The organism is Gemmiger formicilis (assembly GCF_016901605.1).
Classification (GTDB): domain Bacteria; phylum Bacillota; class Clostridia; order Oscillospirales; family Ruminococcaceae; genus Gemmiger; species Gemmiger formicilis_B.
Genome location: NZ_JACJKP010000002.1, coordinates 1 through 44,044, shown reverse-complemented (window position 1 = coordinate 44,044; position 44,044 = coordinate 1). Strand labels below are relative to the sequence as shown.

General features: G+C 50.9%; 42 protein-coding genes and 1 tRNA gene. 2 read left to right on the top strand and 41 right to left on the bottom strand.

The features are described 5' to 3' along the window. The 37 genes from H6B10_RS00460 to H6B10_RS00280 form a co-directional block, all read right to left on the bottom strand. On the bottom strand, positions 1-911 hold a 911-nt coding region (locus H6B10_RS00460; protein WP_204648947.1), incomplete at its 3' end, for a PHP domain-containing protein. Next, on the bottom strand, positions 904-1,839 hold the full coding sequence (gene whiA, locus H6B10_RS00455; RefSeq protein ID WP_204648946.1) for a DNA-binding protein WhiA: 936 nt from the start codon (positions 1,837-1,839) through the stop codon (positions 904-906). The genes whiA and H6B10_RS00460, both read right to left, overlap by 8 nt. A gap of 33 nt (positions 1,840-1,872) precedes the next feature. Then, positions 1,873-2,736 carry an RNase adapter RapZ gene (gene rapZ / locus H6B10_RS00450; RefSeq protein ID WP_204648945.1) on the bottom strand — a complete coding sequence of 288 codons (864 nt, stop codon included), beginning with the start codon at positions 2,734-2,736 and terminating at the stop codon, positions 1,873-1,875. A gap of 15 nt (positions 2,737-2,751) precedes the next feature. Further along, positions 2,752-3,678: a UDP-N-acetylmuramate dehydrogenase gene (gene murB / locus H6B10_RS00445; protein WP_204648944.1), complete on the bottom strand. Its 927-nt coding sequence runs from the start codon at positions 3,676-3,678 to the stop codon at positions 2,752-2,754. Positions 3,679-3,718: 40 nt separating this feature from the next. Further along, a complete protein-coding gene (locus H6B10_RS00440; protein ID WP_204648943.1) occupies positions 3,719-4,675 on the bottom strand; it encodes an ROK family protein in 957 nt (318 codons plus the stop codon). Further along, entirely contained in the window at positions 4,672-5,421 is a 750-nt protein-coding gene (locus H6B10_RS00435) for a phosphatase (protein WP_204648942.1), read from the bottom strand. Before H6B10_RS00435 ends, H6B10_RS00440 begins: the two co-directional genes overlap by 4 nt. Before the next feature lie 32 nt (positions 5,422-5,453). Beyond that, positions 5,454-6,386 (bottom strand): HPr(Ser) kinase/phosphatase, encoded by a 933-nt coding sequence (hprK, locus tag H6B10_RS00430; RefSeq protein ID WP_204648941.1) that lies wholly within the window; start codon positions 6,384-6,386, stop codon positions 5,454-5,456. A gap of 127 nt (positions 6,387-6,513) precedes the next feature. After that, positions 6,514-7,506 (bottom strand): acyltransferase family protein, encoded by a 993-nt coding sequence (locus tag H6B10_RS00425; RefSeq protein ID WP_275951040.1) that lies wholly within the window; start codon positions 7,504-7,506, stop codon positions 6,514-6,516. Between the two features lie 38 nt (positions 7,507-7,544). Continuing rightward, positions 7,545-8,954, bottom strand: coding sequence for a rhamnan synthesis F family protein (locus H6B10_RS00420; RefSeq protein WP_204648939.1), 1,410 nt, complete (start codon positions 8,952-8,954; stop codon positions 7,545-7,547). Positions 8,955-8,958: 4 nt separating this feature from the next. Further along, complete coding sequence (locus H6B10_RS00415; RefSeq protein WP_204648938.1) at positions 8,959-10,899, bottom strand: rhamnan synthesis F family protein; 1,941 nt, start codon at positions 10,897-10,899, stop codon at positions 8,959-8,961. After that, positions 10,896-11,735: an NAD-dependent epimerase/dehydratase family protein gene (locus tag H6B10_RS00410; RefSeq protein WP_204648937.1), complete on the bottom strand. Its 840-nt coding sequence runs from the start codon at positions 11,733-11,735 to the stop codon at positions 10,896-10,898. Before H6B10_RS00410 ends, H6B10_RS00415 begins: the two co-directional genes overlap by 4 nt. 13 nt (positions 11,736-11,748) lie before the next feature. Beyond that, the gene (locus H6B10_RS00405; RefSeq protein WP_204648936.1) at positions 11,749-12,762 is read right to left on the bottom strand and encodes a glycosyltransferase; all 1,014 of its coding nucleotides are present in this window, start codon (positions 12,760-12,762) and stop codon (positions 11,749-11,751) included. A gap of 21 nt (positions 12,763-12,783) precedes the next feature. Next, positions 12,784-14,517 (bottom strand): HAD family hydrolase, encoded by a 1,734-nt coding sequence (locus H6B10_RS00400; RefSeq protein ID WP_204648935.1) that lies wholly within the window; start codon positions 14,515-14,517, stop codon positions 12,784-12,786. Next, on the bottom strand, positions 14,514-15,410 hold the full coding sequence (locus tag H6B10_RS00395; protein WP_204648934.1) for a glycosyltransferase: 897 nt from the start codon (positions 15,408-15,410) through the stop codon (positions 14,514-14,516). Before H6B10_RS00395 ends, H6B10_RS00400 begins: the two co-directional genes overlap by 4 nt. Beyond that, positions 15,400-16,206: a DUF4422 domain-containing protein gene (locus H6B10_RS00390; protein WP_275951039.1), complete on the bottom strand. Its 807-nt coding sequence runs from the start codon at positions 16,204-16,206 to the stop codon at positions 15,400-15,402. The genes H6B10_RS00395 and H6B10_RS00390 overlap by 11 nt, the downstream gene beginning before the upstream one ends. A gap of 89 nt (positions 16,207-16,295) precedes the next feature. After that, entirely contained in the window at positions 16,296-18,185 is a 1,890-nt protein-coding gene (locus H6B10_RS00385) for an ABC-F family ATP-binding cassette domain-containing protein (protein ID WP_204648933.1), read from the bottom strand. A gap of 86 nt (positions 18,186-18,271) precedes the next feature. Further along, positions 18,272-19,021 carry a YjjG family noncanonical pyrimidine nucleotidase gene (locus H6B10_RS00380; protein ID WP_204648932.1) on the bottom strand — a complete coding sequence of 250 codons (750 nt, stop codon included), beginning with the start codon at positions 19,019-19,021 and terminating at the stop codon, positions 18,272-18,274. Positions 19,022-19,085: 64 nt separating this feature from the next. After that, on the bottom strand, positions 19,086-20,723 hold the full coding sequence (locus tag H6B10_RS00375) for a GDSL-type esterase/lipase family protein (RefSeq protein WP_204648931.1): 1,638 nt from the start codon (positions 20,721-20,723) through the stop codon (positions 19,086-19,088). Between the two features lie 488 nt (positions 20,724-21,211). Then, a tRNA-Pro gene (locus H6B10_RS00370) sits at positions 21,212-21,288 on the bottom strand. A 103-nt stretch (positions 21,289-21,391) separates the two neighbouring features. Beyond that, entirely contained in the window at positions 21,392-21,805 is a 414-nt protein-coding gene (gene atpC, locus H6B10_RS00365; protein ID WP_204648930.1) for an ATP synthase F1 subunit epsilon, read from the bottom strand. 12 nt (positions 21,806-21,817) lie between these two features. Beyond that, a complete protein-coding gene (gene atpD / locus H6B10_RS00360; protein WP_204648929.1) occupies positions 21,818-23,212 on the bottom strand; it encodes a F0F1 ATP synthase subunit beta in 1,395 nt (464 codons plus the stop codon). Positions 23,213-23,236: 24 nt separating this feature from the next. Then, a complete protein-coding gene (atpG, locus tag H6B10_RS00355) occupies positions 23,237-24,073 on the bottom strand; it encodes an ATP synthase F1 subunit gamma (RefSeq protein ID WP_207751551.1) in 837 nt (278 codons plus the stop codon). A gap of 33 nt (positions 24,074-24,106) precedes the next feature. Beyond that, positions 24,107-25,627, bottom strand: coding sequence for a F0F1 ATP synthase subunit alpha (gene atpA, locus H6B10_RS00350; protein WP_204648927.1), 1,521 nt, complete (start codon positions 25,625-25,627; stop codon positions 24,107-24,109). 42 nt (positions 25,628-25,669) lie between these two features. After that, complete coding sequence (gene atpH / locus H6B10_RS00345) at positions 25,670-26,206, bottom strand: ATP synthase F1 subunit delta (RefSeq protein WP_204648926.1); 537 nt, start codon at positions 26,204-26,206, stop codon at positions 25,670-25,672. After that, the gene (atpF, locus tag H6B10_RS00340; protein ID WP_204648925.1) at positions 26,203-26,709 is read right to left on the bottom strand and encodes a F0F1 ATP synthase subunit B; all 507 of its coding nucleotides are present in this window, start codon (positions 26,707-26,709) and stop codon (positions 26,203-26,205) included. The genes atpH and atpF overlap by 4 nt, the downstream gene beginning before the upstream one ends. 35 nt (positions 26,710-26,744) lie before the next feature. Then, positions 26,745-26,984, bottom strand: coding sequence for an ATP synthase F0 subunit C (atpE, locus tag H6B10_RS00335; RefSeq protein WP_040917654.1), 240 nt, complete (start codon positions 26,982-26,984; stop codon positions 26,745-26,747). A gap of 29 nt (positions 26,985-27,013) precedes the next feature. Next, positions 27,014-27,877, bottom strand: coding sequence for a FoF1 ATP synthase subunit A (locus tag H6B10_RS00330; protein WP_204648924.1), 864 nt, complete (start codon positions 27,875-27,877; stop codon positions 27,014-27,016). Beyond that, positions 27,874-28,290 (bottom strand): ATP synthase subunit I, encoded by a 417-nt coding sequence (locus H6B10_RS00325; RefSeq protein WP_204648923.1) that lies wholly within the window; start codon positions 28,288-28,290, stop codon positions 27,874-27,876. Before H6B10_RS00325 ends, H6B10_RS00330 begins: the two co-directional genes overlap by 4 nt. A 19-nt stretch (positions 28,291-28,309) precedes the next feature. Next, positions 28,310-28,579: an AtpZ/AtpI family protein gene (locus tag H6B10_RS00320; protein ID WP_204648922.1), complete on the bottom strand. Its 270-nt coding sequence runs from the start codon at positions 28,577-28,579 to the stop codon at positions 28,310-28,312. A 354-nt stretch (positions 28,580-28,933) separates the two neighbouring features. Next, on the bottom strand, positions 28,934-29,602 hold the full coding sequence (plsY, locus tag H6B10_RS00315) for a glycerol-3-phosphate 1-O-acyltransferase PlsY (protein WP_204648921.1): 669 nt from the start codon (positions 29,600-29,602) through the stop codon (positions 28,934-28,936). A 6-nt stretch (positions 29,603-29,608) separates the two neighbouring features. Further along, entirely contained in the window at positions 29,609-30,952 is a 1,344-nt protein-coding gene (der, locus tag H6B10_RS00310; protein ID WP_204648920.1) for a ribosome biogenesis GTPase Der, read from the bottom strand. Between the two features lie 12 nt (positions 30,953-30,964). Continuing rightward, entirely contained in the window at positions 30,965-32,302 is a 1,338-nt protein-coding gene (locus H6B10_RS00305; protein WP_204648919.1) for a DUF512 domain-containing protein, read from the bottom strand. A 73-nt stretch (positions 32,303-32,375) separates the two neighbouring features. After that, complete coding sequence (gene rpmF, locus H6B10_RS00300; protein WP_007046791.1) at positions 32,376-32,561, bottom strand: 50S ribosomal protein L32; 186 nt, start codon at positions 32,559-32,561, stop codon at positions 32,376-32,378. A gap of 24 nt (positions 32,562-32,585) precedes the next feature. After that, on the bottom strand, positions 32,586-33,086 hold the full coding sequence (locus tag H6B10_RS00295) for a YceD family protein (protein ID WP_204648918.1): 501 nt from the start codon (positions 33,084-33,086) through the stop codon (positions 32,586-32,588). 159 nt (positions 33,087-33,245) lie between these two features. Continuing rightward, complete coding sequence (locus tag H6B10_RS00290; RefSeq protein WP_204648917.1) at positions 33,246-33,650, bottom strand: hypothetical protein; 405 nt, start codon at positions 33,648-33,650, stop codon at positions 33,246-33,248. Between the two features lie 48 nt (positions 33,651-33,698). Further along, complete coding sequence (locus H6B10_RS00285; RefSeq protein ID WP_204648916.1) at positions 33,699-35,033, bottom strand: glucose-6-phosphate isomerase; 1,335 nt, start codon at positions 35,031-35,033, stop codon at positions 33,699-33,701. Positions 35,034-35,143: 110 nt separating this feature from the next. Next, on the bottom strand, positions 35,144-36,358 hold the full coding sequence (locus H6B10_RS00280; RefSeq protein ID WP_204648915.1) for a D-alanyl-D-alanine carboxypeptidase family protein: 1,215 nt from the start codon (positions 36,356-36,358) through the stop codon (positions 35,144-35,146). 146 nt (positions 36,359-36,504) lie between these two features. Between H6B10_RS00280 and mtaB the strand changes: the two genes are divergently transcribed. Together mtaB and H6B10_RS00270 are read left to right on the top strand one after the other, a co-directional pair. Further along, the gene (gene mtaB / locus H6B10_RS00275; RefSeq protein WP_204648914.1) at positions 36,505-37,806 is read left to right on the top strand and encodes a tRNA (N(6)-L-threonylcarbamoyladenosine(37)-C(2))-methylthiotransferase MtaB; all 1,302 of its coding nucleotides are present in this window, start codon (positions 36,505-36,507) and stop codon (positions 37,804-37,806) included. 193 nt (positions 37,807-37,999) lie between these two features. After that, positions 38,000-39,523, top strand: a complete 1,524-nt coding sequence (locus H6B10_RS00270) for a 4Fe-4S dicluster domain-containing protein (RefSeq protein ID WP_204648913.1) — start codon at positions 38,000-38,002, stop codon at positions 39,521-39,523. Between the two features lie 46 nt (positions 39,524-39,569). Here the strand turns inward: H6B10_RS00270 and rlmH are convergent, their stop codons facing one another. The 4 genes from rlmH to H6B10_RS00250 all read right to left on the bottom strand — a co-directional run. Then, positions 39,570-40,055, bottom strand: a complete 486-nt coding sequence (rlmH, locus tag H6B10_RS00265; protein WP_204648912.1) for a 23S rRNA (pseudouridine(1915)-N(3))-methyltransferase RlmH — start codon at positions 40,053-40,055, stop codon at positions 39,570-39,572. A 12-nt stretch (positions 40,056-40,067) separates the two neighbouring features. Beyond that, positions 40,068-40,859 (bottom strand): MBL fold metallo-hydrolase, encoded by a 792-nt coding sequence (locus H6B10_RS00260; RefSeq protein WP_204648911.1) that lies wholly within the window; start codon positions 40,857-40,859, stop codon positions 40,068-40,070. 72 nt (positions 40,860-40,931) lie between these two features. Next, the gene (locus H6B10_RS00255; RefSeq protein ID WP_204648910.1) at positions 40,932-42,215 is read right to left on the bottom strand and encodes a UDP-N-acetylglucosamine 1-carboxyvinyltransferase; all 1,284 of its coding nucleotides are present in this window, start codon (positions 42,213-42,215) and stop codon (positions 40,932-40,934) included. A 183-nt stretch (positions 42,216-42,398) separates the two neighbouring features. Continuing rightward, the coding region (locus tag H6B10_RS00250; RefSeq protein ID WP_204648909.1) for a peptidoglycan DD-metalloendopeptidase family protein at positions 42,399-44,044 on the bottom strand (1,646 nt) is incomplete at its 5' end.

The following is a 44,044-nucleotide window of genomic DNA, read 5'->3' as shown; positions in this document are numbered from 1 at the left end:
TTTTCAAAGTACTCCTGATTTTCCATGCCATCCGGTGCACGGAAGTACGGCAATTTTGTATCGCCAAACGTAAATTCAAAGTTGCATTTTTCTGCAATCTTATTAGTGTTTTCGCAGGCTTCCGGCACCATGGAGAACAGATCATACATTTCGTCCGCACTTTTCAGATAGAATTCATCTGTCTGAAACTCCATGCGGTCCGCATCTGCAATAGTCTTTCCCGTCTGGATGCAAAGCAGAATACTCTGCATTTTTGCATCCTCTTTGGTAATATAGTGCGCATCGTTGGTTGCCACCATCGGGATGCCCGTTTCCCGGGAAAGGCGCATCAGCTGAGGCAGAACTACCTGGTCTTCTTCCAGGCCATGATCCTGCAGCTCAATATAATAATTTCCCTCACCAAACAGGTCCTGGTAATACAGCGCTGTGCGTTTGGCTCGTTCGTAATCCCCCGCCAAAATCGCCTTGGGCACTTCTCCCGCCAGACAGGCCGAAAGACAAATCAAGCCTTCATGGTGCTGCTCCAACAGTTCTTTATCAATGCGGGGCTTTGAGTAAAAGCCGTCGATAAATCCAGCCGACACCAGCTTGATCAGGTTTTTATATCCTGTTTCGTCTTTGCACAACAAAATCAAATGGCTGTTACCATCAATCCGGTTTACCTTATCAAACCGGGTACGTGTTGCGACATATACTTCACAGCCAATGATGGGCTTGATCCCCGCCGCTTTTGCTGCATCAAAAAACGCGACGCTTCCATACATGACACCATGGTCCGTAATGGCACAGGCAGTCTGCCCCATCGATTTCAGATGTTCAAACATCCGATCAATGCGGCAGGCTCCATCCAACAGGCTGTACTCTGTATGCACATGCAGATGGGTGAATTGTCTTGTTGTAACGTCAGGCATGGTTGGTTTCCTTTTCCGTTTGGGATGGCTCCGACAGACGCTTTGCCGCCTCCTGGATTCGTTTGAATCGATGGGACAGACCTGCTTTGCTCACCGGCGGGTCCATCTTCTGGGCCAGTTTGGCCAGCGGAAGATCCGGATACTGCATACGCAGTTCTGCGGTCTGGCGCAGAGCTTCCGGCAGTGTTGCCAGCGCATCGGCTTCTTTCAGACGTTCGATCGCCATTTGTACCTGTACGGCTGCCTGTACACTTTTTCCCAGGTTGGCCGTCTCGCAGTTGGAAAGACGATTCGTCTTATTTCGCATTTCATTATAAAGGCGCTGGTCCATTATGCGCATGGCAGCGCCTCCTGCCCCCATAAAAGTCAGCAGATCTTCGATATGGTCCGCTGCTTTAATATAAACCGTATTGGCACCTTTTCGCAACGCACGGTGGGGGTGAAAATCATGTTCCGCCAGCATGGCTTCCAGCTGTTGGGACAGGTAGTGGCGCGTGGACAGGAACTCCAGATTATAACTTTTTTCCGGGTCTGTCATTGTACCGCAGCACAAAAAAGCGGTTGCAATAAAAGTCTGCATACACTTTTGACATTTAAAGTGTTCCGGCCGAATGCGCAGTGTGGGTTCTTTTCCGGTGTGTCCAAACAGATCCAGCATTTTGGGAATCTGATCTTCCGCTTTTACGCTGAACTCAAAAACCGGTCCGGTGGGACGTTCTTTTCTGAGAACCTCTCCTTCAATTCCACAGCGGCGATAAGATTTTTGGGCAAAAATCGCCACGCCTTCATTTTCGGTCTGCAAAACAACACCGCGGTCATCAAAATACTTACCAAAACAGGCCACCGCATAAGCGGCGGCCACATTGCAACAAGGTTTTGTGATTTTGTGACGCAATATCTCGTTCTTTACTTCTTGTGAAAAACTCAAACGATGATCCTCCTTAGGATTGCGTCAAAAAGATTACAGTGTTCTTTTTGCATCACGATGCTGAACACTGGGGGCATACCCCAGCTTTTGACAAAATTCGCCAATCTTGCGTGCGAATGTAATAGAGCGATGTTTACCACCCGTACAACCCACCGCAATCATCAACTGGCTTTTGCCCTCCTTAACATACAGGGGCAGCGCATATTCCAGCATGTTTTCATACCGGTTCAGCAGTTCTTGTGATTCCGGCGCCGCCATAACATAGTCCACAACCGCCTGATCCATTCCCGTGAGGTTCTTCAATTCCGGTACATAGAACGGATTGGGCAAGCAGCGAACGTCCAAAACCAGATCCGCTTCCTGCGGAAGTCCGTACTTAAAACCGAACGAAACCACCGTCAGGGCCATCGGACATTTACCCTTATCCAAAAACAGGCTGCATACCCGTTCTTTATTCTGGGCGGCGCTCAACAGCGAAGTGTCAATCACATATTTGGCACGGCTGCGCAAAGGCTGCAGCAGCCGCCGCTCCCGTTCGATGGCTTCCTCGACAGAAACATGATCGGTTATCGTAATGGGATGCTGACGGCGCGTTTCTTTATAACGCCGCTGGATGGTGTTGCTATTGGCATCCAAAAACAGAATTTCGTATTCAATTTTTTTGGCGTCAAGATCTGCCAGCGCCTGCTCCAGCTGATCGCTGTTGCGCACACCACGTACATCCATGACGACCGCTACACGGCTGAGCTGGTTTTCGCCCTGCAAGGCAAAGTCCACGATACGCGGAAGCAATGCCACAGGAATGTTATCAATGCAAAAGAAGCCAATATCCTCCAAAGCATTGACCGCCATCGATTTGCCTGCCCCCGAAAGGCCCGTAACGATCAAAAAGTTCATTTTGCACTTCGCCCCTTATTTTACCACTCGAATTTCACGTTCCAGCACATAGCCAGTCTTTTCCCGGACAATACGCTTGACTTCTTCTGTCAGTGCAACCACGTCCGCACAGGTTGCACCGCCTTTGTTGATGACAAACCCACAGTGTTTTTCGCTGATTTGTGCGCCACCCACAGTAAAACCACGCAAGCCGCACTCCTCAATGAGTCGTCCCGCAAAAGCGCCCTGAGGACGCTTGAATGTGCTGCCGGCACTGGGCCATTCCAGCGGTTGCTTTTCTCTGCGTCGCTCCAGATACTCCTGCATCTGTGCCAGAATTTGGGCAGCGTCACCCTTTTTCAACCGCACCGTTGCGCTTAAAACACACCAGGATGGATTTTTTTCAAAGATACTGGTTCGATATCCCATATTCAGTTCCGAAACAGGCAAGGTATGCAGCTGCAATTCCTCATCCAGATAGGAAACCGATTCCAGAACATCCTTTAACTCGCCGCCGTAAGCCCCGGCATTCATATACACGGCGCCACCGACAGTTCCAGGAATGCCACAGGCAAATTCCAAGCCTGTCAATGCCCGCTGCTGCGCCTCTGCGCAGAGACGTCCGAGCGTCATTCCGGCTCCTACCGTAAGCAGAACTTCTTGCTGCAGTTCCTGCGCGGCAATTGAAGGCGTGAGACCGCGCAAATCAATCACTGCACCATCGAACCCTTCGTCTGAAAACAGCGTATTGGAACCGTTTCCTAGCAGGTAAAACCGTGCGCCGACCTTTTTGCAGCATTCCAAAGTTGTGCGCAGTTCTTCCGCATCGTGAGGGGTACACCAAAATTCAGCCGGGCCGCCAATTCGGAACGTCGTATGTGCCGCCAGCGGCTCCTGCTCTGCAAACGGAAGTCCTGCCGCCTGCAGTCCGGCTCTCAGTTCTGCCTTTAATTGCTCGTGCATGTCTTCTCCCCTTGCCGGTTTTTTCTCGGCAATTTTTCAATCAAATCGAGCTCTCCAGTGCAGCCGCACCAATCACGCCAGCATCGTTACGGAGCTCGCAGGCGCGGATTTCGGGTACACGGCCACTGGTAATATCATGGGTCTCCTTTTCCACATAAGCACGCACGGGTCCCAACAGCGTTTCGCCCTGGTTGGATACGCCACCGCCCACACAGATGACTTCCGGTTCAAAGGTATTCACCACGTTGGCAAGGCCGCAAGCAACATATTCCATCCAGTTGTTCACGACCTGTTTGGCCAATGCATCACCCTTAGCCATGGCGTCAAACGAAGTCTTGGCATTCACATGGTCAATATCGGGCACCAGCTTCCACATAAGGGTATCGCTGTGTTCTTTCATAGCCGCTTTGGTATCTTCCGTCAAAGCACGTGCGGAGGCATAACGTTCCCAGCATCCACTGCGGCCGCAGTTGCATTTACGTCCGCCCTTGACGATTACCGTGTGTCCCATCTCGCCGGCCGCAAAGTTAAAGCCGCGGATAATCTTGCCACCCAGAATGATGCCGCTGCCGATACCGGTTCCCAAGGTGATTACGACGGCGTCCTTGTAGCCTTTTGCACCGCCTGCAATGTACTCACCAAAGGCAGCTGCATTGGCGTCGTTTTCTACATACACCTTGCAGCCCAGCAGTTTTTCCATATCAGGGCCCAGGTTCCAGTCATAATAACCGAAGTTGGTGTTGTAGCCCACAAAGCCAGTGGTAAAATTCACACTGCCGGGCGTTCCGATTCCCACATATTTTACGTCAGAGAAAGCAACGTTATTCTCTTTTGCAACTGCACGGCAAAGGTCGGCCAGCGCATGTTCCAAATCTGCTGCGGGACGGGGCAGCCGTGTAGCCCAAGTGATTTTGCCTACGATCTCATAGTTTTCGTTTACCAGGCCAGCGGTCATGGTGGTGCCGCCCAAATCAATTCCAATAGTATATTGACTCATAATAAAATGCCTCCAATTTCTTCCGCACAGCGTCGGCCATGCAGTTTTAATTCTTGTACCAGGTTTTCACGGGTTGCATTGACGATCAGTTCTTCCGGGAAGTTCATCTCTTCCAACATGGCATACAGCGGCGGCAATGCGTTCAACAACCGCCAGGCACTGTGTGCGTCGCTGTCCACGGCAATATGGCAACCATTCTTCAAACAGGCCGCCAACAATGCCCGCATATTGGGAATGCCATCTTTTCTCACCGAAAAAGAACCTGCGTTCAGTTCCACTACTTTGTGGTTTTTAGCAAACGCTTTGGTCACCAGATCATAATCGTACCGATAGTTTCCCTGTTCGGAATGTCCAATGCAGTCTACATAAGGGTTTTCCGCCACATTCAACCAAATCCGATTTGCCTCTTTGCGTGTCAGAAGTCCCGGCATACACGGGCTATGGATGGACACTACCACCCAATCCTGTACCGCCAGCTGATTTTGCGATAAATCCAAACCGCCTTTGGTATCCATTACATTGGCTTCGGCGCCATAAAGCATAGCCACACCGTTAATTTTTCTTGGCAGCGCATTTCCGTTAGAAAAGTGCCAGATGTGCGGCGAGTCCGGCATGGCCGGAGCATGGTCCGTAATGGCCAGGGCACAGTATCCCGCTTCTTTGGCAGCTACCGCCATTTCGTTGACGGTCTGGTAAGCATGTGTGGCACACAGCGTATGTGTGTGCAGATCTGCAATCATCTGCATGTACTCAATATCTCTCTTTTCCCTAATATACTTTACAGCGAAATATCATCCTGCAATCCCAGCTGGGCCAGCAGCTCCTTCGCTGCGTTGTAGCCCATTTCCTTGGTGCGGTTGTTGATTGCTGCTGTTTCCAGAATGACGGCAAGATTTCTTCCCGGCATAACCGGAATCAACATGCTGGGAACCTTGACGCCCAGAATATCGTAATATTCCGTGTCCAGTCCCGTACGATCATAATTTTTGGTACGGTCCCACGGTTCAAGCTGAACCACCATCTCAACTTCCACACTGCTGCGTACAGAGCCAATGCCAAACACGTGCGCAACGTTGATAATGCCAATACCGCGCAGTTCGATAAAGTGACGGATATTGGCGGGAGCTGTTCCCAAAATGCTGCGATAAGAAACACGCCGGAGCTCCACAGCATCATCCGCAATCAGCCGATGGCCACGTTTGACCAGTTCGATGGCTGTTTCGCTTTTACCTACACCGGAATCGCCCAAAATCAAGATTCCTTCGCCGTAGACCTCCACCAACACACCGTGCCGTGTGATTCGAGGCGCCAGTTCGGTGTTCAGTGTAGTAATCAGTACACCCATCAAAGCGGATGTCATTTCGGTAGACATCAGCAAGGGGACCGAGTACTGTTTCGCATATTGCATCATCTCAGAAAGAGGCTGCATATTGCGGGTCAAAATCACTGCGGGAGGTTGGAAAGAAAAAAGTTTTTCCAACCGCATATTCCGCAGAGAGGTAGAAAGTTCCTCCAGGTAAGACATTTCTGTCAAACCGATGATTTGCACACGGGTATTATCGAAGTTCTCATAATAACCGGCCAGTAGAATACCGGGACGATACACCTCAGTCGCGGTCACTTTGACCTTGTCCAACTCACAAGGAGTATATGCCACCGTCAGATTGGCTTCCTGCGCCAATTTTGCAAGGGATACAGAAAATTCAGACACAACCAAACGCCCCTTTCATGAGGTATTCAATATTAGTCTTATTATACCGTACCCACTGTTTTTTGTACAGGGGTGACAATGCGGCCGCAACAAAAAAATCCCTGCCACACTCCGGCAGGGATTCTTCTTATTCTTTAGCGGGACGCAGCGCTGCAAATTCTTTCTGCACAAAGCGCTGCAACCACAGCAAAGTTTCTGCTGCCGCCCAAACTGCGACCAGATAGACCAAAAACAGGAATGCTGTATCCCGGCGTGACAACGCCGCCAAATCAAAATGTTCCGCCATGCTCTGAATCAGCACGTGGTGAACCAAAAATACCGCATAGGAGAGCTTGGCAGCCTTACCGCAGATGGCTCTGGGCCACGGATAATCCAGAAAGGAAGATACACCTTCCAGCAAAATAAAAATCATCATGCTGAAAAGAGCACAGGTAACTTTGCTGTCATATCCGGAGAGTGCTACCGTTCCAACTGCCAGAAAAGGCACCAGAACTGCCTTCACTTTTTTGTTCCACCGCAAATATTGCATTCCGAACAAAAACTCGATCACATGGATTGCCACCAGATGGGCATCCACCCCGGAAAGATGAATGGGCAGGCAAACAGCCAGTGTACAGATCCAAGTGATCCAGGGATTACGTTTCAGGCCACGCTGCAGCAGCGGAAAAAGAAGGTAGAGAAAAAGAATACTTCCCAAGAACCACTCGCCCACACAAGCGAAGTCTGTACCAACCCATCCGGCCGCTACCGCAAAATTATCCAAGCCCAATACCGTCAGCAGCAAGGTCGGGGTTTTGGCTGCCGCATAATAGCCGGGTTTTGTGACAAAACGAATGGAAAAGCATACAATCCAAGCAAGCCAAAACAGCGGATAAATCGCCTTTGCACGCTTTTTATAGAATGTCAGCCATCCCTGCTTTTCCGAAACAGTCAGTGCAAGCGCCGCCCCCGAAACAATGAAAAATAGAGAAGAGCCAAAATCTCCCAAATAAATCCCAAAGGGCAAAACACTTGCAAACAGTTTGTGCGGCAATGTGAAGTAACCCGTAACCGTAGCATTAAAGTGAATGATAAGAATCGCCACCAAAGCCACAGCCCGGATAAAATCCAGATAAAACAACCGTTGTTTTTTGATGTTCCTTCTCCCCTTTTATCTTGTCAACGCAGAATCTTATGCTTGATTAGGCGTCCCAGCTGCTTTGCTACCGAACCAATTTCGCCCGACTTCAACACACCGGCAGTGTATGGTTCGGCTCGTGCCGCTGCCTGCGCGCAGGATTCAAATGTTGCACTGTAATAACCATTCTGTTGGGCCTGCAACGGCAAAAGCCACGCATCCCGTATATTGGATACTGCCGGGATACCTTCCGGGAATGCAGCTTTACGAACCAGTACCCATCCTGCAAGCAACGGAAGCGGCGGCTCATTGTCCAACGGGACCGTTACCTGGTGTTTCAGCCAGGTGTAATCTTTTTCCCATTGCGTATAATTGGCCCGAATGGCCTGTGGCCACAGCGGAAGTTCCGGTGCCGCGACCCCCAGCATCGGAAAACGCCGGAAAAGATCCTTGATCTGCAGCAGCTGTTTTTCTGCCTGTTCTGCGCTCTGCTGCAGATACCATTGGGAAACGGTATCGCACACGGGGCTTTCGAAACGAATCAGACACAAATCAGATTCTTCCCAAGGCTCCGGCGCAGTTTTCCCCGCACAGGGCAAAAGATAATGCCAGTGCATGTTTTTTCCCATTGCCGAAAGCGTATGGTCTTTCAGCAACGCTTGTATCAGATCATCTACCGGGTAATCCGTTTCTCTGCTCAGATATTTGTACAGGTCTTTTGCTGCGTTTCCATCAGTACGCCGAAGCTCATCCTCATAGGGCGTAAAAAAGCTGCGGCGCTTGAAAAACGGGCACGCACGGTGTTCTACAAGTTCGCGCGGGCATGCCATAATGGGATTCACAAAGATTGCTTTCAGATCCTCTGTCTGCACATAGCTGTCCCAGACAAAACCTTGCTTTTCAAAATAATCTGTGAATCTTGTTTCATGGCAAATGATAGACTCTTCATAGCTTTGGGGCAATTTCATCTGCTCCCAATACTCCCAAAAAGCGTCCTGCCGCATCATAGGCTGGCGAACAGCCAAAAAATGAGACTGCAGATGCTCCGGTACAGAACCGCCGAACCGACGGCTTTGCATAGCATAATGGCGCGTGAGCCCCCAGAAATCCAACGTGTTGCGCTGTTCCATTTCCCGGAACATATTTTCCAGCGGACAAACAGGCCCCGCGAGGGTATAATTCATCAGTACAAGTTCATCATAGGATGCGACTTGTTCTCTTCCAAGCGTTAGCAGCGCCTGGCGATAAGCTCCCACATCGAGGCCCACGTTGTCCCGTTCCAGAACCTGCACATTATGTTCTGCAGCCCATACATGATCGTCCTGGCGCAGGGTTCCGTTGGTTACCAGAAACACTTCCGCCAAAGGCAGCAATGCCTCCACTGCAAAACGGCAGGGCCCGTCAAGCAAGCCCTGCGCGTCATAGTGAAAGTAAATCACCAACCGCTTCATACGGTCAATCCTCATAGGGACCATGCCGGGGGCCCAAAATAGCCCGCTTGGTCATGATCAATCCTTTATAGGCGGGCGCAGGCAGATTATCCCGCAACCAGTTACGCGCATGCCGCCGCCGTGTGTTGGCATAAGGACCATACACACCAAACAAATGCTTTTTGGCTGCAAACGCAGTGGCCGCCGTAGCTGACGCCCAGAAAGTAGTGCAGTCAAACACCCGTGCCAACGGACGAATCAGCCCCGTGGCGTACGCCTGCATAGTATCATTGCGCAACACGGCAAAGCTGCTGCTCATTACAACCGCCGGATAATATCCGGCGGCCTGTGCCACAAAAGGATAAATGCGCTCAATGGCATGGCTGATTGTTCCATCCTGCGGCAGCGGTTCCGGCGGGAAGTCCGTATGCTGCCAACCATGTGCAAACAACGGTTCCAGCGCTTTGGGTCGGAACCAAAACACACTGCCAAAAGGGGCAATGGGAGACTCTTCGCCCGAGATGGGAACGTCCAACCCCAACTGCTTCAGCAGTTTTTTGGTATTCTCAAAATTGGGTCCCCAACCGCCCGAGCACATATTCATAAAATACAGTCCATGGGTAGGATACGGAGGACACAATATTCCCAAATACGGATCATTTTCAAATTCGCACAGCACATTGAGTACGTGTGCCGAGTTCTTGCATACGTTTTCGTTGCAAACATATCCAAAGCTGGCGCCTACACTGCCCGGCTTCGTCTGAATCGCTTTTTTGTCATGCATAAAGCAGGCGTAATCATATTCCCGCAGATGCGGTGCAAGATCACACAGAAAAGCCGCTACATCCCGACCACGATTTTCTACGGCAAAAACTGTTACGCTGTGTACATTCAGTGTGGAAAAAGCCGCCTCGATCTGCTGCTTTTTTTCTACACTGTTCGTAGACACAAACACATCCGTTTGCGGCGGGAATTTTGCAGCAAACGCCGCACTTTGGTCCAGCATATCCATAAAATACAAATGCATAGCCAGTGCAATACGCTTATTCTCGCAAATTTGCTCAGCTGCTTGTGCATTCTGTACGGTAGGTTGGATAATGCGCGTCAACCCCAGATTACGGGTAAAATCATGGGGGTGCATGGTCCGGATCATGTTTTTCCAAATCAGATCCATCGGGTAATCTGTTTCGTTCTGCAAATAATCATACAGTTCGCGAACAGGTTCTCCGGCGGTATCGTTCAGATACGCTTCCATGCTATGCATAAAGCTACGGCGCTTGAACAACGGGCATTTTTTATCCCGCAGCAAACGAACCGGGCAGACCAGCAAGGGATAATCGGTAAAATCTTTCAGATCATCCGTTTTGACATACACATCCCATTTAAAGCCGCGGTCTTCAAATTGTTTGGTAAAAACAGCCTCATAGCGCTGTACCGAATCGGTATAGCTTTCGATCATCGGCATTTCATTCCAATAGGCCTGCAGTTCCGGGCTTTGCACAAACCGCTTACGATATACAATAAAATGCGACTGGATATGCACCGGAAGATACCGGTACAGATGCTTTCCTTTGAAGGGATTGGTTTTGGCACCATGATGAATGCTGAGACCCCAGAAATCCAGATCTTCGTTCCTGGCCATCTCGTCAAACATTTCTTGCAAAGGACGCACCGGTCCCATCAGCGTGGAGTTGGTGATCACGATCTCATCAAATTCCGACAACCGTTCCCATCCGTAATAGTCCAGTGCCGTCTTGTATGCCCAAACATCCAGACCTTTGTTTTCTCTAACCAGAATCTGGTCTGTAAACTGTTCAAACGCCTTGCGTCCCTGGTCGCTGAGCTTGCCGTTACATACCACAATCAATTCGCTCAAATTTTTTGCCAGGTCTGCCAGATAATAGGTGATGAATTCATCTACATCGCCATTTTTCTCGTAGAAGAAGAAAATTCCGAGTCTTTTCATATCCGTTCCTTTTCCAGAATTCGATTGATTCTTGTAGCGTCGCCCCAGGTTCCCGGGCTATCATACGGGCGATCAGGGAACGCACCGTAATCCAGTTTGATTTTGAAGTTCTTTTCCTTCAAGAAATTTTCCACGCGGTCAGCAAGCGACTGCGGTTTGCCTGTGCATACGTTGATAATGCCATTGACTTCACTTTGCACACTGGCTGCCACAATCATATTGGCCAGTTCTTCCACGTCGATAAAATCATACAGATTTTTTCCGCTGGTAAACGGGAACGTTTTCTTGCCTTCCTCCTCTGCCTGTGTGAGTTTGGCAAAAATCGAACTGCCATGCGCCTCGTCACCGGTAATATAGTAGGCCCGCAGCCAATGCAGCTTGCAGGGGCCATCGGCCATCGAAAGCATCAGACTCTGGCGCAGTGCGTTTTTGGCAATACCGTACTGACTTTGCGGCTTGCAGGGCGTACTTTCATTGATAGGCCCTTCCCAGTATCCGACTTCATGCATTGTCCCCATTACACTCAAGGACTGCAGACCGCCTTCAACCATATGATTCAGAAAAACCACATGGGACGACAAATCCTTCATGTGTGCCGAGGAATTATGGCGGAAACCATCTCGCCATGCAAGGTGAATACAAACATCCGGGCTTCCCAGCTGACGAAAAATATCCCGATCACCGCTGAAAATCGGCACATCGCAGAACTCCGCTCTTTCGTCCAATCCCTTGAACGCAAAGTCTGACGCAATGACACGATATCCTCGATCCAATGCATTTTTTACAACATGGCGGCCAATATATCCCGCCGCTCCGGTCACCAGAATCGTTTTCATGGCAATTCCTCACTTATCTCGTGCTATCGTCACTTGAAAGTAAATCATACAGCCGCTGCATATGAAGCTGATAAAGCAAGATTGCAGCCGTTTTCTTTTTATTTTCTCCCGCAATCTGCAAAAAGTCAAGTGTTTTGGAAGGACATCGGGACAATACCTCCCGCAGTGTACGCCAGGCATACTTCCGTAAAGCCGCGGGCGCACCGGCATCACGCAGTTGATGCATCAGGAACGTGACGGCTTCTGCCTTGCGCAGCAACCAAACCGTACTTTTTTCGGATTCCTCACAGCGCTGCTGGATGGCCGCATATTCCGACTCCATCCAGGGGTTCAGTGCACGGACTCTTGCACACAATGCTTTGGAGGACTGGCATAGTGAAGTACTTTGCGCGCCCTCAAAGTGTCGGTATACTGCCTGGGGAAGATAAATGGCACGATCCGTTTTACGGTATACAGCCATATTGAAAATAAAATCTTCCAATCCATACCGGCACCGTTCATCAAAGCGGATGTCTGCCAATATTTCCCGGCGATACAACGCGTTCCACACAAATTGTGGTCCGCTGTTTTTCAAAAAAGCCGCATATCCGTCTTTTTGCATGCGGCAGACTTGCCCCGGGGAATGTTTCTGCTTCTGGTATGTACCATCGGCATTTTCCCGAAAAAGTTCATAGTCTGCGCGAACCACATCCGCTTGTTCTGACTGGGCTGTATTTAATAAAAGACGCAACGCGCCAGACAGCAGAATGTCATCATCATCACAAAACGCAATATATGCGCCGCTGGCTGCATTCAAGCCGCGATTCCGTGCCGCACAAATCCCCGCATTTTTTTGTGCAATGACTTTTACACGAGGATCTCTCAAGGAAAGTTCATGACAAATGGATGCGGTTTCGTCGGTAGAACCATCATCGATCAGCAGCAGCTCCATCGAACGGATGTTCTGCGCAAGGATCGAAGTCACGGCATCTCGCAGTGTTGACGCCGCATTATAAACGGGAACGATTACACTGAGCTGTGTCGTCACATTGCGTTCTTCCCTTTCCGTTTATTTTTTCATTGCCAGATAGATCCGCTCATACGGCAACGGCCAGCGCAGCAGGCGTTTCATAAATCCGATTTTCCAGCGCGCGTCACGGAAATCCCGTACAGCAGCATTCGGATTGCACAGGTAGACGTGAAGCGGTCTGGGCACTGCCAGCGTATAGGTGCCGCCATCCTCCACCGTTAATGGTCCCATCAATTCCAGCTGCTCTTGGGTCGGATTGCCCATCAACTGCAAAAACGGATGAATAGCGGTTTTCGGTGAAAAGACCAGATTTTTTAATACGCTTGCCTGCCACGCATGCGCAAAAGCTTTTGCCCCGCCTTGTATCTCTTCTATTACCTTTTCAGGCTCCTGAGTTTCACGGCGCACCGTGAACGTAGTTTCCTGCTTTCGGTAACCGGATACCGAGCCAATATCTTCCGAAATCAGCCTTTCCAAAATCGGTTGACCAGCCCAATACAGCAGGGCCTCTTTCTGCGACAGAGAAAGATAAACCCCTACCCTGTCTGACGACAGACGTTCCTGCAGGCGTTCATCTCCCGAAAGCTGTAACCCATACAATTTGATCGAACACAAATGTTCCAACAACATCTGTGTTGTGCCGCCGCTTCCTATATCAACCAGAATATCGCCCTGCCGGATACCTGCATTCTGTAGATATCCCAATACTAGAGAAGCATTTTTATTTGCCTGCAAGGCGTTCAACAACGTCCTCAAATCCGCAGAAGTCCCTTTTTTCAAGTCAAACTTTTTCTCGGAATATTCCGGAGGGCACAATGCACCGCAGTAATCGGCAATCTGTTGTCCTGTCAAAATCTGTCTGGGCAGCGCAGCGGCAAGCAAGGAATCGTTTCCTTCTGCCAGTAAAACGGGGCAGAGGCTGCGGCGCGAAACCTGCAGATATTCTGTTGTTTCTTCCGGGTACAGCATCCCGTAGATTTCGCGAGTGAGATACATATCTCGCGCCAAAAAGAAAATTCTGGCTTCGGGATGCTGCAATCTGCGTTGATGCAACCACCGGCAAAAACCAATCTCCAAGGGCCCCAGTACCGAAAAGCCCAGTTTACCGGCACGAGTCATATCCCCAGAAATCCGATTTTCTATAAATGAGCGAACCGCTCCACTTTCCAAGGTTTCTTCCGTCTTTTTCTCCATAACCGGAAGATGCCAGGCAGGTATTCCAGCCAGCGCTGCCCCCATCACATCCGCACGCCAACTGTCTCCTATAAATAAGACCTGTCCGGCCTTAAGACCCGTTTCGCGCAAAAAGCGCCGAAACAGTCCTCCACTTCGCTTTTGGATTCCATATGAACAGGATACAAAGCCGCCATCCAGCTCGTATCCGCACTTTTTCAACATGGCGGAAATCTGTTCGGGTGGCAGGTACATATCCGAAATATAATATAAGCGCTTCCCTTGTGCCTGAAGGGTGCGTACTGCGGCCAGTACCGGCAGATTGGGTACAACGGCATCCATCTCCATGGCACATTCTTGTGCAGGATCATATGCCTTCATACACGGCTGGGCATAAATTTGTGCCAGCGTTACCTCTCCGTGTATCGCGGCCCTCACTTCGGTTTCCGCCTGTACCCTTGCTCGCGCAAACTCTTCACCGCAAAGGGCAAACAGATCTGTAGGCTTTGCCACATCCCGCTTCAACAGCGTATCAAATACATCAAACGCCACAGCTTTATAGGGGGCTGCCCGGCGTATAATTTTTATGGTAATATTCATGACAGATAGGAAATCCGGGGTCTATACCGAACCCCTTCCGCAAATCCTTTCCAGATAATTGAAATCCGCGCACAGCGGCTTCCGCGAGAATCCAAAACTACCTGTACCGTATGCCACAAATCTTTAGCCAATAACCACAGCCAGCCGCGAATACCTTCACGGCGGTAAAGCACCACATCGTTCCGATAAAAATAGCGATATCGCTCCCAGCGTGCCGGTACATCCGTGGCAATATTGACCGTTCCGGGATTTTTCATGGCATGAACCACACGACTTTCCGATGCAACATAGCACGGAAGCTCTTTTGAAATGCGGCGGGTATATTCCCAGTCATCCGACCAGATGAAAAAGTCCGCAATGGGGATGCCGAACTTCTTCACGATATCTGTGCGCAAAAACAAAGACACAAAACTCGCCATAACAGCCGGGACTTGGTTTTCGGTATATCCTTCCACATCGGTGTAGGGCGTCTTTCTTTGCCGATTCATAGGCTGGTCTGTACCATCCGGAGCAAGCGCTCTGCTGGACAGCCAACCGTACTTTCCTTCCAGTTTCCGGTCACATTCCAACAGATTTTGCAATGCTTCCCGCTCCGGAATCGTATCATCATCCATTAGCCACAGGGCATCATACCCTGCCATCGCCGCCTCTTTGACGCCATAGGCAAAGCCTCCGGCGCCACCCAGGTTCTTACCTGTATTTCTGTATACCAGATTTTCCAGATGCATTGCCTGTACTGCCGTTTGTGTTCCGTCAGTGCTGGCGTTATCAATCACCCAGATCGCCTCCAGATGGGCACTCTGCGCTGCTAACGCCTGCAAACATTGCTGAAGAAGCGGAAGTCTGTTATAGGTGACCACCACTGCGGCTACACGTAATTTTTCATTCATCATTTTTCGGGAAAAATTTGCGCTTCAAAAAAGCACATCCTTTATGCAGCCAGTTCTGATGCTCCATATACACAAGATCCAGCTCTTCGTAACTGATATTATTGGTAATTAACCACGCATCCAACAATCGTTCACTGACAAAACCGAATACCCGTCTATCATTGTCCGAGTAACCGGTCATGTCGAGCTCTTTCTCGAGCTCAAACAGAATGTCAAACAGCCAGGTGCAGTAATGGCAAAGAAGCTCTCGCTTCATCACAAACATATTAAAGTGATGCCCGTGTGTTTTGGACATGTACATATCATAAGCCGGGAGATATTCCGGGCATTTGCGTTCGATGATTGCCCGGGTTACCGCCAGGTCCTGTTTGTGATGTGCATGGATGTACTGGGTATAATTGGTCTCGATAAAATAATGCCGTTCCTTGGGCAAAACCACATTTGTAGTTGCCAGAATGGCACTCAATTCCTCATGACCGATCACCCGTTCTTTTTTGGGGGCAAAGATACTTTTTTTGCGGCTGCCGAAGTAACGCCGGTAGTGCACAATGCCAATATAATCCGAATCAATATTGTGCGCCGCCCAGTACAAACCGGTCAGCTCACAAAAATTGGCATTACGTTCCGAAATATTTTCGCCGGTGTCATCACCAATATAACCAATTGCCGGATGAACGGCATGCCCCATCTGGACCGGAAGATACATAGGATCGTCCGGAACCCAGTACGGTTTATGTGTAGCAATGATTATGGTTGTCTGCAAAGTGGTCTCCCCGCTTCGTTCCTGCGGCATATCCATCGCTTCGGCATGCCGCTGTGCTCTACTTATATTCAGAATTTAGTATAGCGCTTTTTCGTCAGAATACAAGTTACAGAACGGTAACCGCCTCAGTCACCGTCAGCCTCAAATTCTTCCTGCTCCTGTGCAAGACGTTCCCATTCATCGAACAGTTCCTGCTGATGGAATCTCGTATCATCCAATTCATCGCACTTATCGCGCAGCAAAACATGATCCCGCAACACTTCCGGATCATTGATCTCGTTTTCCAGCTCCACAATATGGGCGCCCAATTCTTCGATTTCGTTTTCAACAGCTTTGAGCCGGGCCCGCACTTCTGCACGGCGGCGCCGTTGTTCTTTCCCGTACGCCTGCTTTTTGGCGCTGGATTCCGTACCGATATTGCTGCTTTGTTTACTGTTGTCGCGATTTTTGAAAGCCTCAAAGTTCGGATAAAACTGTGCTTGACCGTTTTCCAGATAGAGAATGGGACATGCCAAAGTCTGCATCAAGTAGCGATCATGTGTAACCAAGAGCAAGGTCCCAGTATATGCTGCCAAAGCCTGGGTCAAACTTTCCCGCATATAAATATCCAGATGGTTCGTGGGTTCGTCCAGGAACATCAGGTTGGGACGCTCAAGTGCCAGTTCCGAAAAGCGAAGGCGTGCCAATTCGCCGCCGGATAACTGTGCGCAATCTTTGAAAACTTCCTCTCCGCGGTATCCGAATCGCGCCAAATGACTGCGCACTTCCAATTCCGTAAAACGCGGATATTGGTTCCAGATGGCATCAATCACACGGCCGGCGCGCCGCGCCTGCTGCTGTGTGAATACCCCCGGCTTGGCACCGCTGCCCAAACGGACCATTCCGCCGGAAGGTCGCCTTTTGCCGTCCAAAACCTGGAGCAAGGTGGATTTTCCTGTGCCGTTGGGGCCTGCGATAATCAGCTTGTCGCCGCGATGTACGGTATAGTCCAGCTGATCAATCAAGGTTCTGTCACCGATTCGAACGGTGAGGTTTTTCATAATCACCAGTTCGTCGTAAGGCTCTATATCATACTCAAAGCGAAAACTGAGTTCCCGGGCTTCAACTTCCGGGGCATCCACAATCTCCAGCTTTTCCAGCTGTTTCCGTCTGCTTTGCGCCATCTTGGTTGTGGAGGCGCGCACAAGATTCCGATCAATATAATCTTGCAGTTTGGCTGCTTTTTCCACGGCTGCATCATGCAGTTTTTGCTGCCGTTCATCAGCTGCTTCACGCTGCGGCAGATAGGCAGAATAATTTCCGCGATACGTATTGATCGTTTTTCCGCGCAATTCCCAGATTTTTGTACAGACCGCATCCAAAAAGTATCGGTCATGACTGACTACCAGTACAGCACCGCGGTATGCCTTCAGGTAATTTTCCAGCCAATCCATGGTTTCGATATCCAAATGGTTGGTGGGTTCGTCCAGAATCAAAAGATCCGGCCGTTCCAGCAACAGTCTTGCCAGGCGTAATCTGGTTTGTTCCCCGCCGGAAAGCACCCCGGCCTGTTTTGTCCATGTTTCTGCCGGGAAGCCCATACCATTGAGTACCTTTTTTATTTGGGTGTCCATTTGGTATGCGTCCATGGCATCGATTACCGCATTGCACTGTGCAATTTCTTCCTGAACAGAAACATTATTCGGTTCTTTGGCCAACTGTTTTTGAAGGATTTCCATGCGTTGCATGGCCTTTGTAGCAGGGTTAAAAGCCAATTTCATGGTCGCGTAAACATCCAGCGTCGGGTCCAGATGGGCGTTCTGCTCCAAATATCCGCAGGTCACACCGTTTCCGAAAGCGGCATCGCCGGAATCCGGAAGACTCTCTCCGCACAGAATTCGCAGAAGTGTTGTCTTTCCCGTTCCATTCGCGCCAATAATACCAATTCTGTCGCCGCGTTCTACGCTCGCATTGACATTTTGCAGAACTTCATGCTCTCCAAAACTTTTCCCAAGTTCTTGCAGTTCTAGCAACATAGTGCTTCTTCCTTGTTTCCTTTTTCCAAAATATGCCGCTGCCCTATAAAAAGGCAACGGCACCAGCCTGCAGTCTGTACCCAGACTCAGGCTTCGTTACTGTGACGACGGTTCCGCACGCCGATATTTTCCAGCTCTTCCGGTTCCATCACCAGTTTATACAGTTCTTCATACGAATGAATTTCGTACTCCGGGTGAACTTCTGTAGTGTTTTCCTCATTCTTGAAATTCACCCAGCAGGTATCGATTCCTGCATTCTGACCGCCCTTGATATCTGCCAGCAGATCATCACCCACCATAAGCACCCGGCTTCGGTTGGTGATTCCCAAATCTTTAAGAACGTGTTCGAAGAGTTTTGCAGACGGCTTGGCAGCTCCAATTTTTTCCGAGATATACACGCCATCCATATAGCGTTCCACACCGGAATCCCGGATTCTTGCCTGCTGTACCGCTACGGCACCATTGGACACGATTGCCAAGGTTGCTACTTCACCCAGCTCTTCCAATGCTGTTAGCGCACCGGGAAGGACATCGGCGTGGGTAGCCAAAAGTTCCTCGTACCGGTCATTCATAGCATGGCTTTTGCCGTTATCCGGCGCACCAATAGCCTGCATAAAACGCAAAAATCGAGTCTGAAACAGCTTTGCTTTACTTAATTTTCCTTTTGCCAGCGCATCCCACAATTCCCGGTTCACCTTATGGTACACTTCGCACACCTGTGCATCGTGCGGCAAACCGTATTCGGACAGCATATCTGTAAGTGCCTGACGTTCCGCAGCGTCAAAATCCAGCAGAGTGTTATCGACGTCCAGCAAAACGCACGTATATATTGCCATTATCTGCTCCTTCTGTCAAATTCTTTATGCAGCCGCATAACGTTCCACTCACCGCTTAGCCATCTTACTCCGAGGTGGATTCGGAACTCGTAGCAAGTGTAGGAGTCGGCGCAGGTGCCGGTACTGGAGTCGGTGACGGTGTCGGCGAAGGCGTCGGAGTTGGTGCTGCAGAAACTTTCAGCTCAAACACAGCCTCCGCCCCATTGTTTTTGGCACGGAGATGGTAGGTTCCTTCCTGGTTTGCGGTGAATGTCACCTGATCGCCGGTAGCAGTCCAGGAAGTTTCATCGCAGCTCCAAGTCACATCCCCCTGCTTGTTTTGCACATTTGCATTCAGGGTCGTGCTTCCGCCTGCCGTAATGGTACTGGTACCGCTGATGCTGATTGCCGTGGGATCGGATTGGACGGTAACTGTAATCTGTGCGGTGGAGAAGGTTCCATTAATTTCAATACCCGCTTTCACGACATAGCTTCCCGCTTCGCTGGGGGTAAAGGTAAAGGTTCCTCCGTTCATTTCCATCTCGTCGTTGACGGCCCATTGAACGTTGCTGTTATCGTAGCTCTTTCCGCCCAATTTTACTGTTGCCGTAATGGATACAGACTCGCCTTTTTTAATGGTTGTATCACCGCGATCCAACGTAAGCTCCACACGAGCATCGTTGAACATTGCCGTAACAGAAATGTCTTTCATAACCACATCATAGCGCGTTGCATCTGTAACTCCGTCGCTCCACTTATAGAAGGTATACCCTTCTGCAGGAACTGCTGTGACGCTGACTTGCGACCCAGATGTGGTTTGAATATCCAAGCTGGATACCCCGGTTTGTCCGTTGCCGGTCAGGGTTCCCTTGCTGGCATCTTCCACCGTGTAACTGGCGGTCAATTTGGTTGGTGTTGCAGAAGGCGTAGGCGTAGCCTTTTCTGCGTCACCGGAAGCCTGCGCAGCACGTTTGGGGATATCGTTTGTATCCGGGCGGGTATCATCCGTATTGTAAGCGTGAGACTTCACGTACTCCAAAAAAGCACTGGCGCCCGCAGCGTTCCATGTGCCGGAAGATTCGTCCAGATAGCTGCTTTCTGCATAGCCTTTGCTGTCCTTCAATACTTCGGCAGTATTGAGGTACTTGTACCCCATATCATTGCAGGCAACGGCAATTGCCTGATTGAACTGGTCAATAATGGTTTGCTTTTCAGCGGCATTTTCACTTTCTTGCGAAACCGGCGGAATGGCACACGCAATAATATCACAATACGAATAAGAATTTTTGATATTCTGCAAAGCCTGTTTATAATCGCCGGTAAACTCATCTACCGAAACACTACCGTCCACATCGTTGCTTCCGATCATAACATAAACACGGCGCGCTTTCATTTTGGCAATTGCCTGCGGAATGGTATACGTATTGGAGTCATCCTCGAACGCCACACAGCTTTCCTTCAGGAAGTTAGAAATTTTCAAATCCTCTTTGCCTGCGTACTGGTCCAGCGTGATGCGTCCGTCTTTTTGTAGCGCCAATGCGGTGCGGTCACCCACAAACAGACTTTCTGTTATGTAAGAGTCATCCGCGGAATTATCTGTTAGGATTGCTTCCAGACTCGTGTCCAGCGGATACAGATCCGGATCGTACGCGTCACCGGTTCCGAACAGATTCAGACTTTGCGGCAAAATCCATGCCACCACAAAACTTAGTACGACCGCCAAAACGCAAACCGCCAAAACAATACAGGCTTTACGCTGAACGGGGCTAAGACCGGATTGGGTTCGGGACTGTTTACGGCTCATCGGTAACGGTGACCTCCTTGGATATAAAGCAGAGATGGCTTATAGCCAAACCCCACCTAGTATAAACAACGCTATTATAACACAAAATCAAAGTTTTGAATATCCTTTTTCAAAAAATGTCAGACATTACAAAAGCGTTACAAACCTTGGATCTTGGCAGAGTCGAAGGCATAGATGCGTAGGTTTCTGCAATAGCAACAAATGCGTTACACCACGCAGCCCCACTTGTTAGACTGTATTCTCCTTTTATTTAGCATAAAGCGTTTTCTTTACATCGACGGAAGAACGGCGAAAGTTTTTTCAATAAAAAATGAAAAGCTCCCCAGTGAGTGATTTTACTATACAAAAAAAGAGCTGTGAAGCTTAAGCTTCACAGCTCTTTATAGCTGACCTTGATGGCCCTTGTTTGGTCCGAGTGGCGAGAGTCGAACTCACGGCCTCTTGAACCCCATTCAAGCGCGCTACCAAACTGCGCTACACCCGGTCAGAACTGGGCTGTCTCGAATCAGCTTGTTTATTATAGGCCCTTTTGCAAAAAATGTCAACACCTTTTTTGCGATTTTTTAAAAAAATTTCAGGGCTTACAATCACAGATTCTGCCGGCTTGCCACACTGCTGCGAACTAGCGCGCGCTTGAGCCTTGCCTCGGCCAATTCCAGCTCATGCTTGTCAATTCCCTTCTGGGCCAGTACCGCCTCTGCACGGGTTTTACTGCGTTCTGCACGTTCCCGGTCAATACTGTCTGCCCACTCAAAGGTTGTAGCCAGCAGACGGCATTGCCCACCGATCATACTGAGCATACCGCCCATACAGGCAGCACGACGAATCGTTCCATCCTCGGATGTGATATGCGCTTCGCCCATACCGACAGCAGTGCAGTAATCGATGTGACGTGCCATGAGTTCTACCTGGCCACAGATTGTCCGACAAGACAGGGATTTGACCTCTCCATCAAAAGCAATCCCATCCGGCGTCAGGATTTTCAGAGGGAAACTTGCCATAGGCCCGCCTCCTTACTGCTTTCCGGCTTTGGCCAGCACGTCATCGATGGTGCCTGCAAAGAGGAAGGCACTCTCCGAGATATCGTCACACTCGCCGTTCAAGATCATATTAAATCCGCGCAGTGTTTCCTTCAGCGGCACATACTGACCGGGCATACCGGTAAACTGTTCTGCCACATGGAAAGACTGAGACAAGAAGCGCTGCACCTTACGGGCACGGTTTACCGTAACCTTGTCATCTTCAGACAGCTCATCCATACCCATAATGGCAATAATATCCTGCAGGTCTTTGTAGCGCTGCAGAACCTGCTGCACCGCTCGGGCTGTCTGGTAATGTTCCTGGCCAACCACTTCCGGCGAAAGAATACGGGAAGTAGAATCCAGTGGGTCAACGGCAGGATAAATACCCTGAGACGCAATATCACGGCTCAGGACCGTTGTTGCATCCAAATGGGTAAAGGTTGTAGCAGGCGCCGGGTCTGTCAAGTCGTCAGCAGGAACATAGACCGCCTGCACCGAGGTAATGGAACCTTTACGGGTAGAGGTGATACGCTCCTGCAACGCACCCATTTCGGTGGCCAACGTAGGCTGGTAACCAACCGCAGAAGGCATACGTCCCAGAAGTGCAGAAACTTCGGAACCGGCCTGGGTAAAGCGGAAAATATTGTCGATGAAAAGAAGCACGTCCTGATGTTTGACATCGCGGAAATACTCCGCCATGGTCAGCCCCGACAGGGCCACACGCATACGAGCTCCCGGCGGTTCATTCATCTGGCCATAAACCAAAGCGGTCTTATTGATAACACCGCTCTCGCGCATTTCACCGTAAAGGTCGTTCCCTTCACGAGTACGCTCTCCGACACCGGTAAATACCGAGTAACCATTATGCGCGGTAGCGATATTGTAAATCAGTTCCTGAATCAGAACCGTTTTACCGACACCGGCACCACCAAACAAGCCGATTTTACCGCCCTTGGCGTACGGGCAGATCAAGTCGACAACTTTGATACCGGTCTCCAGAATTTCCGTGGAGGATTCCTGCTCATCAAAGGTAGGCGCAGGACGGTGAATCGGCCAACGCTCCAGATTTTCCGGCGCAGGCTGTTCATCCACAGGCTCGCCCAGCAGATTGAACACACGCCCCAGGCACTCTTCGCCAACGGGGACGGTGATGGGACCGCCGGTATCCACGGCTTCTGTGCCGCGCACCAGACCGTCGGTAGCGGCCATGGCAATGCAGCGAGCCACATTATCGCCAATATGCTGTGCAACTTCTACCACCAGCGTTTTGCCGTGGTTTTGCAGTTCCACCGCATTCAGCAAGGCAGGCAGTTCGCCGTCCGCAAACCGAATATCCAGTACGGGGCCGGTAACTTGCACAACCTTACCGATGTGTTTTTCTGGCATAGCACACACTCCTTTGTGAGCTTCTTAAGATTCTGCGTCGGCACCGGCAACGATCTCCGTGATTTCCTGGGTGATCGCTGCCTGGCGGGCGCGGTTATAATAAAGATTCAAATGTTCGATCATTTCGCCGGCGTTCTTGGTCGCAGCGTCCATCGCGGTACGTCGAGCTCCCTGCTCACTGGCGACACTTTCGCACAGTGCCCCATATACAACACCAGCCAAATATTCCGGGATAATGGTGTCAAATACCGTAGCAGCATCCGGCTCATAGAGCATCAGCGATTGCCGTTTTTTGGCATCCGTCGGGGCGTTGAAAGGAAGAACCTGTAACACAGTAGCGGTTTGGGTCAACATAGAGACAAACTGCGTAAAGCAAAGCCGAATCTCGTCAAATTTCCCTTCCAGAAATTTCTGGCAAACAATCTTCGAGATTTCAAAGCTATCACTGACAGATAAGTCCCCGGCCTCGGCAAACGCCTGCGTAACCATGGGTACTTTATGGCGCGCAAAATACTCTACAGCTTTTTTGCCGATGGGCAGTACTTCGTAGTCCTGTCCTTCAGCATCCGCTTGCACAGCTTTCAAAATATTGGCGTTATAACCACCTGCCAGACCGCGGTCACCCGCAATCACAATATACAGCCTGCGGTGGGTATCTCGCTTGGCAAGATACGGGCTGTCAAAGTGATCCTGCGTTGCCGCAATGTCAAACAAAGTCTCATAGAGTGTTTCAAAATACGGGCGGCTGTGCTCCACCCGTTCCTTGGCACGCCGCAGCTTGCTGGACGCCACCAATTCCATGGCTTTGGTGATCTGCATCGTACTCTCTACGCTTTTTATGCGCAGTTTGATTTCTTTCATCGAGCCAGCCACCAACGCCACCCCCTTTACGACTTAGTTTTCTTTCTGGAATTTCGCGGTAAACGCTTCCAAAACAGCTTTCAGTTTTTCCTCTGTATCTGCTTTCAGGTCGCCTGTTGTGCGGATCTGTTCCATCACATCCACCGCTTCGGCATTTTCATCCAGATACCGGTACAGTTCCCGCTCATAAGAAGAAATGGAAGGAACTTCGATTTCTTTCAGATAACCGTGTACCGTTGCGTACAGAATCGCCACCTGCTTTTCGACGGGCACAGGGCTGTTGCGGTCCTGTTTCAGAACTTCTACAATGCGCTCGCCTTGTGCCAGACGTGCTTTGGTATCCGCGTCCAGGTCAGAGCCAAATTGTGCAAAGCCCTGCAGCTCACGGTACTGGGAATAAATCAACTTCAGAGTACCGGCCACCTTTTTCATCGCCTTGATCTGAGCATTGCCGCCCACGCGCGATACCGAAATACCGGGGTTTACAGCCGGACGGATACCGGCATGGAAAAGCTCTGTTTCCAGGAAGATCTGACCGTCTGTAATGGAAATCACGTTGGTGGGAATATAGGCCGCCACGTCACCGGCCTGGGTTTCAATAATCGGCAAAGCGGTCAAGGAACCACCGCCTTTTTCATCGCTGAGTTTGGCGGCACGTTCCAGCAGGCGGCTATGCAGATAGAATACGTCACCGGGATAGGCTTCACGTCCGGGAGGACGGCGGATCAGCAAAGAAAGCGCACGATAGGCCACCGCATGCTTGGAAAGATCATCATAAATGATCAGAACATGCTTGCCCTTTTGCATGAAATATTCACCCATAGCACAACCGGCATAGGGCGCAATATACTGCAGCGGAGACAATTCCGAAGCCGTAGCGCAAACCACCGTTGTGTACGCCATAGCGCCGTTCTTTTCGAGATTTTCTACCAAAGAGGCCACGGTGGAACGTTTCTGACCGATGGCCACATAGATACAGAGAACGTCCTTTCCCTTCTGGTTGATGATCGTATCGGTTGCAATCACCGTCTTGCCGGTCTGCCGGTCACCAATAATCAACTCACGCTGACCGCGGCCGATGGGAATCATCGAGTCAATTGCCTTAATGCCGGTCTGCAGCGGCTGCTTAACAGGCTGGCGATCAATAATACCGGGGGCCGGAGATTCAATGGCACGGTAGTCGGCGGCCTCAATGGGGCCTTTTCCATCAATAGGCTGTCCCAGTGCATTCACGACACGACCAATCATGCCTTCGCCAACGGGGACGGAGACTACTTTACCGGTACGGCGGATGCTGCCGCCTTCTTTGATATCGCTGTCATCGCCCAGCAGAACAATGGAAACACTGTTTTCTTCCAGGTTCTGGGCCATACCGTAGGTACCGCTTTCAAACTGCACCAGCTCACCGGCCATGCAATTATCCAGACCGGAAGCACGGGCAATGCCGTCGCCCACCATCGTGACGGTACCGGTTTCGGACTGTTCGATGGCGTTCTGATAATATTTAATCTGCGAGCGAATGATGCGGGAGATTTGTTCGGGTTTCAGTTGCACGTTTTGGTTCACCACTCAATCTATAAAATGGGGTGTTCGTCGTTATAATACCACATTGGCAATATCGTCACGAAGCAATTCCAGCCGGCGCAGTACAGTACCATCCAGGCGCTCGCCTGCCAGATCCAGACGCAACCCGCCCAGTATGGAAGGGTCCACTTTTTCCGTCAGGCTGATTGTCTTTCCGGTTTTTGCCTGCAACTTTGCAAGCAGGTTTGCACGTTCTTCAGCCGTCAGCGGTACTGCAGAAGTAACGGTTGCTTCCAGAATACCATGATCCTCATTATACCGTTCCCGGTATGCATCCAGGCATCCGGTCAGTTCCCCCAGCAGGTCTTCCTCGCACAAAATTTTGAGGAAATTGACTACATAAGGGTGCATTCCTTCAAAAGCTTTATCCAGAAGCTCGCAACGTTCCCGTTTGGGAATGCTGGGAATTTGCAGCAGCCGCAGGTATTCCGGTTCCTGTTTGCAGCTGGATTCTGCCAGTGCCAATTCCTGCAGGATGGATTCCGTCAGTGATTCTTCGGCTGCCAGTTCATACAGGCTGCCGCCATAACGCTTGGCCAGTTCGGTCATGAGGCATCCCCCACATTCCGGATAAATTCATCGATCAGAGCCTGATGGTCAGCTTTATTGATCTCACGCTCGACCACTTTGCTGGCAATCTCTACAGCAATTCCGCCGATTTCGTTCTTGAGATCGTTTACCGCCTTTTTTCGTTCCTGTGCCATTTCGGCTTCTGCTGCTGTACGCAGTGCCTGTGCTTCGGAACGGGCTGCATTCACGATTTCTTCTTCACGTTTTTGCGCACGAACCGTTGCTTCCCGCAGCATGCTGTCCTGTTCAGCCTTAATGTCCTTGAGGTGCTGCTGGTATTCCTGTTCCAGCTGGGCAGCCTTTTGCTTTGCTTCTGCCGCATCGGCATACATATCGTCGATTTCCTTCTGCCGGTCATCAATCATCTGCTTGACCGGCTTGAACAGGAAATGGCGCAGCACCGCAAAGGTGATGAGCATATTGCAGAAAGTAAAAAGCGCAGTCCACGGGTTGACGCCGACGAAGCTTTCAAATCCCGTCATAGGTCATCCCTCCTTTCGAGTACTTCGCTTCCCAATCAGAACACGAAGAGAAGAAGCAGAGAGATAACCAGAGAGTAAATACCGGTAGACTCGGTAATGGCACAGCCCAAAATCATGTTGGTACGCAGAACGTTGGTCATTTCGGGCTGGCGAGACATACCTTCCAGCGCTTTGCCAACGGCATTACCTTCACCGATAGCCGGGCCAATAGCTCCAAATCCGATCGCGATGCCAGCGCCGATCGCGCAGGCGGCTTTTACGATTGCTGCTTCCATAGGGGTTCCTCCTATAATAAAATACAAAATCAGGCTTCTTCCGGCGGCGGGCAGGCATTGCCTACATAAACCATCGTCAGCAAACTAAAGACGAGGGCTTGTACCCCGCCGGAAAAAACGTCAAAATACAGGCTCAGAATACCGGGAATACCGACTTCCAGATACGGAACGCCGCTGAGTCCCAGCAGAGCCAGAATACCGGTGGCTATGAATACCACACCGAAGATTTTTCTGGCCATTTTCTTCTCACGCAAACCGCTTACCAGCAGTGCTATGCCGATGACCAGAACCACCGCAGAAACAACGATGTTCTTTCCAACCAGACCCAGGAGCGCTGCCGAAACGGTAGCCAGTGCTGAATAAACGAGGCTGGTCAAAACACTGCCGCCCGCAATGTTGCCAAAATGACGGAATGCCATAGAGATTGGCTGTGCAATCTCAGATACCAAGTTCATGGGAGTCATGACGACAATGGGTTTGGTGAAGCCTTTAAGCCACCCCAGGAAACCATTCGCTTTGATTGAGCATCCCCAGCACAAGAAACTGGTCATCAAAGCCCAGGTCACCGTGGTGGAGAGATCTGCGGTAGCGGAACGGAAGATTCCCGTCATACCGATATACGAACCACAAATGGATGAGAGGAACAACGCGCCAATATAGGGTGTCCAATACGCATTATGTTTGCCCATGGTATCTTCCACCATACCGTACAGCATGGATACACCTTTTTCGACCAGAACCTGGCGGCGGGATGGGCGCTTTTGAAGATTGCGTCCCAGCAAGATTCCGGCCACGCACAAGCAAACCATTACCACAAAGGACGAAACAATCGTCTGAGTAATGGGAATTCCGCCAAAAATCGGTATGGTAAAATAGATTTTCGGACCATTCATACGGTTGCATCACCGCCTTTATCGTCTTTGCGGAAAAACTCCACAAGTTTCAGCACCACCTGTGCCATAAGAAGCGGCAAAAGCGCCGCAATCGGGTCACAGAGTTTGGCGCGGAACAGCAGAATATAAACGGCCGCCAGAACCAGAAGCCGGATCACGCCGGACGCCTGGATGGAAAGCTGTGCCCGCTGCGGGTCGTTATCCCGTGCAGCACGGTCTACAGCGTTGGAAACCGTAATGCTTAAAGATGCGAAGTTACCAATTGCCAAAATCCATCCGGCAATTGCGCCTAGGATTACTTCACGGGTTAGCATTCCCAGCAATGCATAAACCGCCAGCATGGCAACCACGCAAACAGCCAGACCTGCCGCCAACCGGCCGATCTGGTGTAGGATTTCTCTCCGCTTTTGCATCGGCGAGGTTACCCCTTTCTTATCCATGATGATTGAATGAAACAGGCGGTGTTTTTTTCTCAGAACGATCCCTGCCCTGTCGTTCAATCGCTTTTAGCGAGTAGCGCATACTGCTCACTGCTCCCAGTATGCCCAAAATCACACCTGCAGCCACAACCCAGCTTCCTAACGAGAATGTTTTTTGCAGCCACAAAGCTGCCCCCACAAAAAGGATCGGCGGAACACAGATGGAAAGTCCGAACTGTGTCAGCCATACAAGATGCCGGGTGATATCATAAAGGTCTTTCATGGCACCTCCCTGCGCCAAAGCCGCTCAATGGCTATAGTATACACCTACGCCTTCAAATTTTCAACAATTTCTTTCGTCTGTGTATTATTATTTTTGTGTATTATTTACGAATTTGATTGGTATTCTTCGCAACTGAATCAAATTTTGCACGCTTGTTTATTGTACTGTAGAACGTTAAGTGTCACACCTAAACCATAGCGTTTTTTGTATGCTTTCCAGACCGCTTTAATGGCTCTGACTCGGTGATTTCCAATATCTGGTTATTTTCTTGTTTGCCTATATCTGTAAAAAATTATCCAAATAAAAAAAGAAAGGGACATCCAATGGATATCCCTTTCCTTTTCTGTAAGAAATTTATTTTTTATTTTTGGACCCGAACCGGTATTCCGTTCCATTTTTCAAGCGCTCAATATTGGCCCGATGCAACCAGATCACCATGGTTCCCATAATAACGCAGCACAGAGTATTGAAAATAACGGTGGGCGTATTGGCTCCCAGAACAATCCAATATACCAGACTGACTACCGGGAACAGCGCTGCCACAATGATACTACCCAAAGACACGATACGCGAAAAGACAAACTGAATAAGGAATACAAGCAGCAAAATGCCACAGACAACAGGACTGATAGACAGCGCTGCACCGGCTCCCACCAGTACGCATTTACCGCCTTTAAAACCGAAGTACAACGGTCGACTATGACCAATCATACAGAAAATAGCTGCCAGGTAAGCCCCGCAAACCGGTGCCAGTAAAGCATCTGTTCCAATCAAGGAAGCAAAAAGAGCCCGGCCGATCCCGGCTGCCGCAACACTTTTGCCCACATCACCCAGAATGGTAAAAAAGGCCGGCAGTTTACCATAGGTGCGCAGGACGTTGGTCATACCCGCGTTACCACTGCCATGGGTACGAACGTCTTCGTTGAACATGGCTTTGGAAATCAGCACACCGAACAGAATACTGCCCAGCAAGTAACCGGCCAAAGCCGTTAGAACACATGCCGCAATAACATGAAGTACCATGATTCCTTACACCTTTCCTGCTTTTACCGAACCGTCTCCGTGTTCCCGTGTGATCATACGAACAGGCGTTCCCGTCAAGCCAAACGTTTCCCGGATCTGATTCTCCAGGTAACGCTGGTAGGAGAAGTGGAACAAAGCCTTCTGGTTGACGAAGCAAACAAATGTCGGCGGGCGGGTGGAAGTCTGCGTAATATAGAACACCTTCAAGCGCTTACCCTTATCGGAAGGCGGCTGAACCTTGGCGGTTGCCCGGGCCAGCATTTCGTTCAAAGCGCCGGTGGGGATACGCGTTCCGTTCTGAATATCCACATAGTGGATCGTTTCAAACAGTTTATCTACCCGCTGGCCCGTCTTGGCGCTGATAAAGACAATCGGCGCATAGGACATGAAACTGAAATCTTCTTCCAGTTGTTTACGCATAGAATCCATGGTGTAACTGTCTTTCTCGACAGCATCCCATTTGTTGACCGCGATGATGCAGGCTTTTCCCTGCTCATGAGCGTAACCTGCCACCTTGGAATCCTGCTCGGTGAATCCCACCGTGGCATCAATCATAATGACGCAAACACGGCTGCGCTCTACCGCCGCAAGGCTGCGCAGCACACTGTAACGCTCCACACCGCTTTCAACCTTACCTTTTTTGCGCAGACCGGCTGTATCGGTGAAGATAAACTTGCCGTACTTATTCTCCACCAGGGTGTCAATGGCATCCCGGGTGGTACCCGCTTCATTGGCCACAATCAGGCGGTTCTCGCCAAGGATGTGGTTGATCAGGCTGGATTTGCCCACGTTGGGACGACCGATCACCGCTACCGTAATGCGGTCATCACCGTCTTCGTCTTCCTGAGTAAAGTTCAGATGTGCACATACGGCATCCAGCAAATCGCCGGTACCATGACCGTGTACACCGGAAACCGGAATAATCTCGCCCAAGCCCAAGGAGTAGAAATCGTAGAGTTCCATCGGCGGTTCGCCGATTTTATCACACTTATTGACCGCCAACACCACAGGTTTGCCGCTGCGCATCAGCATACCGGCAATGTCCTGATCCTGGGGCGTGACCCCATTGGTCAATTCGGTAACCATAACGATGCAATCCGCCGAATCAATGGCAATCTGTGCCTGTTCGCGCATATGTGCCAGCAGGCCGTCATCAATCCGCGGCTCGATACCACCGGTATCGACCAGCAAAAATTTGTTGCCGCACCATTCACAATCACAAAAAATGCGATCGCGGGTCACGCCCGGCGTGTCCTCCACGATGGCAAGGCGCTGGCCGGTCAGTTTATTGAAAATCGTAGACTTGCCCACGTTGGGACGCCCAACGATAGCAACGATCGGTTTTGCCATGTCCACCCCTCCTTAATTAGGTCCTCTCTTGATTCTTCGGATGCGCTTGTGCGCGCTTAAACAGGCTTTACAACAACCACCGCCATCCGTTGGGATGGTCATAGTACGGCACCCCAACGCTTCCGAAAGCTGGGGCAGCGTAATGTCGTCCAGAAAGCGATCTTTTTCATCCCGCAGCATTACTTCCGGTACAGCCAGCAGGTCGCTCTTCAGGTTCCCTTTGCATTGTTTGATGATATCGGTTCCCGTCACAAGCCCCGCCACGCTGACGTTGCCGCCAAAATAGTCGTTGCGAATCTGATGTACGGTAATTTTTACCTGCGGGTATTTTTGCATCAAAGCTCTGGCCGATTGCTCAATGAGTGGTCCTGCCAGTGTTCCGGTAACAACATCCATACTGTGAGGCAGCACAAGACCGCGATAATTTTCCAGTTCTTCCAGGAATGTATCGTGATAAAGGCGCCACATTCCTACGCCATCTTCCAGCTGGGCAAACTCATCGTAGAAATCTGCATCCGGCAGTTCCCGTTCCGCTGTCAAATACCATTCGTCGCTGGGATATACAATGCTGCGGCCATATTTCTCCCGGCAGCGATAGCTGTATTCTTCCAGAATAGCCAGCGTTTCGGCAGCAGATTCCTTATCATAGGGCTGCAATTTGTACAGCCCTTTTCTATAATCCGTCACACCAGCCGGAACCACCGCAATGCTGCCGACCTGCGGCCGGAGCGCCAACAGATCATCCAGTGTACGGCGCAATTCATCTCCGTCATTGATGCCGCGACACAAAACCAACTGGCAGTTCAGATCAATGCCGCCGGCGGCCAGTTTTGGCAGATACTGCAAAACTTCCCCGCCCCGTTTATTGGCCAGCATTCGAATACGAAGCTGTGGGTTGGTGGTATGCACCGACACAAAAATGGGGCTGATGTGCATTTCGATGATACGATCGATTTCCCGATCACTCAGATTGGTCAGCGTAATATAATTGCCGAACAAAAAGGAAAGGCGCTCATCGTCATCCTTAAAATAAAGCGGTTCCCGCATACCGGGCGGCAACTGGTCGATAAAGCAGAACATGCAGTGATTGGAACAGCTGTGTTTTTCATCGCCCAGATAAGTTTTGAAATTGCATCCCAGCGGCTCGTATTCGCCTTTTTCTACCGCTATCGTGCGATGCTGTTCATGCTCGCACACTTCTAAAGAAAAACGGGCCGGAGTCGTGTAAAACTGATAATCCAGTGCATCACGCAAAGGATGTCCGCCGACCGAAAGCAGCGCGCAGCCTTCCGAAATGCCCAGCCGCTGGGCCGGAGAATCCGTATCGACCGAAGTAACATACAAGGCCATGGTCCCGGCCCTCCTCTCTTAAAAACGGCAGTAACAAAAATGGGGAAGGCAACGCCCTCCCCTAGCAAGAAACTTACGCTTCCTTCTTGATGACTTCCTGGCCTTTGTAGTAGCCACACTTGCCGCAAACCTTATGGGGAACCTTCAGTTCGCCACACTGCGGGCACTTCACCAGCGTCGGCGCCTCCAGTTTCCAGACATTAGAGCGACGTTTGTCGCGGCGGGCTTGAGAATGCTTTCTCTTGGGTACGATAGCCATAATCGGACACCTCCTTGGTGAAATTCAACTGAGCAGTTGTTTTAATATGCTAAGCCGTGCATCTACAGGGGCAGCAGAATCTGCCGGTTGGCAGGTACATCCTGCCGCCTTCTTCTTGCCGCAGATGGGGCATAGGCCTTGGCAATCGGCGCTGCAAAGCAGTACCGGGGGGACCTCGAAAATCAGTTCCTGAAAAACCAGCTCTTCAAGATCCAAACAGCCTTTTTCCTGACAAGGCAATTCGAAATCGGGATCTTCCACATCACGCATCCGAACCCAATATTCCCTTTGGAACTTATAGTCCTTATGGATTGGTTCCAGGCAACGCGCACATTCGGCATCAATTTGCGCCTTTACACACAAGAGCAACGCCGCGCCATCATCGGTGGGCGTTGCCGAAAAGTCACATTCTGCCGGGGCGGCCAGTCTAAAACCGCCAAAGTCTGCCTGCGAAAGATCTGCCAGAAAATGTGCGTTATAAGGCACTCTGGCGTTTTCCAGAAAGGATTGCAGATCAAATTGCATAGTACACCTCAAAAGGTTGCTTAAATAGTATACACAAGTGAAGTAGGCTTGTCAACAAGAAAACCGCAAAAAGTTGCGATTTTTTTCACTTTTTTCGTAAAAAACAGGGCGGGAAAGCCCCTTCCCGCCCTGTAATGTTTATCGGATTGCCGCTTTTTCTCAGATCACGTACTTTTTCAGATCGGCAGGCAGCTCGTCCGCATTCGCAGAAACCGTAACCACGACTTCGATATTGCTGGTGATCTTGTCGATGGCTTTCAGAACCTTATCGGCAGCTTCCAGATCGTGATCGATGATCCGCAGGATACCGTCAATGAACAGCTCGGTAATATCGTAGTTGCCGGCCAGCACACCAGCCACAAAGCCGTACAGCATATCAGCGCCCACAACGCCGTATTCGTCAACGTCCACCAGACGGGCCGCGTGGTTGATCTCGGTGGTGAGCTTCATGCACTTTTCAATAACAACAATGTTACCGGAAGTGGTTTTGGTCGCCTTGTCGATCATGTCAATCATGGTCTTAGTCTTGCCAGAGCCTTTGGTTCCAACAATCAGTTTCAGCATAAGGGGGTACCTCCTTTATTCGTAGGCGCCTCGCGGCGCGAGTTTCCGTCAATCCTGCAGCTTCGCTTCCAGTTCAGCCTTGCGATCCTCATAGCCGGGCTTGCCGAGCAGAGCAAACATGTTCTTCTTATAGCTCTCGACACCGGGCTGATCAAACGGGTTGACGGAAAGCAAATAGCCGGATACCGCGCAAGCCTTCCAGAAGAAGTAAATCAGCTCGCCTACATCATGGGCGCTCAGGCTGTCCACTTCAATGACCCCGAGAGGCACACCGCCATCGGTATGTGCCAGAATCGTGCCTTCCATCGCCTTGCGATTGACAATGCTCATGTTCTGTTCCGCCAGGAAATTCAAACCGTCAAAGTTGCCTTCCAGGGATTCGATATAGAAGTCTTCACGGGTATTTTTGATATCCACGTAGGTTTCGAACATCACGCGGCTGCCATCCTGCAGGAACTGGCCCATCGAGTGCAGGTCAGTAGAGAAGATGCAGGACGTAGGCATCAGACCCTTCTGGTCCTTGCCCTCGCTCTCACCGAAGAGCTGCTTATACCACTCGTTCATCATGGTAAAGTCAGGCTCAAAGCAAGCCAGCGTCTCAACGCTCTTGCCCTTACGGTACAGGATATTGCGGGTCATGGCATAACGATATGCGTCGTTGTCCATGCTGCACTTGCCGAATTTCTCACGGCCATCGGCAGCACCCTGCATAAGCTCGTCAATATCAATACCGGCACAGGCAATGGGCAGCAGGCCTACCGCAGTCAGGACGGAATAGCGGCCGCCCACGTCATCGGGAACCACAAAGGTCGGCCACCCCTGCTCATTCGCCAGCTGCTTGAGGGTGCCCTTGGCACGGTCAGTGGTAGCATAGATACGCTTGTTGGCTTCTTCAGGGCCAACAGAGTCTTCCAGCAGCTTGCGCAGCACACGGAATGCCAGTGCCGTCTCGGTAGTGGTTCCGGACTTGGAAATTACGTTGATCGAGAAACGCTTACCCTTGGTCAGTTTGATGATGTCGTTGAGTGCCGTCGGAGAGATGGTGTTGCCGCAGAAATAAATCTTCAGGCCATCGTCCAGCTCATTGTGGTACAGGCCGCGGACAGCCTCCACAACCGCGCGGGCGCCCAGGTAAGAACCGCCGATACCGGCGACCAGCAGCACATCGGAATCCGAACGGATCTTCTGTGCGGCCTCTTTGATGCGGGCAAACTCTTCCTTGTCATAAGTAACAGGCAGGTCAAGCCAGCCCAAGAAATCATTGCCGAAACCAGTCTTGGTTTCCAGCTGCTTGTGGGCCAACTCGACCTGCGGATAGATTGCCTCATATTCTTCAGGACGGATGAATTTTGCAAGATGCTTGCCGTTGAATTTGACAGCCATCTTTATGCCCCTCCTTTATGTTTTGATTGTCTTCATGATACCGTTTTGTGTCGGTATTGTCAAGCAAATGTCCGATATTTTTTTCGACTTTTTCATGAACATTGCACAAATTATCCGTCGCACAAAGCAAGACTCTGTACCAAAAGCCCGAAGCAATACCCAAAACTCAACGCGTCTACGTCCTGTGCTGCTGTAATGGAAAATGTTTGCAGCTCCTCTCCCCCATTTGTGAGATGCACCGTGCCGATCTGTGCCCCCCTCTCTACCGGAGCCTGCAGCACTTCGGGAAGTTCAACGGTTAATTCCAGTGTTTTACCCTGTCCTTTCGGCATCAGGTATTTCTGGGGCGCATCATATTGCAGGGCGACCGCATCGGTGGTTCCGCGGGTAACGGGCAGCGTCGCAGGCGCATCCTCGGGCAGTTCGGCAACAGCGTTCTCATAGTTGGCAAAACCATAGTCCAGCAAAGCCGTAGCTGCTTCAAAACGTTCTTTGCCGGAAGCCGACCCCAGCACCACCGCAATCAGCCGTAAATCATCCCGCTCGGCGCTTGCCGAAATACATACCCCTGCTTTGCTGGTGGTTCCTGTTTTCAGACCCGTGATTCCGCTATAGCTTTTCAGCAGTTTATTGGTGTTTACAAGCTGTGTGGCACCATCCCGAAGGGTATCGGTCCAGATTGAACAATAGTCCCGGACTTCCGTATGATGCAATAGCATCTCCCGGCTCATGATGGCAACGTCCCTTGCACTGGAGAGATGCCCCTCCTGGTCCAGTCCGCAGGCATTTTCAAAGTGTGTCTGGGTCATTCCCAATGCGGCGGCTTTTTCATTCATTTTCTGTACAAACGCCGGCTCACTTCCGCCAACGTATTCCGCTACAGCTACAGCCGCATCGTTGGCACTGGAAACACAGATGGCCTTCAGCATGTCGTTGAGAGTCATCTGTTCCCCCGGTTCCAGCCAAATCTGACTGCCGCCCATACTGTAAGCGTGTTCACTGATAGGCACATAGTCTTCCCATGAGATTTTTCCCTCTTCCAGTGCCTCAAAAGTAAGCAGCAGCGTCATAACTTTGGTAATGGATGCAATCGGACGCTGTTCATCCGCGTTTTTTTCGTAAAGTACCGTACCGGAGTCTTCGTCGATCAGAATGGCCGCCGCACAGGGAACATCAAAATCATTCGTGCCGGCCGGCACAATGCTCTGCTTCCCGTTTTCACTTATCACCGCATCGGCTTCGGATTCCTCCTGTGCATAGGCACGCAGGATTGAAAACAACGCCAACGCCAGGCACAACAGTATCGTTACTGCCCGTTTTTTCATGCAACAACACCCCCGCTGCCAATTGACTTTGGTTAAGCCTATGCGGTGTCAATCAGTTTTAGTATTGCGCTTTGTCGTTCTATCCATTATAATAAGGGGCACGATTGAACACTTATCTACCGGAAAATTGTAAAGGAATCATCACCATGCGGGTAACATTTTACACCTTGGGTTGCAAGGTAAACCAGAACGAAACCGGCGCCTTGGCTCAGCTTTTTGAAGAAAGCGGTTACACGGTCGTTTCCAACGACGAAGGCGCAGACGTTTATGTGGTCAACAGCTGTACCGTGACCAACTTCGGAGACCAGAAAAGCCGTAAATGGCTGCGCCGGGCAAAGCGGGAGAATCCAGGAGCTGTAACGGTCTTGACCGGGTGTTACCCCCAGGCGTTTCCTGACGAAGCCGCGGCCATTGAAGAAGCTGACGTGGTTACAGGTTCCGGCAACCGGCGCGCCATTTTACATGACGTACAAAAAGTTCTGAACGGCGAAGCCGAGCGCGTAGTGGACATTCGTCCCCATGAAAAAGGCGAGCGTTTTGAAGAGCTGCCCATGGACAAGTTTGCCGAACATACCCGTGCTTTTGTCAAGGTGGAAGATGGATGCAACCGCCGCTGTGCTTATTGTGTAATTCCCCGGGCGCGCGGACCTGTACGCAGCCGCGATGAAGCCAGCATTTTGCAGGAACTGCACCGTCTGACCGAAGCCGGTTACAAGGAAATTGTTCTGACCGCGATCAGCTTGCCCAGTTACGGTACCGACAACGGGACCAGCCTGGTAGAGCTGGTGGAAAAGGCTGCTATGGTACCAGGTGTGGAGCGCCTGCGCCTGGGCAGTCTTGACCCTGACATGCTGCACGACGATGACATTCTTCGACTCTCGCGTATCGAAAAGCTCTGTCCGCAGTTTCATTTGAGTCTGCAAAGCGGTTGCGACAAAACGCTGCGCGCTATGCGCCGCCCTTATACAACGGCACAATTTGCTGAAATCGCCAATAAACTCCGCTGCGCTTTCGGCGAGGAAAACGTAAGCTTTACGACCGATGTCATTGTCGGTTTCCCAGGAGAAACCGAAGAAGATTTTGAAGCCAGCATGGCCTTTGTAACGGGTCAACGGTTCCTGAAAGTACATGTATTCCCCTATTCCCGCCGCGCCGGAACACCCGCCTATGATTTTCCTGATCAGATTCCGGAGCACGAGAAAGAAGCACGCAGCCGCCGTATGACCGCTGCGGTCGAAGCTGTACGTGCCGAGGAAGCCGCCCGCATGCAGGGCCGTGCCGCCGATGTTTTGCTGGAAACGTCTCTCTCCACCACATTGTTTACCGGATATACGAAGCAGTATCTGCCGGTGCTGGTTACCGCACCGGGGCATCAGACCGGTGACATTGTCAAAGTCCGGTTGAAGGAATGGGACGGCAAACGCAGCCGTGCAGAGTTGATTCTGTAAACTGCAACACCCGAGCAAGAAAAACTTTATAGAACCACAGGGAAAATAATTTTTATTTTCCCTGTTTTTTGTTGCCTGCCCTCTTGCCAAAGCCGGGTCTTTTTGGTAAAATTTTAACAGGAGCGGTTGTGTTCCGCCCCATCATGTTTTGGAGACATTTGGAGAAATCGGAGCAAAAGAAGGAGCAATCACAATGAGAGGTATTTACACCCCCGTTACGGATATCCGTCGCAAGGTGTTCACCGAAGTTGCACGTATGGCGTACGAAGTCAATGAAATGTCCGACTACGCACACCTGATGCGCGAACTGCCTTACAAGATCATTCCCGGCGAGGAAGGCTCTCTGCGCAGCAGCATCTTCCTGGAGAGAGCGATCATTTCGGAGCGTATTCGTCTGGCCATGGGTCTTTCCCTGCGTCCGCTGGACGAGAGCGTGCCGGCCAGCGAGGGTCTGGAGCACAGCGTCATTGCTGATAAATATTACGAGCCGCCGCTGATCAACGTGATCAAGTTCGCCTGCAACCGCTGCCCGGAAAAGATCATTAAGGTTACGGCCATGTGCCAGGGCTGCTTGGCGCATCCCTGCCAGGAAGTCTGCCCCAAGCACGCGATCAGCTTCCGCAACGGTAAGAGCCATATTGACCAGAGTCTTTGCGTCAAGTGCGGCCGCTGTGTCAACAGCTGCCCCTACAGCGCTATTGTAAAGACCGAGCGTCCCTGCTCCGCTGCCTGTGGTATGGGCGCCATTCACTCCGACCAGTATGGCCGCGCCGACATCGATTACGACAAGTGCGTATCCTGCGGTATGTGCCTTGTGAACTGCCCCTTCGGCGCGATTGTCGATAAGGGCCAGATCTTCCAGCTGGTTCAGTCCATTAAGCGCGGCGACAAGGTTATTGCTATTGTTGCTCCCGCATTCATCAACCAGTTCCCCGGCATGACCCCCTCCAAGCTGAAGGAAGGTATGCGGATGCTGGGCTTTGCCGACGTAGAGGAAGTTGCTATTGGCGCTGACCTGTGCACCATTGACGAAGCCAAGGACTTTATGGAAGAAGTTCCCTCCAAGCACCCCTTCATGGGCACTTCCTGCTGCCCCGCCTGGAGCGTCATGGCGAAGAAGCTCTTCCCTGAGTACGCCGACTGCATCAGCATGACCATGACCCCGATGGTGCTGACTGCCCGCCTGATCAAGAAAGATCATCCCGACTCCCGCATCTGCTTCGTTGGTCCCTGCTCGGCCAAGAAGCTGGAAGCCAGCCGTCGTTCTGTGCGCAGTGAGGTCGATTTTGTGTTGACCTTCGAGGAACTGATGGGCCTGTTTGAAGCGAAGGAAGTCGACTTCACTTCTCTGCAGGACAACCCGGATGATTCCTTCAACAGCGCCAGTGCTGATGCTCGTGGCTTTGCCGCTTCCGGTGGTGTTGCCCAGGCTGTCGTGAATGCCATCAAGAAGATCGATCCCGATCGTGAGGTCAAGGTTGCCAGCGCCCAGGGCTTGGCAGACTGCCGCAAGATGATGACGATGGCAAAAGCCGGCAAGTACAATGGCTATCTGCTCGAAGGTATGGCTTGCCCCGGTGGCTGCATTGCCGGTGCCGGTACGCTGGCTGATCCTGCCAAGAGCGCCGCTATGCTGAACAAGTACAAGAACGAAGCCAAGATGAAGAACGCTACGGAAACTCCGTACAAGGATTCTATCGGCTTGCTGAAGTACTAATTCCATTATAACAACATCCCCGTGCGGAATTCCGCACGGGGATGTTTTATTTATGGTATTTCATGCCGGCATTGATCGTACATGCCCGGTAAATTTGTTCCGTCAGAACCAGTCTGGCCAATTGGTGAGGCAATGTGATGCGTCCAAGGCTGATTCGTGCCTGTGCGGCTCGCTTCACGCTCTCATCCAGTCCATGCGAGGAGCCAATCACGAATGCCACGTCTCCGGCCCCGCTGCCTGCACGCTGGGCCAGCATTGTGGCCAATTCTTCACTGGAGATCTGCTTTCCCTCCACGCAAAGCGCCACCAGATAAGCACCTTTTCGCACGGAATGGAGAATACTCTCCCCTTCTTTTTGAAGTGCTTTCGCAATTTGTTTGTCGCTCGCATTTTTATCGGCAATCGCCGCTTCGGGAAGTTCTATAATACGAAAATTGCAGAAACTGCTCAGCCGCTTCTGATATTCTGCTACGCCGGCAGCAAAGTAGCTGGCATTGAGCTTACCCACACAGATCAAATCTATATTCTGCATAACGACCCTGCCTTAAAATTCCAAAAAGGGGCTGATATCGTTGCGTGTCTGGGCCTGAACGATCACGTCTTTGCCGGGCTGAATTCCGGCGGCAAGCAAAACATTGTAGACAGTAGTCAATGCCAATTCCGGAGAGTTGTTCGTTTGGCTCAAGTGACACAACGCAAACTTTTTGCAGCCCTCCTGAATCAGATCCAGAATCGCTGCTGCACAAGCTTTATTGTCCAAGTGACCGCGGTCACTGGCAATGCGCTTTTTGAGATAATAGGGATAAGGCCCGCCATGCAAACTGAACGCATCATAGTTGGCCTCCAGTGCCACAAGGTCACATCCCATGAGATTGTCCTCTACCACCGGCGTCAGTACACCCAGGTCTGTAGCAATGGCCATCTTGCGCTGATCCGGTGTAACAATGCGGTAACCGCAGCACGGCACATCGTGGCTGGTGGGAAAAGCCGTTACGCGGAAAGAGCCAACATCCAGTGTTTGCCCACCATCTACAGCCACCGCTTCCACAGCAGGAGGTAATGTACCACGGGATGCCAATGTATCCAATGTATCGGCGCTGCTGAAAACCGGGATCGGATGCTTTTTCAAAAAGGTATCCAGCCCCGCTACATGGTCAGAATGTTCATGGGTAACCAAGATGCCGGCGCAGTCACTGATGGCCAGATCCAGCTTACGTAATGCCGTCATGGTGGTACGGCAACTTTTACCCATATCGACCAGCAGGTATTCCCGGCCGTGCAGAATCAATCCGCAATTGCCGGAAGATCCCGAATACAGGGTAGTAAACAATGCCATAAAATTTTTCCTCTTTGTTCTGAAAATCCCATAAAAAGTGGGCCGCTGTTGGGCGGCCCACTGCCTATTGTTTCAAATTGCGCGGGTAATTGCGTTTGCGGGAATCTCCACACGACGGATGTCGGCACCCAACAACTGCAGTTTCTCGACAATATTTTCGTAACCACGTTCAATGTGAATGGTCTCGTCAATCTCACTCACACCATTGGCGGCCAATGCAGCCATAACCATAGCGGCGCCTGCCCGAAGATCCGTTGCGCGCAGCGGAGCGGGGCGCAATTCCTTGACGCCTTCAATCACCGCAACCTGGCCATCCACCTGAATATTCGCACCCATGTGGATTAGCTCATCCACATACCGGAAGCGATTCTCCCAGATTCCTTCCGTTACAATGGAAGTACCATCCGCCAAGGACAGCAACGCCGTCATCAAAGGCTGCATATCCGTCGGGAAGCCGGGATGCGGCATGGTTTTGACTTTCAGGGGCTTCAATGTACCGGTGCGGGTAATTCGCAGGGCATCATCATATTCCTGAATCATGCAACCCGCAGCCCGCAGTTTTGCGGTAATCGGCTCCAGATGTTTGGGAATAATGTTATGCAGTGTCACATCGCCCTTGGTGATGGCAGCCGCCACCATGTAGCTTCCGGCCTCGATCTGATCGGGAATGATGGCGTAGTTGCAGCCATGCAGCTTTTTAACGCCATGAATCTTGATCACATCCGTGCCTGCGCCATGAACGTCAGCACCCATCATATTCAGGAAATTGGCCAGGTCCACAATATGCGGTTCACGGGCCACGTTTTCCAGGACGGTCGTTCCTTCTGCCAACACAGCGGCCAGCATAGCGTTCATTGTTGCGCCTACAGAAACCGTGTCAAAAAACACATGTGCGCCAACCAACTTGTCGGCTTTAACATGGATCTGACCGTATTCAACGGAATCGTCTGCGCCAAATGCCGTAAAGGCCTTCAAATGCTGGTCAATGGGACGGGGGCCCAAATTGCACCCGCCCGGCATAGCTACCTGACCGGAGCCAAACCGTCCCAACAATGCTCCCAGGAAATAATAGCTGGCGCGCATCTGACGGGACAATTCGTTGGATACTTCGGTGCAGTCGATATGCGTTGTATCGATTTCGTAAGTGCTGCGGCTGACCATGCGGATGCTGGCGCCCAGTTCGCTAAGAATCTGGAGCGAAGCCATCACATCGCTGATGCAGGGCAGGTTTTCAATCAAACATTTATCAGCAGCTAAAATCGTGGCAGGCAAAATGGCCACAGCGGCATTTTTGGCACCGCCGATGTTCACATCGCCATGCAGCGGGGTTCCCCCGCGGATCACAAATTTTTCCAAATGTAGCTCTCCTTTGCGCAGTGTCTTGTGTAAGATCCCTCACCTAACGCAATTCACCTTTGCGCACTTTGCTTAATTATACACCATTCCACTCTATTTGAAAAGTGCTGTATCGTATAATTGCAAAAACTTTGTGAAAAAGCACCAGAGTTTAACGGTGTATAGCCACTTTTTTAAGCGGGCTTACATGTTGGGGAACAAAGTCTGGGCACTGAACAGGGCACCGTTATAGAACATTTCAAAATGACAATGGTTACCTGTGGAGTTACCGGTAGAACCAACCTCACCAATTTTGTCGCCCTGCGAAACAGCCTGACCCTGGGTTACGGAAATCGCCGACATATGTGCATACAGTGTCTTGTAACCGTTGCCATGGTCGATTTCCACGTAATTACCATAGGAGTAATGCCATCCTGCGGCAATGACTGTGCCAGAGTCCGAAGCAATGATTGTAGTACCGTAAGCAGCACAGATATCGGCACCGCGGTGGCCGCTGCTCATCCAGCGGCTTACGTAGGTGTAGTTGGGAACCGGCCAGATAAAGCTGCCAGAACCAATCTGTGCCACCATACCGCTCTTGAGTCGGGTACCGGTCACCGTGATCTCCGGCACAGCCTGTTTGGTCACATTGTAAGAAATTGCCTGACGGTCAGTAACAACACCATCGATCATGGTGATCTCATAGGTGACGTCTTCAGAACCGTCTTCGCCTTCCTGCAACGTAACCACCTTGCCGAAATCGTATTCCGAAGATTCCGAATTCTGCGTGTCAAAGGGAATGGCTACCGTTTCGGTTTCCTGACGAACCACCTTGACTTTCAGGAGCTCGGCCGATGCAGCACCGGTAATGATTTCCGTTCCGGCTTCCACTTCCTGGTCAAGCGTCAACAATTCCGGATTCATCTGCGCAAGAGAATCAAAGCTGACACCTGTGGTATCTACGATGCTTTGGACGGTATCCCCTTCCACAGCCGTGTATGTCTTGATGCCAGCTCCCTGATTCAGTTCATTGATAATGTCACTGTAGGAGCTGATGGACTCATTCAGATAAACGCCATCCAGCAGACGAATCTCGTGCGCAAAAGCCGTGTAGACAGATGGATCGTCTGTATCCTCGTAAGGTTCCTTAACGCTTTCCAGATAGGTGCGCAGATGGTCGCCTTCAGTGGTAACAAAACGCAGTTCGCCGTCAATATACACAGCGGTTGCGTCCACGATTTCATCGCTGGCCGTGCGCAAAATGGCGTTGGCAATTTCGCTTTCCGTCATGGTCTGCCCCGAAACAGCCAGGGTATATGTAGGTGAAACATCCCATTGTGTATCCGGAACGCTGGCGCCGCTCTCGATCAACATACTCTTGGCTGTGTTGATACGGGACTGCACATCATCACGCGCATTCTCAAACACCTGTTCGTTGTCCACGTAACCGACGCTTTCTCCGTTCACCTGAACGTTCAACACAAAGTGAAGATCCAAACCGTTACGAACAATAATTACCAACGCAGCGGCTGCGATTACGGGCAAAATGTAAGTGATGGCATTCCATACAATCGGGTAATATTTTTTGACACCCCGGCGGAAATACTGCAGTTTGGCTGCACGAATCTGCCCGGCGTCTTCTTCTTCCATTTCCTGCGACAGCTGTTGGATATGCCGGATGCCGGATGCCATGCGGGTGAAAGGGCTGGTCAGATCTTCCACCAGGGTGAGAATGCCCAGCACAAAAGGCCGCACAATCATCAGCAACAAATTGCCCACGGTTGCGGCAATGGCGTTCACAACGGCACGCAACTTGCGCCACGCGCATACCCCTGCATATTCGACCCAGA

What these genes read in the sequence shown, in the direction of transcription:
- rapZ (WP_204648945.1), bottom strand. Translation starts at nt 2,736, where the DNA reads ATGAACTTTTTGATCGTTACGGGCCTTTCGGGGGCAGGCAAATCGATG.
- murB (WP_204648944.1), bottom strand. Translation starts at nt 3,678, where the DNA reads ATGCACGAGCAATTAAAGGCAGAACTGAGAGCCGGACTGCAGGCGGCA.
- H6B10_RS00440 (WP_204648943.1), bottom strand. Translation starts at nt 4,675, where the DNA reads ATGAGTCAATATACTATTGGAATTGATTTGGGCGGCACCACCATGACC.
- H6B10_RS00435 (WP_204648942.1), bottom strand. Translation starts at nt 5,421, where the DNA reads ATGCAGATGATTGCAGATCTGCACACACATACGCTGTGTGCCACACAT.
- H6B10_RS00420 (WP_204648939.1), bottom strand. Translation starts at nt 8,954, where the DNA reads ATGAAGCGGTTGGTGATTTACTTTCACTATGACGCGCAGGGCTTGCTT.
- H6B10_RS00415 (WP_204648938.1), bottom strand. Translation starts at nt 10,899, where the DNA reads ATGAAAAGACTCGGAATTTTCTTCTTCTACGAGAAAAATGGCGATGTA.
- H6B10_RS00410 (WP_204648937.1), bottom strand. Translation starts at nt 11,735, where the DNA reads ATGAAAACGATTCTGGTGACCGGAGCGGCGGGATATATTGGCCGCCAT.
- H6B10_RS00400 (WP_204648935.1), bottom strand. Translation starts at nt 14,517, where the DNA reads ATGAATATTACCATAAAAATTATACGCCGGGCAGCCCCCTATAAAGCT.
- H6B10_RS00395 (WP_204648934.1), bottom strand. Translation starts at nt 15,410, where the DNA reads ATGATGAATGAAAAATTACGTGTAGCCGCAGTGGTGGTCACCTATAAC.
- H6B10_RS00390 (WP_275951039.1), bottom strand. Translation starts at nt 16,206, where the DNA reads ATGGATATGCCGCAGGAACGAAGCGGGGAGACCACTTTGCAGACAACC.
- H6B10_RS00385 (WP_204648933.1), bottom strand. Translation starts at nt 18,185, where the DNA reads ATGTTGCTAGAACTGCAAGAACTTGGGAAAAGTTTTGGAGAGCATGAA.
- H6B10_RS00380 (WP_204648932.1), bottom strand. Translation starts at nt 19,021, where the DNA reads ATGGCAATATATACGTGCGTTTTGCTGGACGTCGATAACACTCTGCTG.
- atpC (WP_204648930.1), bottom strand. Translation starts at nt 21,805, where the DNA reads ATGGCAAGTTTCCCTCTGAAAATCCTGACGCCGGATGGGATTGCTTTT.
- atpD (WP_204648929.1), bottom strand. Translation starts at nt 23,212, where the DNA reads ATGCCAGAAAAACACATCGGTAAGGTTGTGCAAGTTACCGGCCCCGTA.
- atpG (WP_207751551.1), bottom strand. Translation starts at nt 24,073, where the DNA reads ATGAAAGAAATCAAACTGCGCATAAAAAGCGTAGAGAGTACGATGCAG.
- atpH (WP_204648926.1), bottom strand. Translation starts at nt 26,206, where the DNA reads ATGACCGAACTGGCCAAGCGTTATGGCGGCAGCCTGTATGAACTGGCA.
- atpF (WP_204648925.1), bottom strand. Translation starts at nt 26,709, where the DNA reads ATGACGGGATTTGAAAGCTTCGTCGGCGTCAACCCGTGGACTGCGCTT.
- atpE (WP_040917654.1), bottom strand. Translation starts at nt 26,984, where the DNA reads ATGGAAGCAGCAATCGTAAAAGCCGCCTGCGCGATCGGCGCTGGCATC.
- H6B10_RS00330 (WP_204648924.1), bottom strand. Translation starts at nt 27,877, where the DNA reads ATGAATGGTCCGAAAATCTATTTTACCATACCGATTTTTGGCGGAATT.
- H6B10_RS00325 (WP_204648923.1), bottom strand. Translation starts at nt 28,290, where the DNA reads ATGCAAAAGCGGAGAGAAATCCTACACCAGATCGGCCGGTTGGCGGCA.
- H6B10_RS00320 (WP_204648922.1), bottom strand. Translation starts at nt 28,579, where the DNA reads ATGAAAGACCTTTATGATATCACCCGGCATCTTGTATGGCTGACACAG.
- plsY (WP_204648921.1), bottom strand. Translation starts at nt 29,602, where the DNA reads ATGGTACTTCATGTTATTGCGGCATGTGTTCTAACGGCTTTGGCCGGT.
- der (WP_204648920.1), bottom strand. Translation starts at nt 30,952, where the DNA reads ATGGCAAAACCGATCGTTGCTATCGTTGGGCGTCCCAACGTGGGCAAG.
- H6B10_RS00305 (WP_204648919.1), bottom strand. Translation starts at nt 32,302, where the DNA reads ATGGCCTTGTATGTTACTTCGGTCGATACGGATTCTCCGGCCCAGCGG.
- rpmF (WP_007046791.1), bottom strand. Translation starts at nt 32,561, where the DNA reads ATGGCTATCGTACCCAAGAGAAAGCATTCTCAAGCCCGCCGCGACAAA.
- H6B10_RS00295 (WP_204648918.1), bottom strand. Translation starts at nt 33,086, where the DNA reads ATGCAATTTGATCTGCAATCCTTTCTGGAAAACGCCAGAGTGCCTTAT.
- H6B10_RS00290 (WP_204648917.1), bottom strand. Translation starts at nt 33,650, where the DNA reads ATGCTGAAACTGATTGTTGGAACCAAAGGCTCTGGCAAGACTAAGACC.
- H6B10_RS00285 (WP_204648916.1), bottom strand. Translation starts at nt 35,033, where the DNA reads ATGGCTGTCAAATTCAACGGCAAGCATCTTGCAAAATTCATCCGTCCT.
- H6B10_RS00280 (WP_204648915.1), bottom strand. Translation starts at nt 36,358, where the DNA reads ATGAAAAAACGGGCAGTAACGATACTGTTGTGCCTGGCGTTGGCGTTG.
- mtaB (WP_204648914.1), top strand. Translation starts at nt 36,505, where the DNA reads ATGCGGGTAACATTTTACACCTTGGGTTGCAAGGTAAACCAGAACGAA.
- H6B10_RS00270 (WP_204648913.1), top strand. Translation starts at nt 38,000, where the DNA reads ATGAGAGGTATTTACACCCCCGTTACGGATATCCGTCGCAAGGTGTTC.
- rlmH (WP_204648912.1), bottom strand. Translation starts at nt 40,055, where the DNA reads ATGCAGAATATAGATTTGATCTGTGTGGGTAAGCTCAATGCCAGCTAC.
- H6B10_RS00260 (WP_204648911.1), bottom strand. Translation starts at nt 40,859, where the DNA reads ATGGCATTGTTTACTACCCTGTATTCGGGATCTTCCGGCAATTGCGGA.